Below are 57,671 nucleotides of genomic sequence, written 5' to 3'. Positions count from 1 at the left end.
CAGGCCATCTGATGAAAAATGGCTCTAAGGGAGTGTTCCTTGAAAGTTACCCAAGTGATGTAGATCACAATTATGCGCATGTTCTGTTTGCTAAAACTCAAGACGGTAAAATTATGCGCAATTTGTTTAATCGCGGGTTAGGTAAATTGATCGACAGTGGTGGGTATCGTGAGATCATCAGAACTCACCTCAAGGGGGTGCCAGATGAAATTAAAGATATCGTGCTGGCGAATATCGATGAATTTGAAAATAAAAATATAGTTGAATGATTGTATTCCTGTTCAAATATTATAAACACATTTGATCATTAACTAAGTCTTGTTGATATTTTAGCTTGGAGGCTCCCTTGGAACTGTTACTTGATTATCATCTTTGGGTTAGCTTCCTGACCTTGGCTTCTCTCGAGATTATTCTCGGGATTGATAATGTAGTGTTTGTAGCGCTGCTTGTTGGTCATCTGCCTGATGGTCAGCGAGAGAAAGCTCGCGTCATTGGTCTAACCCTTGCGCTTGTTATGCGCATTGGCTTGTTGATGGGGGTGGCGTGGATCATAGGTCTTAAAGAACCACTGCTCGATCTGTTTGGGCATTCTTTCTCAGGGAAAGATATATTGATGCTCGTTGGGGGTGGTTTCCTCATCTATAAAGCCACAGATAGTGTCCATGATGAAATCACGGGCGATAAAATCGAAGACTGTAAAACATACACTGGTGGTATGTTGGCGGTTATCTCGCAGGTTGTTTTCATCGATATTATTTTCTCTTTTGATTCAGTGATGACGGCGGTGGGGCTGACCGACAGTATTCCGGTTATTGTTGCAGCGATGACTGTTGCAATGATTGTAATGATCTTTTCATCAGGGTTTATTGCCAGCTTTATTGAACGGTTCCCAACACTCAAAATCTTGGCACTATCCTTCATTCTTTTGATTGGTGTATTCCTTGTAGCCGAAGGTCTCGGAGTGCATGTGCCGAAAGGTTATATTTATTTTGCTATGGCATTCTCATTAGGTGTGGAAGTACTCAATTTGATGTCGCGCAAACGTAAACTTAAAAAACGTGAGCATAGAAAAAATGCTGCGGAACAGGATGTTTAAATCTCTTTTGGTATATGCGTAATGCTATAGGCGCTGAGTCGTATTTCTAACGTGCTATAGGACAGAACAAAAAAAGCGAAGTACTTAGAGCTTCGCTTTTTTTATGTCCAGAGTTTACAGGTTTATTTTTGTACCTGTAAAAATAGACTCCAATTTTGGTATTCATTGATATTTCATTCTATTTTTGAATCGATATCTATGAAATCTTATGATTTAGGTATAAACTTTTATAACTAAGTATTTGATTTTTATATATAAATAAACTTTGGTATTTCCATTTTATATTGAAAATACACCATCGTATTATTTTTGTTGTAAAAAAAACACTGTCGTATTTTCCGGTCTTTTTTTCACTGTAATGTTACGCGCACCACTGATTGATTTCTCTGTATCTCGTGTTTAGCTGGCCCCGCTTACGGGCGATCTTGCTCATAAGTTTCATAATAATTTCTATAAAAATTACAGGGGAAATGTGGTGACATTTAATATCACTCATGCTCGACGTAGTGCATTATTGGGGGGAGCAGCTCTTGCAGCCATCCTAAGCACGGCAGCTGTCGCTCAAGACTCGGATCAAGACAGCGATTCTGAAGATATTCAAGTAGAAGAGATTACCGTTACGGGCTCTCGATTGAAAAAGAATGCCTTTAGTTCCGTTTCTCCCATTCAGATTATCAGCGGTGAACAATCCAGAGAAATAGGTTTCTTTGCTGCGACTGATATTCTTCAAACAACCACTCAGGCATCTGGCCAGCAAATCAACAACACGTTTAATAATTTCGTTCTTGATAATGGTACTGGTGCCGCGACCGTAGGTTTCCGGGGCCTAGGAGCAGATCGTACGCTGGTGCTGGTAAATGGTCGTCGTTTGGCACCAGCAGGTGTTGGTGGTGCGCCTGGTGTTGCTGATACAAACCTTATTCCTAGCGTTCTTGTAAGCAGTATTGAAAACTTATTTGATGGTGCGTCAGCGGTATATGGTTCTGATGCTGTGGCTGGTGTTACTAATGTAATTCTGAAGAAAGATGTTGAAGGCTTTGAAGTTGAGGCCACAACAGATATCCCGGAAGCTGGCGGCGGCGATAGTTACACTATTGGTGCTCTTTACGGTGATCGTGGAGATAATTGGAATTTTACGGTAGCTGCTGAATATTTTAGCCGTTCGGCACAATCCTTTGCGCAAAACCCATTCATCAACGCGTGTGATGAGGTGTTGTTCGAAGGTCCAAATGGTGAAATTTTCAACGAAAATCAAAGCCAGTTCTCTGGGTCTCGTATTCCAGGTAATGGTTCAACAGCGTGTAACACAATCGCGAACAACCGTATTATCGTGCGCAATTTTGGTAGTATCTATTTTACTGAAGGCTCATCGAATATTGGTATTCCAAATTTCTCTGAAGTGAATTTGCCAGCTAGTTTTGCGGGTAACTTCCCAGATGCAAACCGGGTTCCATTTGATAGTAATGGTGATGGAGTTATTGATGAGACTGACCGTTTTGTAGTTGATGGAAATGGTGATGGTTTGGTGGATGTACCATTCACTGATCCACGTTTTAACTATGGTCTGTCTGATCTTGCAAATTCAGCTGATATTATTCAAAAACTTGAACGTAAACTTGTTTATTTCAATGGTGAATATCAGTTTGAAGATGCTAATGATACTGAGGTTTTCATTGAAGCCAGTTATGCACATCGTGATAGCCCGTCTTTCACTGGTCCTGGCCTAATCTTCCCTGTTGTTGGCGCGAACAATCCATTTAACCCGGTTGGCGTGAATGGTGTCGATCTCAACGCTGGTCTTATTGAGACAAATGAAGATGGTACAACGAGCCCCGCATCAGCATTTGGCCCAACAACGGCTCAGCCTGTTATTCGTATCTTGGGTGATCGCGACCTCGCTGATGCAGAAGTTGAACAATTCCGTGTTATTGGTGGTATCCGAGGCAATATTGGAGCGCTTGATAACTTCTTGGATGGTAACTGGTCATATGAAGTTTATGGAAGTTATGCCCGTTCTAACGGTGATGAAGTTTTCCGTGGTCTGGATGCGGCACGTCTTGATCTCAGCCTAACAACAACAATTGAAGACCCTGACAATGCGGGTTCTTTCATTTGTGGTGCTGATGGTGATGGTGATGGCGTTCCTGACGGAACAGATGGTTGCGTGCCTGTAAACTTATTTGCTTCTTCTCTCTATCAAGCAAATGGCGGTACATTCGCAACACAGGCAGAGGCAGATTACCTGTTTATAGAACGTATCTTCCGTACAGAGGTTGAGCAGACTGTATTCAACGGTGTAGTTCAGGGAGATCTGTTTGCATTACCTTGGAACGATGAATCTTTACCAATTCTTGTTGGTCTTGAGTACCGTGAAGATTCAATCAACTCAGTTGGTAATGATGTAGCGACAGAAGGTCTTTTGTTGAACTTCTTCTCCGATCAGGGGGCTATTGGTAAGCGTTATCTATTTGAAGCATTTGCAGAAACAGCGTTTAATGTAGTTCGCGATGTACCGCTTATTCAATCCCTTGATGTAGAAGGTTCTGTTCGTATGACAGACGAGGAGTTTTCTCCGGTAGCCTTCACATATTCTGGTAAAGCACGCTGGCAGATTACGGATGCATTTACTGTTCGTGGTACGTACGGCACAAGCTACCGTACCCCAAATCTCCGTGAGCGTTTCCTACTTGGTACAACGGGCTTCTTGAATGTAACGGATCCATGTGTGGTTCCACTTGATGCTCGCGTTTCTGATCCAACAGATCCAACTGTTCCAGAGACATATGATGCTTCTGGGGATGAGCGTGAAGCCCGTGTTCTTGCAGCATGTAGCGCAAACGGCGTTGATCCAACAGCGTTAGGCCTTGATGATGGTACAGGTAATGGCTTTAATCAACTTGGCAACTCTGAAGTGAGTGCCGGTGGCTCTACACTTTCTACGGAAGAGCGTAGCCGTTCGTGGACCCTTGGTGTGGTATTCGATCAACCGTTTACAGATGCCTTTGATCTACGTTTGTCTGCGACATACTATAATATCCGTATTACTGATGGTATTAACGAGCCTGGTGCAAACTTTGTGATCAACCAGTGTTTCGATAACGACGAAGCACCAAATGGCGATTCTCAATTCTGTAACTTCATCGCGCGTGATGAAGATGGCCAGATTGATTTTGTAAACCGTCCGTTTGTAAACGTTGGTGTGGAAACATCTAAAGGTATCGATTTCAATCTTTACTATAACCAGCGTTTTGATCTTGGTCTTGACGATGACTTAAGCGTAACGGTTGATACAACGGCTACATATGTAGATGAGCTATTCTTTAGCTCTCTGGGTGTGGAGGATGACAATGCGGGTGAGATCAGAAACCCACGCTGGCGTGCATCTGGTACTCTTCGTCTTGGCTATAAAGACTTTAGTCTTACATGGCTGACACGTTGGATCCAGGGTGCGACTGTGGATAATCCAACTGATTTTGCAACTGACAATGTTGCTTGTCCATTCACAGGTCAGATTTGTCGCCCGATTTCGAGCACAACGAACTACGATGTTCATAATGTTTCTTTCTCTTGGAATATCAATGAGAACTATTTCGTGAACTTTGGCGTGCGCAATGTGTTTGATACATCTCCACCACTTGTGGACGACACCGATGTATTCACTTCATTCAATAATCCAATCGGAACAGGCTATAACACTTCTGGTCGTTCGTTCTTCGCAAGTGTTCGCGCGAAGTTCTAAGGAGTGTTTCTTGTCAAGAATTTAAGGGAGCTTCGGCTCCCTTTTTTTTATGACGAAGGGTCATTCCTACTTGTCACTTTGTTAATAAAGGATACCGTATACTATGTATTCTTATACATTCGTGGGGACGAGTATCATGGTTTTGGGTAGCAAAAATGATTTGCGCGTTCTAATCGCTATGGAAAATGGCCAGGCGGCAGAGGGTGCACGTGCGATTTTTAAAGAACAAAAAGCGGATATCATCCAAATTGCTGAAAGCAAAGGAGATGCGCTTGAACGCTTTGGGCAAGCACATTTTAATTTCCTGTTGGTAGAAGATAGTTTTTCCGATCTGGGTGGAGTAGATTTTGTGCGTTTTGTACGTATGCTCGCTAGCCCAACATCAATAGCACCAATTATTATGTGTATGAAAAACCCTAGCAGGCATGATGTAATCGCTGCGCGAGATGCTGGCGTGAATAAAATGATTATCTTGCCTTTTACAACTGCAATACTGCTTAAAAGCCTTGCTGATATCATGTTGCATCCAAAACCTTTTATTCAGGTAACTGGATATAGTGGGCCGGACAGACGACAGTCGAAGAAGGCTTATGGTGGCCTTGAGCGTCGTATTCGGCAGGAGGGTGCTATGCCGGTGGAAAAACAGCAAATCTATTTCAAAGGCGAGTAAAATAGCGCTTTCTAGCAGATTCAATGCTCGACAGCAGGGGTGACCACTGTTAAAACTCGCCCCATGACGAATCTATGTTCATATGAGTGGCAGATAGCTGCCAGCATTATTCGAATTACTGGCCCGGCGCTTACGTAGCGACCGGGGTTTCTAGTTTGTCACTTTCACCAAGAATATAGTTATATTCGGCTATGTGCCGAAAGAATAAGAGAGCGGAACGAGATTTATGTCTGCTGAAGAAACAAAACGCGATTACCGCGATACAGTCTTTTTGCCTAAAACTGATTTCCCAATGCGGGCGGGGCTTCCTAAGCGTGAGCCTGAATTCCTTGCTAAGTGGGAAAAAGAAGGCATTTATAAACAACTGCGCGAAGATGCTACGGGTAAAGAAAAGTTCGTACTGCATGATGGCCCTCCATATGCAAACGGAAATATCCATATTGGCCACGCAATGAATAAGGTCCTGAAGGATGTGATTACCAAATCACAACAGATGCAGGGCAAAGATGCGCCGTATGTTCCGGGTTGGGATTGTCACGGTTTGCCGATCGAATGGAAGATCGAAGAAAAGTACCGCAAGAAGAAGAAAAACAAGGATGAGGTTGATCCTGTTGAATTCCGCCGTGAATGTCGTGAATTTGCTGATCAGTGGATTGGTGTTCAAAAGGAAGAATTCAAGCGCCTTGGTATCTTCGGTGATTGGAACAAACCTTACCTGACAATGGATTTCGATGCGGAAGCGCAGATCGTTGAAGAACTTTTGAAGTTCTCAACATCCGGTGCGCTGTACCGAGGTTCCAAGCCTGTGATGTGGTCTCCGGTTGAGAAAACGGCGCTCGCTGAAGCTGAAGTGGAATATCATGATCACACATCCACGCAGATTGATGTGGCGTTCCGTGTAAAGGAAACATCTTCGAAAGAACTTGATGGTGCTCGCGTTGTTATCTGGACAACAACACCGTGGACCATCCCTGCAAACCGTGCGGTTTGTTTTGGCCCCGCTGTTGATTATGTTGTGCTTGAAGTAACTGAGATAGCAGAAGGCGCCCTTGCCAATGAAGGTGACCGTTTTGTAGTTGCTGAAGCACTGGCGGTGGATTTTGTTGGTCGTGCAGGTATTAGCAACTATCTGCAGATTGCCCATGTAAAGGGTTCTGCGTTTGAAGGTTCCGTGTTGATGCACCCATGGAACGGTCATGCAGATGCGGATGGCTTCTATGATTTTGATGTGCCAATGCTACCGGGTGACCATGTAACCACTGAAGCGGGTACTGGTTTCGTACATACAGCTCCAGGCCACGGTGACGATGACTATCAGGTAGCACACGTTCAATTTGGTATTCCTGTACCATACACAGTGAATGAAGCTGGTTGCTATTATGATAATGTAGCGCTTGTTGCTGGCCGCCATGTTTATAAAGTGGCGGACGAGGTTTGTGAGCTCCTAACAGATGTTGATGGTCTTGTTGCTAAAGGCACGCTTTCACATAGTTATCCGCACAGCTGGCGCTCCAAAGCACCGCTTATTTTCCGTAATACGCCACAGTGGTTTATCTCTATGGAGAAAACTGGCCTGCGTGAAAACGCGCTACGGGCAATTCGCGGCGAAGTAAATTGGTATCCTGCTGTAAGCCAGAACCGTATTGAAGCGATGGTAAAAGATCGCCCTGATTGGGTAATTTCTCGCCAGCGTGCGTGGGGTGTACCAATCACTGTATTCGTACATAAAGAAACTGGCGAAATTCTTCAGGACGCTGAAGTGAATGCCCGTATTGTTGCTGCCGTTAAAGATGGCGGCGCTGATGCATGGGTTGCTGTTCCTGCGCAAGAGTTCCTTGGCGATAAATACAGCGCCGATGATTATGAACAAGTGCACGATATTCTCGATGTTTGGTTCGATAGTGGCTGTACACACGCGTTTGTAAGTGAAATGCGCCCTGATCTTCAGTCACCGGCTGACCTGTATCTTGAAGGTTCCGACCAGCACCGTGGTTGGTTCCAGTCAAGCTTACTCGAAAGCTGCGGCACTCGCGGTGTTGCTCCTTATAAGGGTGTGCTTACGCATGGTTTCACGATGGATGGTGAAGGCCGTAAAATGTCCAAATCGCTGGGCAATACAGTTGCGCCGCAAACAATCATTCAGCAGTATGGCGCTGATATCTTGCGCCTGTGGGTGGTTGCGGTTGATTATATGGAAGATGTGCGTATCGGTGATGAGATCATCAAAGGGCAGGCTGATGCTTACCGTAAGATCCGTAACACCATGCGTTACCTTCTTGGTAACCTTGATGGCTTTACCGAGGAAGAACGCTTGCCAGCATCGGAGATGCCTGAGCTTGAGCGCTGGGTTTTACACCGCCTTGCAGAACTTGATGAGCTGATCCGTTCGAAATCAAATAGTTATGATTTCAACCCTATCTTCCGTGAACTTTACCAATTCTGTATCGTTGATCTTTCCACCTTCTATTTCGATATCCGAAAAGATGCACTTTACTGTGATAATCCGGCTGATACGCGCCGCCGTGCTGCTCGTACAGTGCTTGATGAAGTGTTTAACCGCCTTGTGCTGTGGTTCGCGCCTATTCTTTCTTTCACATCAGAAGAAGTTTGGTTATCTCGCCATGGTGCCGATGCACCAAGCGTACACCGCCAGCTTTGGCTTGATACACCTGCGGAGTGGAAAGATGATGCTCTTGCTGCCAAGTGGGCAAAAATCCGTGAAGTGCGCTCAACAGTAACATCTGCGATTGAACTTCTGCGCCGCGATAAAACGATTGGTTCAAGCTTGCAGGCAAATGCTGAAGTGACTGTAGCTGATGAAGCTACGCTTAAGGCATTTGATGGCCTTGATGCTGCAGAGATTTTCATCACCTCAGCTGCTACACTGAAGGTAGGAAGTGAAGATGCTGCTGTTATTACAGTGGCGGATGGCGAAAAATGTGAGCGTTGTTGGGTGGTATCTCCAGAAGTTACTGAAAATGGTGACTTGTGTAACCGCTGTAATGCAGCGGTTGACGCGCACGACGCAGGCTAACAGATATGAAGGTTGGCCCATATTTTAAACGTGGTTTGCAGATCAGCGGGATACTTTTACTCGCTGATCAAATCAGCAAATGGTGGGTATTGAACGGCTTGAAACTGCCGGAAGTTGGCTCCATTGAACTGCTGCCATTCCTCAATTTCACCATGGTATGGAACTACGGTATTTCTATGGGCCTGCCTATCGGTGACAGCCTTGGCAAATGGGGCATTGTTATCCTAACTGCTGGCATCAGTATGTGGTTGTTGAATTGGCTGCGAACCACGGAGCGAAAGCTTGAGGGTTTGGGGCTTGCTATCATTCTTGGCGGGGCCGTCGGTAATATCATTGACCGATTCTTGCACGGTGCTGTGGTGGATTTTATTCACCTTCATGCTTTCAGCTATAATTTCTATGTTTTTAACGTGGCGGACAGTGCCATAACCATTGGTGTGATACTTCTTTTAATTGATGGCTTGCTTGAAGGCAGGAAAGGCCCTAAAAATGCCTTAAACGCCGATCAAGCTGACAATTAAATCAGCGTGATCACAAGGGAGTAGGGTGAATGACGCTCAAGTCTGTATCAGTTTTAGTTTTGGCAACCGCTTGTCTCGCTGCATGTGGTAGCGGTGGCAGTAAGAAAACCTATGTGCCGAATGAGTTTGAAGTTGTGGACAGGGCGCCGCTTGCAGTTCCTCCGGAATCAACTTTAACACCGCCACGCCCGGGTGAGCCACGCGCTCAAACTATTAACCCTGGCCGTATTGCATTTGATGCGTTGTTCCCTGGGAAGAAATTCCCTCGTCAGGTTCCAAAGAGCCAAAGCGAAAATCAACTGCTCAGCCAGTTGCCGTATGCTGATGTGGATATTCGTTCGAATGCTGGTGGTCCTTTAACGCAGGATGTAGTGAAGAAGAAGCTTCTTCTCGCTGATCTTCTTGAAGCTGGAGAGCGTACCTTCCGCCCTGATAATGTTGAGGTTAACCGCGTTTCAACGGGCGGGTAGGCTTACATAAATCTTTTAAAAAAAGCCGGTCTTTGAACCGGCTTTTTTGTTAGGCGGCATAGAGGTTTTCATACGCTGTTTTAATCTTGTTGAACACGCCCCAGAATGGCTTAGGTGTAATGCCAGCAAGGCAATCCGCCATTATAGCAACATGGGTTTCCCAACCTGCAGATACGCCAACAATAGTTTCCATATCTGGTAGTCGTTCATGTGTGATGGTTAACTTCACTTGGTCACCAATAGCCTCAAGCTCAAACATGACTTCTGAGGTGCTGCCCGTATTTTCGGCCCATGTATAGGCCAGTCTATACGGTGGTTCATATTTTGTTACGGTTCCGTAGTGAATTGTGTCATCGCCACAATCGGTTGAAGGGGCCTCGCTATCTTGCTCAGGAGATAGGTTGTCGTGATTGAAGTGCAGTTCTACCTTGCCGCCAACACGTGGTTCGGTTTCGCCGGTTGCTAACCATTTGCCGCGTTTTTCCGATTCTGTCAGATATGCCCATACAAGCTCAATCGGCCCGGGCAACAGGCGTTCAAGACGAACTGTTTGCTCGTCCAGTAATTTTCCATGAATATTCATGTCTCATCCTTTGCAAGCTGTTTGTGTTTTGCTTTCAGGAGTTCTGTTTCAAGATCATCTAATCTGTCAGCCCAGAAACGTTCATACTGTTTAATCCATGCTTGCGCCTCAGCCATTGCTTTTGCATTTAGGCGGCAGATATGAGTGCGTCCGATTACCTCGCGGGTTACAAGACCTGCTTGCTCGAGTTTTTTAATATGTTTCGAAGCAGCAGCAAGAGACATAGCGTAAGGCGCTGCCAGATCAGAAACCGTTTGATCATCTTTGCTGAGACTTACAAGCATACCTCTTCTGGTTTGATCAGAAAGAGCATGGAAGACAGCATCTAGTTGTTGTGTACTATTATTAACCATATGGTTAAATATATGGGTATTTCCTAAATAGTCAACCATTTGGTTAAATTATGAAAAACATACAGCTAAAAACGGCATTTTCTTTCCTCTCTTTTCAAAGCCTGATAGGGTCGCGCCATGACTAGCCAGAACCGACATACCCTCCCGAAAGAAGCGGGAATTATCCGCCTTCTCTCTGAACGAACCATCAACCGAATTGCTGCTGGTGAGGTGGTGGAACGCCCTGCAAGTGCAGTGAAGGAACTTGTTGAAAACTCTATTGATGCTGGTTCAACCCGGATTGATGTGATCATGCGAGATGGCGGCAAGGCCCTTATCCAGGTGTCGGATGATGGGTGCGGTATGAATGCTGAAGAACTTTCGCTTGCGGTTGAGAGGCATGCTACCTCGAAACTAAGAGACGAAGATCTAGTAAATATCGCCTCGCTTGGTTTCCGGGGTGAAGCTTTGGCCTCCATTGGTTCAGTAGCGCGCCTTAGTGTTACCTCGCGCGCGAAGGGAGCTGAAGACGCATGGGCAATTCGTGTTGAAGGTGGGGTGAAGCATGAAGCTGAGCCCGCTGGCCATACAGAAGGTACACGCATTGAAGTGCGAGATTTGTTCTATGCCACCCCGGCTCGCCTTAAGTTCATGAAAACTGCTCGCACGGAATATGGGCAGGCTGGAGATGTGATCAAGCGCCTCGCTATGGCACATCCTGATATTGCTTTTACTTTCGGTGATGGCGACCGAACTACATTCCGTGCCCCACCTGTTGTAAGCCTAACAGAGGACCCGCGCTTGGAAAGATTAGGCGCTATCCTTGGTCGAGAATTCCGGGAAAATGCTATTGAAATTGATGCGGAACGTGAAGGTCTTCGGCTTACTGGCTTCGCAGGTTTACCAACTTTTAGTCGCGGTAATGCACAGCACCAGTATTTGTTTGTGAACGGCAGGCCTGTGAAAGATCGTTTGCTTGTGGGGGCGGTACGTGGTGCCTATCAAGATTATCTAGCGCGGGACAGGCATCCGGTGCTCGCGCTCTTTCTTGAAGTGCCACCAGAATTTGTTGATGTGAATGTACACCCCGCGAAAGCGGAAGTGCGTTTTAAAGAGGCAGGTTTGGTACGTGGGCTTATTGTTTCTGCACTAAGGCACGGATTGAGCATGGCTGGGCATAGAGCTTCGACAACTGTAGCTGGCGCTGCCCTTGGGGCAATTAAGGCTGAAGGTTCTGGCGCTGCAATGCCATGGACACGGCAAGTAGAACACCCCACGTTACCGTCAGGCTTCCAGCAGGTGGCAGACCAGCTTTATCAGCCTGTGGAAGCTCGGGAAACCCAGCTTGGTTTTGACCCGCAAGGGGATATTTCTGCGCCAAGTGCGCGTCCTGTTGAAGATGTATCATACACCTCGGTTGCGGAGAGTATGCAAGCGCCATATTCCGCTGAAACACAACCAGTGCCACAAGCGCAGCCAGAGCCAGAGAATTTTCCACTCGGCACCGCACGAGGGCAAGTACATGCCACATATATTGTAAGCCAAACAGCAAATGGTATCGTTATTGTAGACCAACACGCCGCCCATGAACGGCTTGTGTATGAGCGTATGAAAAAGCAGATGGCTGAAACAGGTGTTGCGCGTCAATCACTACTGTTGCCAGAGGTGGTGGAACTTGAAGATGCGCCTGCTGAACGTTTGCTTAAGCGCGCAGAGGAACTGGAAGCTCTCGGTCTAGTTATCGAGCCATTTGGTGATGGTGCTGTCGTGGTGCGTGAAGTACCAGCAATGCTCGGTAAACTAGATGCAAAAGGCCTCGTACGTGATCTGGCTGACGAGATTACAGAGCTTGATGAAGCGCTGTCTTTGAAGGAAAAACTTGAAGAAGTGGCTGGTACAATGGCATGTCACGGCAGTGTACGTTCTGGTCGCAGGTTAACGGTTGATGAGATGAATGCGCTGCTTAGGGAAATGGAAGCTACACCCCATTCTGGCCAGTGTAACCACGGTAGACCTACCTATGTGGAACTTGCGCTTAACGATATCGAAAAATTATTTGGTCGTCGTTAGTTAAACATCTTCCTGATGTTCGCGATTAGTTCACCGCTATGCTTCATCGCGTGTTCCTCGCTTGATAGAATTCTGTTGGCGAGACGCTTCTTGAAGCGAGTGCGATCAAAGTCCGCGGGAATGTTTTCTTTGCCCGCTGCATCGAGTACGAAATCAACAAGCCTGTCTGCGGCATGAATACGGCCCCAAAGATAATCATTTTCCCGCGCCTTGCGGCTGAAGAAAGCGCCGAAGTTATATAATTCCGTACCCTTCAGTGGTTGATCGTCCTCATGCATAGATGCGCAGTCCACAGGGCTGATACGGTCGACCCGAATTTCGTCTATTTCCTGCAGGTCGGCATGTGTAGACATTGGCAGTGTCAGCACATCATAAAAAGCATAGCCCACATATGCCCTGAAAAGGGTTAGCTTCAGGTCTTCATCGCCAGCGCCAGAAAGGGTAAGCACCATAAATTCATCGGTGATAAAATCATGATCTTCCAGCTGCATGGTCTCAGCAATACGGTTCATGATAGCTGGTACTGCGTCATCAGGCAGTAGGGCTTTGTTTTTCCATATATCATCGAGCGTGCCTGCATAAGCTTCGGCGTGCCATTTAGAGCGGAAGGTTTCCATGCTCTTGTATAGTTGCTGTTTAGTAAGTTTATGAAAGGCAGTTGTTTCTCCGCAGGTTGTTTGGAGGAACTGATTAAGCCGTCTCACGGTGAACCTAAGCCGCCTAACCCTATAATCCACATCAAAAGCACGGAGGAACTTGATAAAGTTCTGTAGATCTTCATGCGATTGGTTGAGATCGGCCTTGTCAATTTTCTGTTCGTTCGCCCAAGCGTAAATTCTTTCCTGCGCTAATGTTTGGCTGAGTTTTTGCCCATTTGCAGAAGCTATGTGGACAAGTAGTTTGGCTAGGCGATCAAGTAGGCTTAAGGTTTTGCTTTGCATATAAGTGCTGTAGCCGTAACCAGCTTTTTCTTCTGCAAGTCGGTGCGCGCGCTCACGCCAACTGGCGAGAATAGCGGTACTTACGCGCTTCTCTGCATCCAGTTGCAGCATATTATCCACGAGCTGTCGCACTTCAGCTTCAATCGTGGCGTAAACGCTTTCCATGCGGCGCGCCTCTTTATTGCGCTCTGCAATATCCTGCAGGTCATCATAAATTGGTTCGTTGCGGGGAATTTCTGCAAGTGATGATAAAATAGTACGGAAAAACCCCGGCTTTTCTTCATTGTGGTCGTTCAATCGATCCGTTGCACGGTCTGGCATTGGGTCTACATAAATAACCCGGCGGTCTACCTCTCTGTGTGCAGCACGGTCTTCCATAGCTTCTAAGGCTTCACCGAACGGTTTGTTATTGGTTACCCCGCCATCAATGAAAGACATTGTGTTAAGGGCTTCTTCATTATGTATTTGGTTCGGGAAGTTCTTAGCGAAGAAGGCTTGTTTTGAAGGCCACGGCATTTTCTTGTGTTTCAGATACGCTGTTAAATCACGGAAAGATATGGGCGGAAATGCACCGGGAAAGCTACTTGTTGCACGAGCGGCGAACCCAAGCCCGGGAATGTTGCTGTCATCCAGCTCGCTTTTTAGCGTTTGTCCCTCTGCTTTTAAGTAGGAAAAACTGAGAGGCACTTTATGTTGGCGTTCTTTGATTTCTTTCGGGTCATGTAGCTTCAGTCGCCTTGGTTGCCCGAAGAAATTAGTGATGCTTACAAAAAGATCCAGTTTATGACCACTCGGCAGTAGAGAGTGGTTTCCATCAGCTTCCCCCATATTCTGACAGGCACTGATCATCCAACTGAGCATACGGCGTCCCGAAAAGGGTGGTTTAAACCATCGAGACCTGAGAAAGCGTGAGAGTTTTCTTTTGCTTTCTTCATCTGGGTTAGCATCATCAAAGGCTTTATCTGCAAAAAGCCAGATAAAAGGGTAGAGGTAGAATTTGCTGAAACGTTCGGCGATAGTACCTTTTTCCATCAGTTCTTCTACATCCCCCAGTTTCATCCACATATCGCGAAGAGGATTGAAATCCAGATCATGTGCGATAGCCCGTGCGAGGAAGATACCATTGATGCCACCAGCTGATGTGCCTGAGACAACATCAACAATCACTCTGATATCAATCTTTTCTCCAAGCATTTGAAGGAGTTCGAAATAGAGAGATTCTGTATCGGTAGTGTAGGGGCGTTTAGGTGCGAGTTCCAAGAATGTGGCGGATGCCAGTTTGTCTCGGTTGTCGATGCTGTGGTAAGCGCGAGACGCGCGAATAAGTTTAAGTATCTCATGCGAGATACCGTTCATATAAACAGCAAGCGATGCCCCACCGTAACAAACCAGGGCTAAGCGCAGCTCCAGTTCCCGCATAAATCGTTTCCCCATAAATGTTTAGGTGAGTTTACAGGAAATGAGTGAAAGGCCAATGAAGTTTTTTATGCTGAAAAAAGAGGATGCGGAAAACCGCATCCTGCGAGGTATTAATAGTAAACAACATATTGAGGCTTCAAAATATGAAGCCGGGAAATAGGGCAGTGGACAAAGTAATGGAGCTTCTTTTGCCCACATCCGTGATACGAATCGGCTGTGTTTAACCTTCGGTATTTTTACGCATTAAAAATACAATGCGCTGTTGGCCTTGTGTACGTTCGTCAATCAAGTCCAGTGCATCAGGAAATATGCTGTCGTCATCCGCTGCGAGTTCGCAGATGATAACACCACCTTCCGCAAGCCAGTTACTATCTAAAATACTCTCAAGCGTTGGCGTTACATGGCCTTGCCTGTAGGGAGGATCCATGAAGATAAAATCGAAGGGGGTTGAAGATTTAGGCAGTGTACGGGCGCTGCCTGAAATAACCTTCGTTTCTTTTTCCAGTTTCAGTAGAGCAATATTGCTGTTGATGGTATCTACTGATGAACGTGCTTTTTCTACAAAAGTGGTGTGTGCTGCACCGCGAGAGAGGGCTTCAAGCCCGAGTGCTCCAGTGCCCGCGTATAAGTCAGCCACCCTTGCATCAATGATGTCAGGGTAGCGGCTATGCATCAGCATAGAGAAAAGCCGTTCGCGCATCCTGTCTGTGGTTGGACGAACATCTTTTCCTTTTGGCATATTGAGGCGTCTGCCCCTATGGATACCAGCAACTATTCTACTCATTTAGCTTTGCCGGTAGGGCGAGGCTTTGAGCCGCGAGCTGGTCTACCAGTTGGTTTGGCAGGTTTTCTTGCAACCGTATCCGCCTTTTTTCGCGCTGAAGCCTTGGTTTCAGATTTTGCAGGTAACACACCATCGCGCTTTTGTTGTTCCCACTTGCGTTTGCGGCTGGCACCTGGTTTTGGGTTGTTTTGCTTTTTAGCTTTTGCCCATTTCTCGGGATTATGCCTTACTTTGGGAGCCGCTACAGTTTCTTTTGCGTCTTTAAAGAAATCACCAAGCAGCTCGTGCATTTGCTTTTCACCAACTGCGGCCACTGCACCATTGGTCATTGTACCAAGTGAGAAAGGACCATAGTGCGTACGGATCAAGCGGTTCACTTCAAAACCAATGCTTTCCATAACCTTCCGTACTTCGCGGTTTTTACCTTCGCGAATTTTAACAATCACCCACGCATTGGCACCTTGTTGGCGTTCAAGTTCAGCATCAATTGGCCCGTAGTGAACACCGTCAATCGTGGTGCCGTTTTTCAATTTGTTGAATACACCGGGTTTTACATAGCCGTGCACACGTACACGGTAGGTGCGTTCAATACTATTGGCTGGTAGCTCGAGCCAGCGGGCGAGTTCGCCATCGTTGGTGAGAAGAAGAAGGCCCTCAGTGTTCATATCAAGGCGGCCAACGCTGATTACCCGACCCATATGATTAGGGAGACGTTCAAAAACGGTTGGGCGACCCTCGGGGTCATGGTGAGTCGTTAGTGTACCGCGGGATTTATGCAGGCGCCACAGTTTGGTCTGCTTGGCTTGGCCGATCGCTTCACCGTCTACATGGATGCCTTCAAGGCTGGTCACAAGAGTTGCAGGTGTTTCCAGTTTTTTGCCGTGCAGCCAGACACGACCATCTTCAATCATGCGTTCTACTTCGCGGCGTGAAGCCACGCCAGCACGTGCGAGAACCTTAGCAATACGTTCGCCTTTAGGCGCTTCGTTTTCAGTCATATTTGTATCTTTATCTGTCATACGGCGCACCATAGGCTTGAGCGCAGAAAAGCGCAATATCTTGCTTCATACCTATCACACTGATACATGCATTCCTATGATTGATACATTCCCGCATATGCATACAGCCCTCAAAGAAGCTGAAAAAGCTGCTGAGCGTGGCGAGGTGCCGATTGGTGCCGTTGTCGTAGGGCCAGATGGTGGCGTGCTGGCACAGGCTGGAAATGATGTGGTGGGTGCGAAGGATCCAACGGGCCATGCGGAGCTTATTGCTATTCGTGCTGCGGCAAAAGCATTTGGTTCAGAACGACTTGAAGGATGCAGTCTTTATGTGACGTTGGAGCCGTGCGCAATGTGCGCGCAGGCGATTGCTTTTGCGCGTATCAAGCGGGTTTATTTCGGTGCTGATGATCCTAAAGGTGGAGGTGTTACTGTAGGTGCTCGTATCTACAGCCATAAAACCACCCATCACAAACCTGAAGTTTATGGTGGTATTCTAGAAAAAGAAGCTGCGAAATTATTAAGAGACTTTTTCCAGTCCCGGCGTTAAACTCGCTATATGGGCGAAAAAGACTTTTACGAAGATATCCTCAATAAGTTGCAGCAAGCATGGGCTTGGGTCCAGAATAACTTTCTGGAACCTGAACGTCTCATCGAACTCGCCATTCTGGCAGTTATTGTTCTTGTATCTCGATTTGTATGCGCGCTTATCTATAAAGGCATTATGAAAGCCTTTGGCGACCATCCTATGGTGCAAAAGGCTGACAGGCGTTTTCTGAATCCTGTTTTGGTAGCGGCTTTCTCCATCATGCTGACATGGACAGCGATCCTGATCCTGCAGCCCTTTATGCAAACCTATTTACTCTCTATCGCAACGAGCTTGTTTACAGCGTGGTTTGTAATCCGGCTTGCGGTGGGGATGTTGGCGAACCGAGAGCTGGCCAGACTTATTGCCTACACAGCGTGGTCGGTAGCTGCCCTTAATATTATGGGGCTTCTTGATCCTATTCTTATTGTTCTTGAAGGTGCGAAATTACCGCTTGGTGAAGTGGAATTAAGTGTCCTGTCTTTGATCAAAGGATTAATAACATTTGGGTTCATGATTTGGGGTGCATTTGCGCTTTCGTCGCTCATCGAAAAACAAATCAAGGGTTTTGAGGCTGTACCACCTTCGGCGCGGGCTTTGATGACCAAGGTTTCCAAAATCCTTCTGGTATCTTTGGCGTTCCTTATTTCTCTTAATGCTACGGGGATTGATCTCACAGCACTTGCGGTATTCGGTGGTGCGCTTGGTGTTGGTATCGGTTTTGGTTTGCAGAAGGTTGTGGGTAATTTTATTTCCGGCATTATTCTGCTGGTAGACCGTTCGATTAAGCCGGGTGACGTGATTGAAACGGGCGGCACTTACGGTACCATTAACCGCTTGGCTGCTCGCTATACCAGTGTCATCACTCGAGACGGTACAGAGTTTCTGATACCGAATGAAGATATGATCACGCAGCCCGTTGTGAACTGGTCTCATAGCCATAGACTTGTGCGCAGACGTATCCCTGTGCAGGTAAGCTATAATAGCGATGTGAAACAGGCTATGGCGCTTATGGTGGATGCCGCCAATGAAGAAAAACGTATTTTAAAGCAACCAGCACCAAGAACGCTCATCCGGGGCTTTGGCGAAAGCGGTGTTGATCTAGAACTACGTATGTGGATCGATGATCCGCAAAATGGAGTTTCGAACGTTGCCAGTAATGTAATGGGGCGTATCTGGGATAAATTCAACGAAGAGGGAGTGGAGTTCCCATTCCCGCAACGTGTGGTACATGTAAAACATGAGACTGGGGGCAACCCGGCTTTTGATATGAGGGACTACGACAGCATAACAACATCCGAGTAAGGGGAGAGACCAATGAATATTGGTAAGTTTGTACTCAATGTAGTTGTCGCGTTTATTGCCTACGGTGTTCTTTATACCGTTGGGGGTGATGTAATTTTCAAGGATGCTATGGCAACGATGGCACCTGCTATGCACCCACAGGAAGAAACTTTCGTACAAACCATGGGGTACCATTTTGTGCAAACCATTGTTGTGGTTTGGATGTTTGGTAAGGCCGTTGGTTCTGGTGATATGAAAGCTGGCGCCATGTTTGGTGTGATGTTTGGCCTGTATTTGATGGCAACAGATGCTATCTGGTTTGCGAACATGCTTAATCTATCAGGTGATGCACGGTTGCCGCTTACTATTATGCATCTGGTAAATGGTGCTATTATTGGCCTGTTACTGGCGTTTATGGAAAGTAAGGGCTGGGGAACATCATCTGCACCAGCAGATGCTTCAGAGGCTGAATAAGACTAGTCAAAAACAATAATACCAAGTCCAGTAAGAAGGTCTTTTTGTTGGGCTTGGTCTATTTTCATATTCTCAAAACTAGCTAAGGTCCCAAGCTGCATGCCTTGCAGGTTGGTTTCTATCAAGTCAGCCCCGTCAAAGATTGCTCTCAAGGTATCCGTCCCTGCCAGGTTAGATCCGCGGAGGTCAGCATCTGTGAAATCACAACTGCTGAAATCTGTTTCCCGAAAGCTATTTTCTGTGAGCATACACCCTTCAAAGGAAATACCTTTGAACTGGGCATAATCAAAGTTTGATGCATGGATAGTGACGCTTGTGGCGCTCACTTTGCCACCCAGCGTGTAGGAAAAGGTAGCATCCTCAAAATTGCTGCCTTGGGCGCTACAGTTGTTGAAACGGGCTTCAAAGAGAAGCGAACCTTTAAAAGATGCGGCAGAAAGGTTGCAGTTTTCAAAACATGCGTCTCTCAGTGTGGCATACGTGAATATGCCGCCTTTGCCAGTCTCGCTGTTGAAGAAGTTGCAGTTGATAAACTGGGAACTTCTACCCTCAATGCGGCTGAAATTACAGCTTTTGAAAACACAGTCTCTGAACAAAGCTTCTTGTATTTCAGCGTTTGAAAAATCTACTCCTGAGAATGCGCAATTCTCAAATTCTGCGCCACTTAGGTTTTCTTCAGCGAAATCATATTCAGTGATCTCTTGCCCGGATATAATTTCGCAGTTTTCAACGGCGGTAAGAATTGTGTCTCGGTTTTGCATTATTTTCCTGCAAAGTCCCAGTATAGCTCAACAAGTTTAGTGGCAACGGAGCCGGGTTTCCCGTTGGAAATTGCACTTCCATCCAGTTCAACAATTGGCATGGCACAGCTGGTTGCACTTGTGAGGAACATCTCTTCTGAGGCTTTTGCTTCTTCAATAGAAAAGGCTCGTTCTTCAATCCTGATTTGATGCTTTTCAGCCAGTTCGATGAGGGTTGCTCGCGTGATCCCCGGTAGAATGTTATCTTTGAGCGGGCGGGTAACTAGAGTTCCGTTTTTGTCTACCATCCAGACACTAGTGCTGCTACCTTCTGTAACATTGCCGTCGGCATCTACAAGTATTGCCTCAAAAGCACCAGCTTCTTTCGCAGCCTGTTTGGCCAGAACATTAGGGAGAAGAGCTGTAGCTTTAATATCGCAGCGGCCCCACCGAATATCTGGTTGGCTGGAAACTTTGATACCCGTTTTAGCGCGCTCCCGAACAGCACCAAAATCAAAACGGCGACAGGTCATCACCAGTGATGACCGGAGGTCACCTTGCGGGAAAGCGTGGTCCCGCTTTGCTACACCGCGTGAAACCTGAATATAGAGAAGAGCATTCTTCAAACGGTTTTTTTGTACCAGTTGTTTGCTGATAAGTTTGAGTGCAGACCGTGTAACGGGTTCTGTCATCCGTAACTCGCCCATAGAACGCCAGAGGCGGTCAAGATGGGGTTCTTCATCAATCATTTTGCCGCCAATAACCGATACCACTTCATAAACACCATCCGCAAACTGGTAGCCTCGGTCATCAATATGAACAAAAGCCATATCATGCGGTACATAGGCACCATTAACATAAGCGATACGAGACATAAGCTGTTCCTATAATTACTCAGGTTTATCCTGAAGTGGTTTGATGAAAACAATAAGAAGCACTGCTGGTAATACAATCAAGCTGGTTGCACCCGTCAGAGCGATTAATCCTACCTTGATAAAAGGCGCAAATAAGGCGGTGGCGATTGAAGCGAGGCTAGTGACAGACAAAATGATAAGCGCAGATGCTCTGTCGTCATCTTCTTCGGCTGCAGAAAGCGCACGTACAAAACCTGTTCCACCCCTGAGGCCCAAGCCTGAATTTAGAATCCAGAAAATATACTTTAGATGGTCGGGGTTGTTTTGCCCGAAGTAAGCATATGCTAATAATGCTAATGTACCTAGGAATGAGATATAGGTCCCTGCGGTGATAACTACTTCAATACCAAAACGCTTCACAAAGTTACCCGATAGGTTTGCGAACAATATAAAACTGGCTACACCAACCATTTGCATATAGATGAAATCATCAATAGTGCCGCCCATGGTTTCCTTGATGACCGCGGGTGCTGCGAACACGAAAGTCAACAAGCCGCCAAGCACAAGCGCATGGCTAAGTGCATACCGAAGATACGTCGAGTTTTTCAGCAACTTCATATAGCTGCCGTTGTTCCTGTTTTTCTTGGTGCCGATGCTGGGGAGTAGTTTCGGGCGTACAATCACAAAAAGACAAATGGCGAATACCAGAATACCTGTGAGCAAAAAAGATGCCTTCCAGCCGTATTGGGTATGCAGCCATGCTCCAGCTATTGGGGCAAGACCGGGTACAAGCGATTCAATACTGCCCATAGCACTGACCGCTCGAATAGCGCCGAGCTCTCCAAAAAGCTCTCTTATAAGGCCCGGTGCGAGCACCGCAGAGCCAGATGCAGCTGCACCCTGTAGAAGGCGAATAGCGATCAAAGTTTCAATATTAGGTGCATATGCTCCGGCAACCGAGAGTATGCCGTAAAAGAACAGAGAGCCAATAAACAGTTTGCGCCGGCCTACGTAAGACCCAAGACTACCGAAAAGCAGGAAGCCAAATGTAGAGCCTGCCACAAATGCCGCGAGTACAAGCTGGGAGCGCGCAATTGTAGTGCCGAATACCTCAGGGAATTCAGGTACTGATGGTAATACGAGATCAATGCCCGCAAGACCAAGCACTGAGCCCATAATGATAGTTGCACAGGCAAGGAGTGCTGCAAATTTTGTTGGCTGTTCTACTTGGGTAGTCATGGAGTATCTCGATATTCAAAAATAAAGCGCTACCCTATGCGAGCAGCGCTTTATTGAAAACCATCAAATTGTGAAATAGTCAGCTTTGCACGCTTTTTTCCACAATACAGTCATGGAACTTATGTACCAGTTCACACACGGCTTCGGGGTCTTCGATTTGCGGGAAATGCCCGATACCCGGTAGACGAGCGACTTTGGCACGAGGTACCAGTTTTTCAAAACCGTCCGCTGCATGTGCACCGGATACGGGATCATCAGTGCCGTTAATCAGAAACATTGGTATTTTGGTGGAGGCGTCTGGCAGTGCAGGCACCCAGCGATCAGCATTTTCTTTGCGCTCTTTCATGTAGCGGATACGTCGGCTGAAGGAGGCTCTACCGTTGATACCTTTAATCGCTGGCCAGAATTCTTTCAGGAATTCGCCTTCTGGGCGTGTGTGTTTTCCAAATACCTCGGCAAGACCTTGTAAGAATTTTTCACGTTTAATGAAGCTTGCAAACCAAGGCCCAATGGGGCTTGCAAGCAGACGCTGTGCAAGCCTTGGTCTATGGAGTTCAGGGATCATGCCACCGTTAAGGAAAATAGCACTTTCAATACGGAAGGAGAGATTGCTTTCATTTTGGCGCGCAAGCAATTCCTGCACTACCGTGTTTCCTAGATCATGGGCTAGTATATGCACATCTGAAATGCCTTTATGCTTCATCAAGGCTTCAAGCATATCTGCCTGATCACGCACAGTGCAGACAGCTGATTTAGCGTTCAAAGATAAGCCATAATCAAGCAGATCAGGCACCACCATATGGAAGCGGGAGACAAGGTTTTTACAAACCCAGCCCCAGTCCCAGCTGTTTGTTGGAAATCCGTGTATTGTCAGCATCACGGGTCCCTGACCACCCCGCTGATAAAACACATTATGGTTATGCCATTCGAAATATTTGCCGCATTGGCTCCATTTCTCGAAGGAAATTGGCGCTGGTTTCATAAAGTTAGTTAGCCCACAGTTTTTATTATTTTCTCCGGCGCTTGCCACCTTGTGGAGCTGTTTTCCTATAGAAATCAGGTGGCTTACCCCTAAGCCATGCTGTAAAGCGTTTGATTTCTATCTGGTCCCTTAATGCTTCCACCGTAGCGTAATTCCGCGCCAGCTCTTTCTCGTTAAATAGAGCGTGAAGCTTACGATGGCAAATCGGATGTAGAGGAATTGTTTCCTTACCGCCCTGTGACTTCGGGATAAGGTGATGCATTTGCACGCCTTTTCCGAACGGACGGTCACATAACGGGCATGTGTCTTTTTTTTCCATACAGAATAATCTAAGCCAGAAGCAGGGTTGTTTCTATAAAAATCGGGGTGTGTCAGTGATGCAATTTGAAAATTACGTTAGCCATCTGGAATGCGGTATTACAGGTGAAGCAGATTACGAAAAGGCGCAAATTCATGGGTTATCTCGGGCAGGGCGTCCGCTTCTTGTGCGTTATGATCTTGAGGCGATGAAGGGTAAGCTTAATAAGCATGAAATATGGGGCCGGGAAGGCGGTTTTTGGAAATGGCGGGAACTGTTGCCCGTTGTGGATACAGAGAATGTTATCGCGCTGGGTGAAGATGATACACCACTATTGTCTTGCTCAAAGCTTGCATCAGACATGGGCGTGTCCGGTGAGATTATCATCAAAGATGAGGGGCGTTTGCCAACGGGCAGTTTCAAAGCCCGCGGCTTGGCTCTAGCAGTTGCGATGGCGAAGGAACTTGGTATCAATCGATTAGCTATGCCCACAAATGGTAATGCTGGAGCTGCTATGGCCGCGTATGCAACGGCTGGGGGTATGGAAAGTTATATTTTTGCGCCTGATGATACTCCAGATGCCAATATTCGCGAAATCAGCTTGATGGGCGGCAAAGTCTGGCGTGTGAATGGCCTGATTAACGATTGCGGAAAAATCGTAGGCGAAGGCAAAGAAAGTGCCGGATGGTTTGATGTTTCAACATTGAAGGAGCCTTACCGTATCGAAGGTAAGAAAACCATGGGGCTGGAGCTTGCTGCCCAACTAGGCTGGGAAGTGCCTGATGTAATTTTCTATCCTACAGGTGGCGGCACCGGTCTTATTGGTATGTGGAAAGCCTTCAATGAAATGGAGGCACTAGGGTGGATTGGCTCGAAGCGTCCTAAAATGGTGGCTGTACAGGCAACAGGGTGCGCTCCTATCGTGAAAGCTTTTGATGAAGGCGCACGTCATGCGGAGCTTTGGGAAAACGCGCATACTTATGCGGCAGGCATTCGTGTGCCAGTGGCTGTTGGTGATTTCCTTATTCTTGATGCCGTACGTGAAAGCGGCGGTTTTGCTTCTGCCGTTGACGATGATGCGATTGAAGAAGCGCGCCAGCAAATCGGCCGCACGGAAGGTGTGTTGGTTTGCCCAGAAGGCGCTGCAACCTTTGCGGCTTATAAGAAAGCGCTGAAAGAAGGTAAGGTTTCCAAAGAAGAAAGAGTCGTTCTGTTTAATTGTGGGAACGGGCTGAAATATCCGATGCCTGAACAGGCAGATGCCATCGACCGACATAAAGCAATTGACTACGGCAAGCTTATTGGCGTTTCATAAGTTCAACGGATTTGGGGTGAAAGGCTTAGCGCTTTTCATGAAAAAGAGGGTTTTCATAATGTATAATTTAAAGGGATTAATGGCGGGCCTGATGCTGGGTGCTGCCATATGGCAAGCGGAAGCTGTGCAGGCCAAACCGCTGGATTATTATCTGCAGAAAGGCGTTAGTTACGACCAATCGGTTCTGAAGCCGGGTGAGATTATCGGTCATGATATTGGTGATCAGCCAATCCGCCATGATCTTATGGTGCGCTATATTGAAGAGCTAGCTGCAAATAGTGACAGGATGAAAGCGGAGACGATTGGTTATAGCCATGAAGGTCGTCCGATCCTCTTTATCACCATCACTAGTCCAGAAAACCATGCCCGCCTTGATGAAATTAAAGCAAATCATTTGTTGCGTACTGATCCGAAAACAGCGGATCAGGCAAATGATGATATGCCAGTTGTAACATGGCTCAACTACGGTGTGCACGGTGCTGAAGCCAGCGGTATGGATGCTGCTGTACCAACACTTTATCACCTCGCTGCAGCGCAGGGTGAGCGCGTGGAAAACGAACTGGATAATAGCGTTATCCTAATCACGGCCATTTTTAACCCTGATGGTCACAGTCGCCGTGCTGCGTGGGTAACTCAGTATGGTTCAGATGTGTTGGCGACAGATCCAAACCACGAGGTACATAATCAGTTCTGGCCGGGTGCGCGTACTAACCATTATTGGTTTGACCTAAACCGCCAGTGGTTGTTGCAAACTCAGCCTGAAAGCCAAGCTTGGCTTGCAAAATGGCATGAGTGGAAACCGCAGGTTTCTGGCGATTTCCATGAAATGGGGCCAAATAGTACCTATTATTTCCATCCTGGTGTTCCAACGCGGAAATATCCGATGATTCCGGCAAAAGGTCGTGAGCTTCTTTATGAGATTGCTGGCTATCATGTGAATTGGCTGGATGATGAAGGAAAGCTATATTTCTCTGAAGAAGGCTTTGATAATTATTATATCGGTAAAGGGTCGACATACCCGCAGGTGAATGGTTCGCTTGGTATTCTTTTTGAAGCTGGTGCCCAGATGGGTATTGCCCGCGAAAGCGATCAAGGGCTTAAAACCTACTCAGAGAATGTTCAAAACCATGTTGGTACAAGCTACAGCACCATTCAGGGTGCGGTGGCAATGCGTGAAAAACTGCATGATTACCAGCGTGAGTTTTTTAAATCAGGCGCTGATCTCGCGAAAAGCGATAAGGTGAAGGGCTATGTATTCCGTGCACCGGAAGATCATACTCGTATGGATATCTTCCTTGATTTCCTAAGCCGTCATAAGGTGAAAGCATACCGTGTGAATGGTAGTGTGAAAGCAGGTGGCGGTTCATATGGCGGCGATAGCTACATCGTGCCGATGGATCAAGCTAACTACCGTATGGCTAAAGCGCTCTTTAACAAGATCACAGAATTCCCTGATAAGGTTTTCTATGACGTATCTGGCTGGACCATGCCTGCTGCTTTTGGTCTTGATTATGCAGAGGTAACAGGCAGTATTAAGGGCAAGTTGGGTGATGCCGTCACATCAACAGGCTTCGTTGCTAAAACACCAGATACTTCTGATTATGCCTATATGTTCCGCTGGTCAGATTATTATGCGCCGAAAGTCGTGAATGCGCTTCTGCAGGAAGGCGTTATGGCACGTGTGAATAAAGAACCAGTTCGCGTGAAAACCACAAAAGGTGTTGTCGCGTTTGAGCGTGGTGCCATTATCGTACAGAAACATTTACAAACTGTGTCTGCGGGCCGGATTGATCGTCTGGTGCAAATGCTGGCTGCTGAAAACAATATTCAGGTACATGCAGTAACAAGTGGCCGCACGCTGGACGCTGGCGCTGACCTTGGCGGCAGGAACACGGTATCTGATCTGAAGGCTCCAAAGCCGTTGTTAGTTACTGGACCGGGTGTAAATCCTTATGATGCCGGTGAGGTTTGGCACTTGCTTGATCACCGTATGAATATGCCAGTAACGCTTGTACGCAATGAGCGCCTTGGCCGCGTGAACCTTGATGATTACACACATGTTATTCTTGTTGGTGGTAACAGCCGTATGGTGCCTGCGAATATGAAAGATCGTGTGAAAGATTGGGCTCGTTCTGGTGGTACTTTGATCGCGCACCGTCAAGGTGCAAGCTGGGTGATGAATAACATCCTGCCAAAGAAAAAAGCAGAGAAAGCAAGTCCATCAGCGCCGGTGCAGCGTTTGAAGTATTCACAGAAAGGCCAAAAGGATGCTGAGCATGTAATTGGTGGTGCTGTGTTCAAGAGTGAACTGGATATCACACATCCAATGGCATTTGGCTTTGTGCGTGATCATGTGGCAACAAATCGCAACACATCGATTAAACTGCGTGTACCGAGTGATCCGTATGCACAAGTTGCTGTGTATACAGATGCACCGCTTGTATCTGGTTATGCTTCTGACAAACGGATTAAAGAGCTGAAAGGCTCACCGATGATGACGGCAGAACGCTTTGGACGCGGTACAATTGTATTGTTTGCGGATAATCCGAATTTCCGTGCCACTTATTATGGTTCAGAGAAATTGTTCCTGAATGCAATCTTCTTCTCAAGCGCCTTTAACCGTTCGTTTGCAGATGATGAAGAAGCTGCGGTGGAAGCTCACTCGCACTAGTAATAGCGTTTGGAAAGTAATGTTGAAATCAAGGGGCTTTTGAGCCCCTTTTTTTATAAGGTTACACCGCGAATATAGTTTTGTTGAAGTGTGATTGGTGCCGGGGTGTTCATGAGAGCATTTCTTGAGGCGGTTTCTGTGAAGTTTACTTCAAACAGGCAAGTAGTTCTAATTTCTTTTGGTTGAAGCGCTTCTTGAGGTTGTGGCAGGAAAGTTAGTTTATATTCGCCACCAATGTAAAAGTAGGGTCTGAGATGAAAGCTTGTGATACTGATGTTTGAACTGGTATTTACTACTGTTACTGCCACTTTGGCTGGATCGTTATCACACGTTTTGCTGCCGACCTTAATTGCTGCTATATATAATCTCTCGTCCTGAAATTGAGATACAGCGGAGTTGCAGGTCTGATAGCTTTCATCTTCTATGCACTTTTCCCAACCAGCGTAAGTTCCGTGCTGGGTGTTCGAAATCGAATATAAAATACCTTCATTAGGGTCGGCGGGAAAGATAAGGGGTAGTAGTGCGTGAACTGCAGCAGCAGAGGCAGATACGAAAACGATCAATAGAATTTGGATACTACCTTTGACCATAGCTTTCCCCTTTCAGTGGCGGAAAGCTTATGAATCAAGTCTTAACAATAAGTAAAATTCTACTAAAGAGTGTTATTCATCATCCAAAGCAATAGCCTTGGGCGCTTCAGGTTTTTTGATGCGACCCTCGCGGCGAAGAGCATCTCTTATGATAAATTCTATCTGTGCATTTACGCTGCGGAGTTCATCATCGGCCCAGCGGTGAACGGCATCCAGAATGTCTCCGTTAATACGGAGTGCGTAAGCTTTTTTGCCGGGCTTCTTTTTATCAGGCATTGTTGCCTTTCTCACTTATGCGTTTGCCCACAGCATTATGCTGTGGGCGGAGAGTGTTAATAGATGGAGCCAGCATTCACAACAGGCTGTGTGCTTTTATCACTACAAAGAACCGTGAGAAGATTGGAAACCATCTGAGCTTTGCGTTCTTCATCCAGATCTACAATCTCATCTTCTTTCAGCTTTGCGAGCGCGGTTTCTACCATGCCAACTGCCCCTTCCACGATGAGTGATCGGGCAGCGATAATGGCACCAGCCTGCTGGCGCTGTAGCATAGCACTGGCAATTTCTGGTGCGTAAGCTAAGTGGCTGATACGGGCTTCAAGTACTTCAACACCAGCATCTGCAAGCCGAGCTTGAATTTCTTCCATGAGATGTTTGGATATTTCAGAAGAATGAGAACGCAGGGCGATTTCATCTTCATCTTTGCCGTCATAAGGATAGCTTGTTGCAGCCTGGCGAAGTGCCGCTTCTGACTGTGTACGGACAAAGCTGGTATAGTCATCAACAGCAAAAAGAGCTTCGGCGCTATCCACCACACGCCACACAACAACTGCGCCAATTTCAATTGGGCTGCCGCCTAGTTCATTTACTTTAAGTTTGTCACTGTCAAAGTTACGAACACGCAGGGAAACTTTGTGTTTTGAGAAAAATGGATTTGCCCACCTAAGACCAGATGTTTTGGTAGAGCCTTTGTATTTACCAAACAACGTTAAGGCCACTGCTTGATTTGGCTGTACCATAAAGAATCCAATGGCGAAGATAAGGTGAAATATGAGGGATATTACCAGTGTGATCACCGCTAATGGTTTGGCGCCTACATGGATACTGTTAGCAAAAATAAGTGCTGTCGCGACCAGGGTCAGGGCAAATACACTAAGCATCATAATGCCGTTAAGGGTGCCCACGGAACGTTCTTTTAGCATTCTTTTCTCCTCTCGCTATATACAATAGATATCATTTTGATATCATTTTTCAAGAATGAGATGGATTTAAATTGATGTAATTACAGGTAAGTCTTTGATTTAAAAACAAAAAAAACCGCCTACAATTATGTGAGCGGTTTGATTGTTTCAGTGTGTCGGGACTGCTAAACTTCTTCAGCGAGCTCCGCATCTTCAATGCTAGGGCCGTTGCCTGTCTCATCCCGAAGCCAATCGATAAATTCCATAACTCGTTCGTTTTTGAGTTTGTCTTCTGGGCATACTACATGATGTGCGAAATCAATTGGTACAGCTTCGCCGAATGGTTTTACGAGGCGGCCGGCTTTAAGGTCTTCTTCCGCAATGGCGGAACGAGCGAGCGCTACACCGCGGCCTGCAACAGCAGCCTCAATAGCAAGCGCGTTGTTGTTAAAGTGCAGAGCAGGGGTTCCGTCTGGGATATCAACACCAGCAGCTTTGAGCCACATGCTCCAGTTCGGGGCGCTTTCATCCTCAACGGTACTATCATCATGGATCAGTGTGTGCTCCAGAATACCTTCAGGTGAGGTTAGGTTACTCTTTTCCAGAAGCTCGGGGGAGCAAACAGGGAAGATCGTTTCCCGGAGAATTTCTTCCACGAACAGCCCATCGTATTTGCCAAGGCCATAACGGATAGCGATATCAGTATCTTCCACCTTGAAGTCTGTGAGGATCATCGTCGCTGAAATTTTTACCACTGCATCAGGGCGGCGCGCATAAAACCTGGCAATTCGTGGTACCAACCATTTGCTGGCAAAAGACGGCGATACGCTTACTTTCAGCACATTAGATGTTTTACTGTCTGTAAGGATATCAACAGCTTCTTCCATATGTTCAAACGCCTGCTTTAGCGGCGCAAGTGATAACTGCGCAGCTTCTGTCAGCACTAGTGAACGATTAGTGCGGCGGAATAATTCCACACCCAGAAAATCTTCTAACGACCGAATTTGCTGGCTGATGGCAGCGGGAGTTACAGAAAGGTCATCGGCGGCAAGTTTGAAGCTCATATGTCGGGCAGCAGCATCAAAAGCACGTAGGGCGTTTAGTGGCAATAAAGACCGTTTCATAATAACTCCTGCCGATGATCTATTTTACATCCGTCAAATACATAAGAAAAACTTATTCGCGGGCATCATATATAGATTTCAGAAATAGACCAAGCTTTTGCTGCATGCTCCTGTAATTTTTTATCAAGAGCCGCACAAAACTTGTAATTAATTACACTGAGGAAAGCTTAATTCCCTGAGAGTACTCGTGAGTTTTCAGCTAAGCTTAAGTGTATGCCGCATTCAGTTTTGTTCTGGCCTTTCCAGCGGCCTGCACGGTCACTTTCACCTTCGCTCACAGGCTCAGTACAGGGCATACAGCCAATAGAGGCAAACCCTTGCTCAACTAGTGGGTGGCGTGGCAGTCCGTGTTTTTCAATATAAGCTGTTACGTCTTCTTTATTCCAGAAAGCCATTGGATTTACTTTTACACGGCCATCTGAGGCTTCAAAATGCGGTAAAAGTGAGCGCACACCACCCTGAAAACGTTTGCGGCCAGATGCCCAACCCTCAAAACCTTGAAGTGCTGAATCGAGAGGAACTACCTTACGGAAGTAACAGCATTTATTAGTGTCACTTACCCACAGGTTCCCTTTTGGATCATTGGTATGTAGATCATTCTCATCAGGTTTGATGGTACGAACATCTGTAAGGCCAAGCTTGTCTGTCAGCTCATCGCGAAAACGGCGTGTTTCGCCAAACAGTTTCCCTGTATCCAAAAACAAAACAGGGATATCTTTTGAAACTTCAGCTGCTAAGTGCAGAAGCACAGCAGATTCTGAGCCGAAAGAAGAAACCAGCGCAAATCTGCGGCCAAAATATTTCAGCGCACCATCAATCACCTTCTGAGGTGTGCCTTCCCCATACCTGCTATCCAGGTATGAGGCAGCATCAAGTGCATCAAAATAGCTGGCATCTTTTATGGCTGGTAGCGCCGTCATGATGCTTTCCTGCTTTCATCTGATGAATGGCGAGCGTGTGCGATGGAAACCGCACCACGGTAATCGCTTTGGTAAAACTGCTTGAAGCGAGCAGCGCAGGCTTCAAACGCTTCTTTGCGTTCGTCTGCTACATCAACTGTATCAAAGCCAGAACGCATAAGGTGCATGGCCTGATCAGGCATCACGGGGCCAACAGCGCGGATTTCACCTTTAAAACCAAGATCTTTACGTAGGCGTACGGCAAGCGAAAAACCACGGCCATCAGTAAACGCTGGGAACTCAATCGCCACGAAAGACAATTTATTCAGAAGCGGCGCTAAATCAGCATAAGCAGTTTCTGTCGAAACCACAGCGCCCAGTTCGCCAACAGCGGCAAAGAATTCTTCGCTTTCGTCTGCGATACGAGTTACCGAAGCAGCAACCTTGGCGCCTTCAGTTGGCTGTTCATCTTCAGCTAGAACTGTCCAGTTGCCAGCTTCAATGCCTGTGAAATTAATGAGTGCCATAAAGCGCCTCCTTAAATGGCTGTGCGCCAATACGGCGGTAAGTGCCTAAGAACTCTTCGCCTTCTTCTCGTTCACCTAAATAAACTGCTACTACTTTTTCAACAGCGTCTACGATTCCGTGTTCGTCAAAACCAGGGCCCAAAATTGTGCCCTTTGATGCGTCCTCAGCGCCTGAGCCTCCAAGTAAAATCTGGTAGCTTTCTTCGCCTTTACGGTCGACACCAAGAATGCCAATGTGGCCCGCATGGTGGTGACCACATGCGTTGATGCAGCCAGACATCTTAATCTTGAGCGGGCCGATATCCTGAATGCGCTTCATATCGTCGAAACGGTTAGAAATTGCCTGTCCGATTGGAATAGAGCGTGCATTGGCAAGTGCACAGTAATCAAGACCCGGGCAAACAATCATGTCTGTAATCAAACCAACGTTTGCGGTACCAAGGCCCGCTTCATCTAGATCTGCCCAGATGGTTGCAAGGTCTTTGACCGGTACATGCGGCAAGATAAGATTTTGCTCATGGCTTACACGAATTTCAGACTGGCTGTAGGCATCAGCAAGCGCAGCAACAAGCTCCATCTGTTCGGCTGTTGCATCACCCGCAATGCCGCCATGTGGCTTCAGTGAAATTGTTACATTCACATACCCCGGTACTTTGTGCTTGTTGGTGTTGTTATTCAGCCAGCTTGCAAACAGGAAGTTCTTGCTTGCGAACTCGTCCACCGAAGCATTGGTTTCCTCAAGCACTTCAAGCGGTGGAGGAGCAAAGAAAGCTTTGATACGCGCTGCTTCTTCTTCAGGTACATCAATAGGTGCATCTTTGATGCGGTCCCACTCTGCTTCTGTCTGGCGAGCATATTCGTCAGCGCCCATTGCTTCCACAAGGATTTTGATACGTGCTTTATATTTATTATCCCGGCGACCGTTTTCATTATAAACGCGCAGGATAGCTTCCATGTATGAAAGTAGATCTTTCTCAGGAAGGAAATCGCGGATCACTTTGCCGATTACAGGCGTACGGCCCATGCCGCCACCTACACTTACTTCAAAACCAACCTCACCAGCATCATTCTGTTTCAGAACAAGGCCGATATCATGCCACTTTACAGCAGCACGGTCAGCGCTAGCTCCAGTGATAGCGATTTTGAATTTGCGCGGCAGGAAGCTGAATTCCGGATGGAAAGTAGACCATTGGCGCAGTAGTTCCGCGTATGGGCGCGGGTCAGCCACTTCATCGGCAGTAGCACCAGCAAACTGATCTGTGGTCACGTTGCGGATACAGTTGCCGGACGTTTGGATCGCGTGCATTTCAACTTCTGCAAGCTCATCCAGAATATCTGGCGTATCAGAAAGTTTTGGCCAGTTAAACTGTACGTTCTGACGTGTTGTGAAATGGCCGTAACCTTTATCATACCTACGTGCGATATGAGCCAGGCGGCGCATCTGATCTGCCGACAAAGTACCGTAAGGAATAGCCGCGCGAAGCATATAGGCATGAAGCTGCAGATAAAGACCATTCATAAGGCGAAGTGGTTTGAATTCGTCTTCGGTAAGCTCACCCTTCAGACGGCGCTCTACTTGATCGCGAAACTCAGCATTGCGGCTCGCAACCATTGCATGGTCAAACTGGTCGTATGCGTACATTATGCTTGCTCCCAATCCAGTGATGTTTGATAGCCAAGATCGGCACGAACGCTCGGGCCTTTGGCCTGCATTGCGTGCTTGATATGAGAGGGGAAAGCTTTGTCACCGTCAATCACGGCACCAATCGCTTGCAGGTCAATCACCGTATTATTGGCAACAAAAACTTGCGCGCGCTCCAGCAAGCTCTCCAGCACTTCATCTTCGCCGTAAGCTGCATCATCAGTGTTTGAACTCCAGCCGCCAGTGCGTGTGAAAAACACAACACGGCCGTCATCCAACCGATTGGCAATTAACATTTGTGGCCCTTTGATTTTCTTAGCCATGATTTACTCTCTATGCCGTTGCCTGCTGAAGCAGGGTATCGAACTGTTTTTGGTTTAAATCGGCGGCGTTCCTGACAACGTCACCAATGATAAGAAGTGCTGGGCTTTTCACTGAATTTTCAGCAACAAGCGCAGGCAATGTTTCAAGCGTGCCGTAAAAGCGGCGTTCATTAGCACGGGTGCCGTTTTCAACAACAGCCACAGGGGTTGATCCCTGTGTACCTTCTGCCATCAGCCCAGTTGAAATACGGGGAGCACCACGTACGCCCATATAAATTACCAGGGTCTGGCCTTCACCAGACAGGCGAGCCCAATCTTTAAAAGCACCATCTTTCAGATGCCCGGTGACAAGCGTAAGGGAATTAGAATATTCCCGGTCTGTCATTGGGATTTGTGTACTGGCTGCGATGCCTTGAAAGGCACTGATGCCGGGCACCACTTCCACATGAATATCTTTATCGCGCAGGGCATCCATTTCTTCGCCAGCGCGGGCAAAGAGAAGAGGATCACCACCCTTCAGGCGCACTACGCGTTTCCCTTTAAGGGCTTCTTCTACAATAAGCTTGTTGATACCGTCTTGACCGATGCCGTGATCACCCTCGCGCTTACCTACAAAGATGAGTTCTGCATCACGGCGAGCGAGCGAGAGAACATCCCGGCTTACAAGGCGATCATAAATAATAATATCTGCTTGCTGAAGCGCACGGTGTGCTTTGATGGTGAGAAGATCGGGGTCACCGGGGCCAGCACCGACAAGCTGAACTTGGCCTGTTGTACTACCTGTACGGTGGTTGCGCGCTGCATCTACGATTAACTCTGCAACCTGATCTTTTGGCAGGTCTGCATATGTACCGGCATTGTCATAAAGGCGATCCCAAAAAAGGCGGCGGCGGGTCGCGTCAGGGATCAGGCTTTTAATTCGCCCGCGAACACTGCCCGCCGCCTCAGCGAGGACCCCCAATGAAGGGGGCAGGAGGCGCTCAAGGCTGCTTCTTAAGCGGCGAACAAAAACAGGAGCGTCGCCACCAGAAGAAAAAGCCACTTTAAGGGGACCACGACTGAACTGTGCCGGCGTGGTGAAATTACTCTTGGCTGGTTTATCGACGACATTCACAGGAAGGTTTCTGGCACTGGCAAGGCGCAGTGCTCGTTCCTCTGTCAGTTCATCATTGGTTGCAATATAGACCAGCGTTTTTCCGTTTAGGTCGTCTTCAGTGAAGGCGCGATTAAAAGCGGTGAGCTTCTCACTGCCTGTCACGTTGCTATCGAGGCCTGCTTCCTGAATGGCGTCATGCGCATTTGGTGAAATCACACTAATGCGCGCGCCTGTTTCAAGAAACAAGGCTGCTTTGGCCATAGCAGCAGCGTTTGCACCCACAATAAGTATGTGGTGTTTTTCAGCTGTTAGAAAAACAGGAATGCTAACCATGGTCACTCTCCTAAACAAGAAGGGAACAGATCAAGGGGCTGTTCCCGATGCTCTAAAAAATAGGGATTCGCTTCTAGAGCAACAAACGAGAAGAAATTATGTCATAGAGTAGAAAATTTTTTTATTAAAAATGAAATATGGGAATTTATTTATAAAATAATCCTAATTATTATTTATTTTATGCAATTTTCGTCCTGAAGGAGTGGTTGCTTGGAAAAATGTTCCTTTGATTTTGGACTATGCTGGAAAATTTGAAAATGATACGTCGTAGATGAATTTTTCTGATGATGCTGGTGTGACAGCTCTGCCTGTGCAAAATATGCGGTACTGAGGGAGGCTAATATGTCAGATACTGCTATAAAACTGGAAGAAAGCTGGAAAGCGGCGCTCGCGCCAGAATTTGAAAAGGATTACATGAAATCCCTTAAAGCTTTTCTGCAGGCTGAACTTCAGGCAGGTAAAACTATCTTTCCGAAGGGCTCCGAATATTTTTCAGCGCTTGATCTTACTCCCGTGGATAAAGTGAAGGTGGTGATTATTGGGCAAGATCCATATCACGGGCCGGAGCAGGCACATGGGCTTAGCTTTTCTGTGAAACCGGGCGTAAAAATTCCGCCATCACTAGTGAACATCTATAAAGAACAGGAAGAAGATCTAGGCATCAAGCAACCAGGGCACGGTTATCTTGCTTCCTGGGCTGAACAAGGCGTGTTGATGCTAAATGCCGTACTGACAGTGCAAGCCCATAATGCTGCATCCCATCAAGGTAGGGGATGGGAGATATTTACGGATGCGATTATCTCGGAACTTAATCAGGCTCATGAAGGTTTGGTCTTTATTCTTTGGGGGAGTTATGCCCAAAAAAAGGGCAAGAAGATTGACCGTAACAAGCATCTGGTACTTGCTGGCCCGCATCCAAGCCCCTTAAGCGCATACCGTGGTTTCTTCGGGTGCAAACACTTCTCAAAGGCAAATGGTTATCTTCAAAGCCTCGGTAAGGAACCAATTAACTGGCAGGTGCCGGAACTAAGCGAGTGATGCTGGTCACGAAGCTGTTTATTGATTGATGCCAACTCGGCCATAAAAATACTCCCTTGCTTATAGGGAGGGCAGAGCATGATTAAAAAATTCCAGGAAATATCCAACACCGTAATCGCAGAGTTTTTAGCGCGCTGGATGTTAGGCATACTGTTTCTAATGGCAGGCTACTGGAAAGTATTTGTTCTGACACCAGCCAAGCATGCAGAAAACTTCTTTATCAAAGGATTTGAAGTGCACTGGATACCTGAGTGGCTTTTATGGGCACTTGGGCTTTCTATTCCCGTGTTGGAATTGGCTGCGGGTCTCGCGTTGCTCGCTGGGCTTTGGCGTAAATTGACCTTAACAAGTGTGGGGCTGCTTTTATTGCTCACCACATACGGGCATGCACTTCAGCAGCCGCTTTTTGATATTGATGGGCATACATTTACGCGGTTTGTATTGGTGATTTTCCTGTTGATGTTACCCTCATCAACAGTGTTTTTGACTGTGGATAGCTGGATATCAAGCCGAAAAAGCTAAAAAAGTTTTATGTGGAATCAGCCTCTTATTACCTGTTTCGGTGCTAAGGGGCTTTTTTTTGTCTTCCACCTCTAGACAAAGTACCTTTAATTACCATATTGTAACCTGTAGGTATCAAAAAGATACATTTAGGTTCCTGTATGAAAGGTGCTGTTATGACAAAAAAAGAAATATCGACGCCTCAGCTTTATGATCGCTTCATGCAGCGTGTTGCGGTGGCTTTCTTTGTACTGTCGCTGAATTATGTGGCGGATATCGTGCGGGTTTATAGCTCGGAAGAAGTGGACCAGATACTTGGGTATGCAAGCAAGGCATCTGCCATTGCTGTGCTGCTTCTTATATTGCCGTCATTTATCCCGCTCATGCGTCGTAGATATAATAACAAGTCTGCATGCAGGGAACCTGAAGGGTTTATTGTAGAGGGTTTCAAAAAGGCAACGTTGAAGGCGTTCTCATTTACTTTCCTTGTGCTCGTATATGGTCAGATGTTTGCTGAGGAGTTGCTTTTAGAAATAACTGGTGAAGTCGCTATTCATTTCGTGCTTGCGATGTTGCTAGGTACGGCAAGCGTATCTTTCTTTTTTGCAATCCGTGACGATAGCGATGAAGAAGACGATGACTTTGGTGTGGAGCCTGAGGCATGAGCAGCGAACTGAATAACCGCATCCGTGTTTACCGGGCAGAGCACCGGATCAGCCAAGGTGAATTGGCAGAGAGAATAGGTGTTTCGAGGAAAACTATCAGCACCATTGAAGTAGGCAAATTCATTCCATCAACGGTGATAGCACTGAAAATTGCACGGCATTTTGATGTGCCGGTAGAAGAGATTTTTTCGCTGAATGAATAGGGGGAAATGATGTTGGGGTTACTCGTTGCACTCATTATAGCATTTTTTGTTGGAGCTTCAGATGAACAGAAGCCGACCGAACAGCGCTATGAATCTACACATGAAAAACCAATTGAACCAAAAGAATAACGTTACGATAGAAAGGATAGAAAATGGCAAATGCACCAATGAAGAAACAAGCTATTGCAAATGCAATTTTATGGGCTGCAATGATGTTGGCATCGGCGCTTGTTATTGATGATGATAAAGCAGCATCAACCATGCTAATGCTGTTGGTTGTTGGCTGGTTCGGCAGCAGTATGCTGTTTGGTGATATGCGTGAACAGGCACGTGCGGAATGTCGAGCAGTCAAACGGATGTTTTCATCGAAAAGCTAGGCTGCCAACCATTTGAACATAACATGGGCATCCACATAACCATCTTGTGGGTGCTCAAATGCTTTTGGCAATGTGCCAATAGTTTCAAAGCCTAGTGATTTCCATAAGGCTACAGCGCGTGTGTTGGTTGAAACTACAGAGTTGAACTGCATGCCTTTGAAGCCGAGTAATAACGCCACTTCCTGAGAGTGTTCGCACATTTTCGTGGCAATACCTTTGCCTTGTGCATTTTTCCCAACCATATAACCACAATTTGCAATATGGCTTCCGGGACCAGCCTGATTAGCTTTGATATAATAGGTCCCTAGAATTTCACCATTTTCTTCGGCCACGAACGTGCGGCGAGGTTGATTCATCCAGAGATTAAAAGCTTCATCTTTTGTGGTGTCAGGATTGAACGCATATGTGGTACCAGCTTTGACAATAGGATGAAATATATTCCAAATTGCACCGAAATCAGCTTCCGCTGCTTCTCTAATCATAATAGCCACATTACTCTCCTACACCGTATTTGCGGATATATAGGATTTCGTGTGGCTATTTAAAAGCTAGTAAATCTTGGGCACTGGATCACATTAAGTGATCCAGTTTTGTTTTATTTGTCGCTTAGTTTCTTGAGGGCATAAACAACCTGCAGGGCATCTGTGTAAGCGCGCTGTTTCAGGTTTGCTGCAGCTGAGTGACCACCTTCTGTGTTTTCATAGTAAAGAACTGGTTTACCCATATCGAGCATCTTGGCAGCCATCTTACGAGCGTGACCCGGATGTACGCGGTCATCTTTCGTGGATGTATAGAAGAATACCTCTGGGTAAGTTTCATCAGCTTTCAGATTTTGGTACGGCGAATATTTTGCAATGAAATCGCGTTCTTCAGCAATGTCAGGGTTACCGTATTCACCCATCCATGATGCACCAGCAAGAAGGGTGTGGTAGCGCATCATATCAAGAAGAGGTACTGCACAGATAACTGCGTTGAATAGATCAGGGCGCTGTGTTGTCATAACACCCATCAACAGACCGCCGTTTGAACCGCCACGAATACCTAAGTGCTGCGGGGATGTAACGCCGCTTGAAATCAAATCTTCCGCAACCGCGATGAAATCATCATAGGCACGTTGACGGTTTTCCTTAAGAGCTGCCTGGTGCCAAGCTGGCCCATACTCGCCACCACCACGGATGTTGGCAACAACGTAGGCGCCGCCTTCCTGAAGCCAAAGCTTACCAACGCCAGAGAGATATCCCGGTGTTAGCGCGATTTCAAAACCGCCATAGCCATATAGAATTGTAGGTGTTGTGTTATCAAGTTTGGTATTCTTGTGGCGCACAAGGAAATAAGGAACTTTGGTGCCGTCTGCACTTGTTGCAAACTTCTGTTCCGTTACCAAGTCTTTCGCATCAAAACGAGCAGGTAGGGATTTTGTTTCCTCTGGTTTGCCGCCGCGGGAGATAGTGTAAAGCGTATCTGGCTGAAGGTAGCTTTCGAAATTTACATATGCGTTGTCAGACCATTCGTCAGCGCTGATTACATTCAAAGAGCCATTGGCAGGCATGCCAAGATTCTTTGTGTTCCAGCCAGTGTTAGACGGCATTGCTTCCATTAGCTGGCCAGTTACATCATCAAGCACGCTTACAAATACACGGTTTTTACCGATATTTACGCCTTCAATCGCACCACTTGCAGCTGGTGCATAAACAGTGGTGAGGCTCATTTCAGGGCGGCCGCGCATAGCATCTTCAACCTTGATGGAAACAAGGCTGCCTGCTTTCACGGTTTTACCACCAACAGCCCAGTCTTTCCTCATCAGGATAAGCATCATATCGGCAAAGAAGCCTTGAAAATCGATACCTTTAGGCAGATCAAGCTCGGTGAGCTCAGGTTCTTCAAGTGTGCCTTCCATAATATGGATAACTTGTGTGAAGAAATCAGGACCCTGGATCACGCCTGTGTATGTGCCGTCTGGGCGGTGGCTTGTCATTGGGAAGTTAAAGGTAACATCCTCTGGTGCGTTGATCAGCATCTTGGCACTTGAAAGGGGGGTGCCGCGTTTCCAAAGGCGAACCTGACGAGCGTAACCGCTTGTATTCATTGTACCTTCGCCGAAGTCTGTGGCGATCATGATATGATCTGCATCAACCCAGGCTACGTTTTGTTTGGCTTCTGGAGTTGAAAAGCCACCATCCACAAAGCGTTTGGTTACAGCATCAAATTCACGCACAACAACAGCATCACCACCGCCACGTGACAGACGGACCAGGCAACGGCCAAAATCAGGAGCAAGACAATCACGACCTTTATATACCCAATTCTCGCCTTCGTCTTTTGCCAGCTGATCGAAGTCAAGGATATCAACCCATTTGGTATCATCTGTTGCATAGGATTTCATGCTTGTCCGGCGCCAGATACCGCGAACATGATCGCTATCCTGCCAGAAGTTATGTACCGCACCGCCATAAAGGCCGCTGTAGGCAATTTTATCTGTAGCGTTATAATCTTTGAGCGACCGTTCCATCAGGCCTTTGAAACGGCTGTCATTCTCAAGAATACCTAGAGAATGTTTGTTCTTTTCAGCAACCCATTCAAGCGCCTTTTTGCCTTGAACGTCTTCAAGCCAAAGGAATTTATCATCTTCAGCAATCGCAGCGCTGGCTGTAAGTGATGCAGCCATCAATGCTCCTATTGTTTTATTTTTCATTGGTCCCCCTCCGAGGTTATCGGACTTACGTTTAGTTCGTGGGCAAGTGTTTATGAAAACACCGTAAAGCGCAAGCCGAGACTGGAAAAAATCACTCAGCTTATCGCGCCCATGAAACGCTTTATCGTGTAGAAAACTAGAAGTTATCTTTTCTACTGCGGATTTCAGCAAAAACCTTAGTGATAGGAGCTCCGACCATTTCGAGAGTTTCCTGTATTTCCAAACTGTCGGGGCGAAGGAACGGGTTTGTTGCTTTTTCCAGAGATAGAACCGTCGGAACTGTCGGTTTATCTTGTGATCTTAAAGCTTCTACCTCTGCCATGCGGGTGTGTAGAGATTGATTGTTTGGTTCAATAGCAAGTGCAAACATACCGTTTGCCGTTGTATATTCATGTGCACAGCAAATTTGAGTGTCATCTGGTAACCTCATTAATTTGCTGAGCGAGTGCCACATTTCTTCCGCTGTACCTTCGAACAGGCGCCCACATCCCATGGAAAACATCGTATCTCCACAGAACAGTGCCTTGGCTGTTGGGAAGTGGTAAGCAATATGACCGCTTGTGTGGCCAGGCACAAAATAAATATCTGCTTTTTCAGAGCCTAGCTGAAAAGTATCGCCTTCGCCGACTGCTATATCAATACCCGGGATACGTTCTCTATCAATTGCAGCACCAACAATAGTTGCATTGTATTTTTCTTTTAGAACAAGGTTGGCGCCTGTGTGATCCCAGTGGTGATGGGTGTTGATAATATGAGTTAATTGCCACCCGCGTTTTTCTAGCGCTTCAATCACAGGTTCTTCGACCGCTGGATCAACGATTGCTGTTTCTCCACTGTTCGGTTCATGAATGAGATAGAGATAATTATCCTGCATTACCGGGATTTGAATAATTTCAAGAGACGCCATGATGTAACCCTGTTGATTAGTTTTTTTCTAATATAGGCTCGGGCGATTATCTTATCCAGTCGTGGGTAAGTAATGAGCATCAACAGTTTCGTGAATTGGGGCTTAAAGAGATAAAAGTGGTTCCGGTGCGAGGCCGGAACCACTCCCACATATGCGAAGCCTTTAAGGAGGCTTTCTCGCTGTCGTCTTGGAATTACTTCTTCTGTCTAATGAAAGCTTTGTTGATGATTTTCCACTCACCATCCATCTTGGCTAACGTCAGCAAATCATAGTACCGGCCGTCTAAATCAAATGACACAGAGGCAAGGCGACCATCCATGATATGCATATTGAGGATTTCATGTGTACGCTCTCGCTTCGGCGGCGTGCTTTTGCTCCACCTTTTGATGGTTGGTTCCATTTCCCATATCTTGAGGTAAGCATTGCCTGTATCATCTTTTTCAGCGGTCAGCATGCGGGATTTAGAGTGGAAAGCGCTTGATAGCTTCTCAAAGCTTCCTTCCCCAATACCTTCAAAGTACTTCATTACCGCAGCTCTGATCTGTGCCTCATCATCACTTGCAGTGGCGGTAAGCGCACAGGAAAAGATCATTAGAAGAATGGCTGGAATTTTCCATTTGGATGGGCGCATCACAATTATCTCCCTGAAAGAATGCATGACGGCAGGATAGAGGCAGCTTGCTCTGTGAACAGGAAATTGCGCTCAGTAGATTAAAATGTGCGTTGAATTGTTATAATATAACTATTGTTTAATGGTAAGTGAAACTTGCCCATCCACTGTTTCACCTACAGGTAGTGAACGATAAAAACAGGCGGGATATCCAACGTGACAGCATTTGCCGCCTTTCTGTTCTACCACAAGCCAAAGGGCATCTTGGTCACAGTCAGTACGGAAATCTTTTACCACCTGATATTCGCCGGATGTTTTGCCCTTGTGCCATAGTTCATTTCTGGAGCGGCTGTAATAGTGCGCTTCACCAGTTTCGATGGTGCATTTAATAGCCTCGGCATTCATCCATGCCTGCATCAAAACTGTTCCGGTTTCATGGCAGGTGGTAACTACAGGGATAAGTCCTCTGTCATCAAACTTCGGGCTGAAAATGTTGCCTTCTTCAAGCTCTTTTTTATTTGAGCGATCACCAAACTCAATATCTGCCATGGGTCTATCCTGCTTTAATTTTGCTCGGAGTTTAGAGAGAGCCAGATTTTCTTCAAGCCAGATTAACTTTATGTGAGCAAAATTTTAATTCTTTGTGGAGTTTAGAAGTTTGTAAAACTCTCTGCGGAATGCAAGCGCGGAAACTCCGATGCTAGCATTACGGTTCCCAAGCTTTGTGGAGGCCACCTGAATACCGATGATGACCCATTCATTATCAATGAACTGAAGGACAGGTCCGCCGCTATCACCACGGATAGAGATACAGTTGGTCAGCATCACATGGCCGCGTGCGAGAGAACCTGTGATTTTACAGTTTTCTTCCAGAGACAGTAGATGTGATCTGTCTCCGGGGTAACCCGCAGTGGTGATTTTGGAGGTTGAGAGTTCAATTTTTTCCAGAGCTTTTGAAATTTCTTCTACGTCTTGCTCTTCGCTGGTGAGCTTCATTTTATCATGTAGTTCCAGAAAACCATGTTCCTTACCGATAGGGTCTGCTAGTTTAAGTAAAGCCCAGTCGTTTGGAAGGTTTCTTCTGGCTGCTCCAGCACTGCCATCAAAGGAAGGGCTGACTACATAGGATTGTACTAGCGTATGAGCTGCGTATTCACCGCGAGCATACCCTGCGAGAAAATGTACCGTGGTTGGTATCACCATTTCCTGAGACCATTTAGCATAGAGACAGTGTGCGGCAGTAAGCACGATATCTTCGGCAATCAGGCTGCCGCTACAATGTGCCCGACCTGCGATGTTAACGCGGCCCACAGCTTTCCATGGGGCTTCAGTGCTATCTACAGCTCGGCGGTGAAAACTGGTAGGATTGTTCAGTGGTAACTGGTTTGCTGGCGGAATACGCACGCGTGGTTTGTCTTGTGAGGAAACTTCGAAAGATGGCCCCAATAAGGTAATCAACATGAATGACAACAGAAGTTTCAAACTATTCACAAGCGATATCCTAAAGAAAACCCCCTGATAAAATGCCTTACCAAGGGGGGATTAGCAAGTGTGCGCTCAGCACAGCTTAGTGAGGCGAACAACTTTTATTAAGAAACCTTGCTACGTTGGTAATGTTTCCATCAGTTTTGGCGGGTTTGATGTCAAGCAGGCAGGCAATGAGACCATATATTTCAATGTTATCGAAAACTGGTGTAGTGATCCCTTTTTTGAAAGAAGGGCCGTTGCCAATGAATGTCGCATACATGAGTGGATTATGATTGTCGTACCCATGAGTGGCAGCAAGCGGAAAGGGCAGTTTGGAAAGCGGAATCGGATCGGCCTTGTTTTCTGAAGCGAAGAGGGTCCAGCCTGTATCAGCTAAGATCATAAGATCTGGTCCACGGGTTGGGTGATCAAAGTGGTATTCCTCTGGAAACTCGCCTTTTTTCCACACTTTCATATTGGGGTGTTTGCCCTTTAGCTTATTGGCAAGTGCGTCAATGTCATCATTGTCTCCATAAACATAGAGGAATGGAGAATAAGCCGGGCCGTAACTCTTGTTCCAGTCTGGCACGATATAACCAGAGATATCTGCATAATTATCCAGATTGATCATTCGGTTGTCAGACAGGTTAGCCATGCCGTGATCTGCCACCACAATGATGTTTGTATTATCAAGTGCACCTTGTTGCTGCAAACCGTTGATAAGATCGCCTACGTGGCTATCTACCAGTTTTACGGCTTCCTCTTCTTCCTTGCTGCCAACACCAAAATTGTGTGCAGCAGTATCAACAGCTGAGAAATACAGCGTGATAAGGCGAGGGCGATCAGCTTCTGGTTTTGCGAGCCATGAAAGTACTTCATCAACGCGCTCCCCATAATCTTTATTCTGATCAAAAGGTTTCCAGTATGTAGGTTGAATACCGCCTATTGCTACCTCTGATCCAACCCAGAAATAGGTGCCAGCTTTCACTCCTTGTTTTTCTGCGGTGATCCAAATCGGTTCGCCGCCCCACCATGCGGGGTCCCGAGTATCGGTTGCGCGGCTGAAAGCGCGGCGTAGCTTGTGATTGTATGGATAGTTAGATGTCATACCGTGATGTTTGGGATGTAGGCCAGTGGCGAGTGAATAGAAATTTACAAATGTTTTTGAAGGCATTGCTGGGCGCATTCCATCGGTACGCACACCACTTTTCGCGAGCCTGCGGAGGTTGGGGGCTTCAATGCGGTCAATACTATCGTTTCTCAGGCCATCAATACCAATCATAATTACTGTTTGTTTTTGGTCATCTGCGTTCGCGCTATAGGAGAAAGATAGTGTTGTAAGTATAAGTAAATAAATAAATTTCTTCATGCCAATGATGCCTTTTTTAGGGTAGTGAAACCCTATCTGGCTTCATTGGCATGATCAAGTGAATGTGTTGTTACAGATTACCTCGTAACTAGGCTAAATAATGATATTGAGGCTATCCAAGTCTGCCATTGTATAGGAACTCAGGGTTACCGACGTGCTTTCATCAAAAGTGAAGGTAAGGGCAGTACTTCCAGAGCCGTTATCTACATCACTTGCAATATCTCTGATGTTGGAAACACCGAAAGCTGAGAGGTTCACAATATCTTCACCCGCATCAAAGTGTTGGATAAGATTGTTCCCCTGATTTTCTTTGAAAAGGAAGGTATCAGTTCCGTCGCCGCCAATAAGTGTGTCGTCACCAGTTCCGCCCCAGATTGTGTCATCACCAGCCATACTCATTATGAGATCATTGCCGCTGCCACCAAAGAGCAAATCATTCCCTTCATCACCGATGACCCTGTCATCTCCTTTACCGCCATAAAGGGTATCGTTGCCTTCTCCACCGTGAAGCTCATCATTGCCCTCACCCTTGCCGCCGAAAATAGTGTCGTTTCCATTGTTGCCGTAAACAGAATCGTCACCAAAACCGCCACCAAGGATATCATCACCTGCTGCAGCTTGAATGATATCGGTTCCACTGCCGCCATAGGCAATTTCATTGGTATTTGAGAGTGTATCGGTTTCACCTTGCGTGGTTACAATGATTAGATCATCGCCTGTGCCGCCATAGAGTGTGTCAGCATCGTCGCCGCCGAACAGTGTATCGTCGCCAGCACCGCCAGCGACAATGTCGCGCCCGGCACCGCCATCAACATAGTCTGCACCTTTATCCCCGGCACCAGCCCATATTGTATCGTTCCCATTACCGCCTGTGACAGTGTCAGACCCTTCATAAGCGATAAGAAGATCATCACCGTCTTTACCTTGTATGTTATTATCGGCGCTATTCCCGCGCAGAGTATCTTTATGATCTGAGCCGATAGCGTTTTCTATAACCGTATCCCATGCGATAGAGACGTTGTTATTCGCTGTAACCAATACTTCAGGGCGTGTTTCCAGATCAGCGGGTTCCGCGGAAAAACCGCTCAAACGGGCATTGGTATAATAATATCCAACCGAAGAGAATGTTGCTTCACCAAGGTTAGCCTTCACACCTGTAAGCTGATTGGAGAAATCAAAAGTATCAATGCCGCCAGCATCGTAAACCGTAAGAACAGATGCGTCTTCTGGCCTGAAGCTGTATGTATCATCTCCGGTATTGGTAGAAGTGTTGGCGCCATAAAGATACTGAAGAGTTTTGATATCAAACAAGCCAAGTGATTGATTGGTAGTAAGTCCCCATGTATTGTGAACTGTCTCAAAATATTGGCCTTTCAGCCCACCTCTTTCATAGAAATCTTCATTGTTCACATAACTCATAACTGTGAACCTGTCGGTAGCTTCTTCGAACGGGATATCATTGGAGTTAGGGTCATGAACATCATGTGCAGTTAGGAATGAACCTTCCTGTCCGCGTGGATGATCGAGGCCCAACACGTGGCCAAGTTCATGCCTGATGGCCAGAAGAATGTCATCTTTATAAAAGTCTTCCGAAAGTTGGGTGAGATCAAAACCATCCGCTACGCCAACAATCATTGCAGTGCTATCTTGGGGGCCGTCCAGTCTACCAGCTTCGCCGCCACCAGCTGTGTTTCTGCGGTATATTTCCAGATCAGCATTTTGCCCTTGTCCTACTTCAATGAAGGTGATGTTCGCAATTGCGCTGTATTCATCAAAAACCTTTTCGAATAATGCCTTGTTTTCTGCTGTAATTGATGAATTAAGAAAGCCTGAGGGGTCATAACCATCAGGGGCGCCATTTTCGAAACTATAGCGAATTGTTATGCCTGTGCCGAGTGGAGAGCCTGCGTTGGCTCGCAGGTTTGTATCCAGCGTAATTTGGTCTGCATTTCCTTTAATATCCCCAGTATGCTGAGGATTAAAAAGCATACCATGGGCATAAAATTTCCAGCTGTACTGAAGGTCTGTCATCGTTGTTATCCTATTCTCGCTGTCGTTACGTAGAGAGATAGGAAGAGAAAACGTTATATGCAGGTTGATTACCGTAAACTGCTCAATGAATGCAGTGAACATATAAAAAAGGCAGCATATCGTTAGAAATGCTGCCTTTTGTTTTGATTTCTTTAGCTAATTTAGCCGCGGATTAAATCCCAAAAACGGCGTTCCTCATCGGCTTCCTTGAAGCAACCACGGAATTGGCGTGTAATTGTGTAAACACCATCATGCTTCACGCCCCGGCATGTCATGCATTGATGTGTTGCATCAATTATTACAGCTACGCCTTTTGGTTGAAGGTGCTCTTCGAGTGCATCGGCGATTTGAGCTGTCATGGTTTCCTGTGTTTGCAGGCGTTTACCAAAAGCTTCGACAATACGGGCAAGTTTCGAAATGCCTACTACGCTGCCACTAGGCATATAGCCAACATGTGCGGTGCCCGACACAGGTACCATATGGTGTTCACAGTGGCTTTCCACTTTGATACCACGTAGTACGACCATATCATCGTAACCGTTTACTTCTTCAAATGTGCGGGACAGAATCTCGGCAGGGTCTTTTTTGTACCCTTCGAAAAACTCTTCATATGCTTTCACGACACGTTTTGGAGTGTCGAGCAACCCTTCGCGGGTTGGATCATCGCCAGCCCACCTAATCAGTGTGCGAACCGCGGCTTCGGCCTCGGCCCGGCTTGGGCTTTCATCAGCGTCCTGCGGGATTACCTTCAGTTCCGAGCTGTCATCAGCTCTTTCAAGTACGGCATCCATTCGGATTTCCTTTCTAAATTGTATGGTGGTTTCTGTATTCAGAAACTAGGGTTTTGTAGCTGCTCCTTCTTGGTGTTGCATGCTCCAAACACAGAGTAATATGGTCAGAATAGCGAAGCAATCAAGGTTTTCTGTGCTTTAGGAAGAAAACAATTAACTAAGAAGAGTTCTTTTTTCTTGGTTTTTTATGTATGCCGTCTTACGTAAGCATCAGTTATCTGGATCAAATACCGAGTATCATGACCGAATTATACAACACAGATATCCTGCGATGGACCACCAGAATTCCTCACACCGAACGGCTTCGGGGCGAGTGTTTTCATATAACCAAAACCAGTAGAATTTGCGGTAGTCGGATTAACGCGGATGCTTTGGTTGAGGATGGTGTGATTAAAGAGTTCGGGCAGGAAGTGAAGGCCTGTGCACTTGGCCAGGCAGCAGCGGCTATCGTGGGGCAGCATATTATCGGCCTTACAGAAGAAGAGCTCGTTGATATCGCAGGGAAATTCCGTCATATGGTGCGAACTGGTGAAGTATACTTTCCTGATAAATGGTCAGATCTTGCGCTACTTGCACCGGTAAAAGACCATCCTGGCAGACATGGTAGTGTTATGTTGCCCTTTGAAGTTTTAGAAGGAGTTTTTATGGTATCGGAGCAGGCACGATGAAGCCGATAGTTCAGAGGCCTGTTACCCCTGAAATTAAAAGAATTTCTCGGAAAGCATTTCAACTATATGCAGATGAACGAGCAGAAGAAGCGTTCGAATTGCTTCAAGGAGCGGTTGAAGAACATAATCATGCTAGGTTGTGGCGTCTTTTTGCTCGTATGCATCTCTTTTTCGGAGATGAACAAACTGCATCAGAAATTTTACGGCATGTTCTAGCTGCATCATGGGATATTGGCCTTTGGGAATTGGCGCAAGCTGATGTTGGGCAGGGGTATGCTGTTGAATCTGAAAAGCATAAATTGCTTTATTTCCCGATCCCCAAATGTGCGTGTACGAGTTTCATAAATTATATGGGTGTACTTGAAGGACAGCGGTTAAAAGGCGAAGATATTCATCAGCAAAAGGATCAGATTTTGCTGAAATTTGATGATCTTCAAACGATCTATAACGAACATAAGAAAATCCTGATCGTGCGGGACCCCCTTGAAAGAGTACGGTCATTTTATCATGGAAATATCCTAAAACGGGAACATTTAGTATCTGATACCAACGGTAAGGATAGTTTTTACGGTCTATCTACAAGGCCAAAGTATCAGGAATTTTTATCTAAGTTTGATGCTTACCGGCGCACTTTCATTACAGTGCGAAATCATACGAATCCTGTTATTTCCTTCGCGGGTAAAAATGCCTCAAACTATGATCATATAATACCCATTACTGAAGTAACTCAGTTGCAGGCAACTATTGCTGAAAAACTGGGGATTAAGATGTCACCCGTGCATGAAATGAAATCTGACGTGGATGTGGTTGAATTAAGTGAAGAAGAGCTTGCGCTTAAGCCTTTCTATAAAGCAGATTATGAAGTCTATGGCAGTCGATTTTAAACTGGGGTGGTACCAGTTTAAAATCGATATAACCATTCACCTAAATGTATTGATTAGCCCATGCGCTGATAATACGGGCGACAAAAATCCCGTCTGAAGCGTTTTTCAGCAGTAGATGATCTGCTTTATCAAGAGATACGAAGCTCTTCGGGTGTCTCGCTGCTTCGTAAATGCGGCGAGCGTGGTCAATATCTACAGTGTCATCAATGGGTGAGTGCATCACCATCAGTGGTTTTTTCAGATTGCGGATATGCTCTTCCACGTTTTGGCTGCGGGCATCATCAATAAATTGCTTTTTCATTTTAAATGGCCTGCCTGCCAGTTTTACTTCAGCCTCGCCATCCGCTTCAATTCTATCCAGATCGTTTTTGAATTGTTTCAATACGTTCACACTGTCAAACGGTGCACCAATCGTTGTGACGGCCTTTACTTCAGGCACACTGTGTGCAGCAACTAGTGTTGCGGCACCACCAAGGCTGTGGCCCATCATGATGCTGGGGGCATCTAAATTTTCTCTCATGTAATCGGCAGCCGCAATTAAATCTTGCACATTCGAAGAAAAGTTAGTGTTCGCAAAATCCCCGTTTGAAAGGCCAAGGCCTGTGAAATCAAAACGGAACAGGGCAATACCATCTTGATTTAAAGCTTTTGCAATTCGGTTAATGGCATTCAGGTCTTTGCCGCAGGTGAAGCAGTGCGCGAAAAGAGCATAAGCTTTTGGTTCACTTTCAGGTGTATCCAATTTAGCAGCAAGCTCAAAACCCTGGCTTCCCATGAAGGTAATTTTCTGTGCAGGCATGGTTTATTTTCCTTCTATGCAGTTTCCGAATAGTTCCAATACACCACATGTTGCATCGCTTTTGGTAGGGTGCGCCCAAACAATATAGGGACAAATAAACTAACATACTGCTCAACTATTCTTTACCGTCCGTTATTTGCGGAAAGTTTAGTGGTATCGTTGTATGATACTCCCTCATTATTAGGAGAACAAACGATGAGTATGGGCCAAATTCCTGAGTTTGTTGTAGCATTTCTTGAGCTTTTATCTTTTCTTTTTATCACCGTAGTCGGTTTGGGCGTGCTGTGGTTTGCCTTTACCTATGTGCGGGATAAAACACAGACAGAAAGTACGCTTAGGCGCAATTATCCGGTAATTGCACGTTTTCGGTATTTGTTTGAACATCTTGGCGAGTTTTTCCGTCAGTATTTCTTCGCGCTCGACCGGGAAGAAATGCCTTTCAACCGCGCGGAACGTTCCTGGGTTTACCGCGCTGCTAAAAATGTTGATTCAACAGTAGCTTTTGGTTCGTCCAGAGATTTGCGCCCTGCGGGCACCGTATATTTCGTGAACTGCCCTTTCCCAACACTTGAGAAAGATGCGGAAGAACCATCAAAGGTTCAAATCGGGCCATATTGTAAGCATCCGTATGAGACAGATAGTACCTTCAATATTTCCGGTATGAGCTATGGTGCGATCTCTATTCCTGCTGTTCTGGCTCTTTCAAAAGGCGCGAAAAAGGCCGGGATGTGGATGAATACAGGCGAAGGTGGTTTATCTCCATATCACCTTGAAGGTGGTGCAGATATCGTATTCCAGATTGGTACTGCCAAGTTTGGTGTGCGTAAGCCAGAAGGTGGTTTTGACGAAGCAAAGTTGAAAGCGGTGGCGGAACGTGAACAGGTGAAAATGTTCGAACTGAAGCTTAGCCAGGGCGCAAAGCCGGGTAAGGGCGGCATTTTGCCGGGTGCCAAGGTAAATGAGGAGATTGCGAACATCCGCGGTATCAACGTGGGTGAAGATGCAATCAGCCCGAACCGTCATCCTGAGATTGACAGTGTGGATGATCTTTTGGATATGCTCCATTACGTACGCGAAACAACTGGCAAACCAGTCGGCTTTAAGGCGGTGGTTGGCGCTTATGGTTTCTTTGAAACTATGTGTAAGCTGATTAATGAGCGCGGTATTGAAAGTGCGCCTGATTTTATCACCATTGATAGTGCTGATGGTGGTACAGGTGCAGCTCCGATGAGTCTGATCGATAACATGGGAATGCCAATCCGTGAAAGTCTTCCGTTGGTTGTTGATATCCTAAAGAAATATGGCCTTCGTGAACGCATTAAAGTGTGCGCAAGCGGTAAAATGATCAATCCGTCAGAGGTTGCATGGGCTTATTGCGCAGGCGCTGATTTCGTGAATTCAGCACGAGGCTTTATGTTTGCACTTGGCTGTATTCAGGCACTTCAATGTAATAAAAATACATGCCCGACAGGTATCACTACGCACAATGAAAAACTTCAATATGGTCTTGATCCAGCTTCGAAATCTGAGCGGGTGGCAAGCTACGCGAAGAATATGAAAAAAGAGGTAGGTATCCTTGCTCACAGTTGCGGCGTGCCTGAACCAAGACAGCTAAAGCGTTATCATGCACGTGTCGTACTTGATAATGGTAGAAGCATTTCTATGGATGAGCTCTATCCAGAGCCAGAGACACAGAAAGCGGCTGAATAATATTTCGCATATCTAAAAATCGAACGGCAGGTTTCGGAGTTAGGAACCATACCTGCCGTTTAAATGATGATGCTAACCCCCATATCAAACACTTATTTCAATTTATTACCCCAGGAGGACAGTATGAGTTCGGCTAAAACAATGAAAGCTTCTGACCTATTTGTAAGAGCCCTAGAGGCAGAAGGGGTGGAATATATCTTCGCTGTCCCCGGTGAAGAAAACCTCGATCTTTTGGAATCTCTTCGCTCCTCAACTATCAAGCTAGTACTTACCCGCCACGAGCAGGGTGCAGCCTTTATGGCGGCAACATATGGCCGCCTTACTGGTAAAGCTGGTGTGTGTATGGCAACGCTGGGGCCGGGTGCCACAAACTTTGCAACGCCTGCAGCCTATGCACATCTTGGTGGTATGCCGCTTATTATGATCACAGGCCAGAAACCTATTAAAAAATCAAAGCAGGGCCAGTTCCAGATTGTGGATGTGGTGAGCCTTTTTGATCCGATCTGTAAGATGGCTAAACAGATTGTGCATGGTAACACGATCCCTGCGCTGGTTCGTGAAGCGTTCCGTGTTTCCGAAGAAGAGCGCCCGGGCGCTGTGCTTCTGGAACTCCCTGAAGATATTGCTGAAGAAGAAACGGATGAAGCAGTGTTGCAGCCGCATCCACGTCACTATGCGGTGGCTGACCATACTGTGCTTGAGGAAGCAGCAAGCCTTATTAAAGAAGCAAAAATGCCGCTTCTTCTGTTGGGTGCAGGCGCAAACCGCAAAGATGCACGTGAAGCCCTTAGCAAGTTTGTAGAAACTACTCGTATTCCATTCTTCAATACCCAGATGGGTAAAGGTGTGATTGATGAGCGTTCGGAACTATTCCTTGGTACAGCGGCACTCTCAGATGGTGATTATCTTCACTGTGCAATTGACCGGGCTGACCTTATTATTAATGTCGGCCACGACGTTGTGGAAAAACCACCGTTCTTTATGGAAGAAGGCGGTAAGAAGGTTATCCACGTGAACTATAAAGCCGCTCAGGTGGATCAGGTTTATTTCCCACAGGTAGAAGTTGTTGGTGATCTCGCGCGTTCGATTGAGCGTCTGGAAGAAAAGCTGGGTGGTGTTGTTTCCTGTGAGGACGCTTACTTCAATAAAGTGCGTACGGAAATTGAAAGCCACACAAGCGAGCTTGTAGATGATGGCCGTTTCCCGATTATCCCGCAGCGGTTTGTGGGCGATACCCGTAAGGTTATGGGCCCGAAGGATATTATCGCGCTTGATAACGGTATTTATAAAATCTGGTATGCGCGAAACTATAAAGCTTACGAGCCAAACACAGTGCTTTTGGATAATGCGCTCGCAACAATGGGGGCGGGTTTGCCGTCTGCCATGATGGCGGCGCTCCAGTATCCAGACCGCCGAGTGATGGCGATTTGCGGCGATGGTGGCTTTATGATGAACAGCCAAGAGATCGAAACAGCCGTGCGCCTAGGGCTTAACCTTGTGGTGACAGTGCTTAATGACAGCTCATACGGTATGATCCGCTGGAAGCAAAACCAGGCCGGGTTTGAAGATTTTGGTCTTGAGTTCAATAACCCTGATTTTGTGCAGTATGCCAATAGTTATGGCGCAACCGGACACCGTGTTGAGCGCACCGAAGATTTAGTACCTACCTTTGAAAAAGCCTTTAAGGCTGGCGGTGTGCATCTTGTTGATGTGCCTGTGGATTATTCAGAGAACAAGCGCGTTCTTATTGATGAACTTGCAGAAAAGGTATGCCTAATATGAGCACTGAAATGCGCGAAGTAGTAAACCCATATAGCCTAGAGGTTATTGGCTCAGTACCAATGTCAGGCTGGGATGAAGTTAACGGTATGCTTGATGCGTGCCACGGTTTGGCAACAGATCGCAGCAGGTGGTTACCTGCTTACAAGCGGATAGAAGTGCTGAAAAAACTCGCAGAGCTAATGCGTGCGCGTTTTGATGAGCTTGCTTACCTGATCGCAAATGAAGGTGGTAAGCCGCTTGTTGATGCTCGTGTGGAAGTGGACCGTGCCATTGATGGTGTTGGGCTGGCAATCCATGAAATAGGGTTGATGACAGGCAAAGAAATCCCAATGGATCTCACCGCTGCCGGTTCTGGCCGCATCGCGTTCACCCAGCGTGAGCCAATCGGTGTTGTGATTGCAGCGTCAGCGTTTAACCACCCGCTTAATCTGATTGTGCACCAAGTGGCACCAGCTATTGCAACGGGTTGCCCAGTAATTGTGAAGCCTGCGGGGGATACACCACTTAGCTGTAAAGCATTTGTGGATATGCTGTATGAAGCAGGCCTGCCTAAGGAGTGGTGCCATTTTGCACTCTGTAACAATCAGGTTGCTGAGCAAATGGTAACAGATGGCCGCGTGGCTTTCTTTTCTTTCATTGGATCAGCGCGTGTGGGCTGGATGCTCCGCTCCAAACTGGCACCGGGTACGCGCTGTGCGCTTGAACATGGCGGCGTAGCCCCCGTGTTGATTGAAGAAAGCGCCGATGTGGATGCAATGATCCCACTTCTTGCTAAAGGTGGTTTCTACCATTCAGGACAGGTGTGTGTATCTGTACAGCGTGTGTTTGCACCGCGATCGATGGCTCAGTCTGTAGCTGAAAAGCTGGCTGCTGAAGCGTTGAAACTAAAAGTCGGTAACGCAACAGACGAGACAGTTGATTGCGGCCCACTTATTCGTCCGCAGGAAGTTGACCGGGTAGAAGAATGGGTGAATGAAGCTGTGGAAGCTGGCGCGAAGGTATTAGCTGGCGGAAAACGTCTTGGTGATACCACTTATGCACCAACTGTACTTCTTGATCCGCCAACGGACGTTCGGGTTTCTAGTATGGAAATCTTTGGCCCTGTGGTGTGTGTCTACAGCTATGATGATATGGACGATGCTATCAAGCAGGCTAATGGTTTGCCGTTTGCTTTCCAGGCATCAGTGTTCACCAAGAATCTAGATGTAGCCATGAAAGCTGTACAGAATTTTGATGCAACGGCTGTAATGGTGAATGATCATACTGCGTTCAGGGTTGACTGGATGCCGTTTGCTGGGCGCAGGCAATCTGGCTACAATACGGGTGGTATTGGGTATACCATGCATGATATGACCCAGGACAAAATGGCCGTTATCAAGCTTTAATGTTCAATCACCAAGTTTAGTGATAGAGTGCCCCCGAATGAAAGTTCGGGGGTATTTTTATGCGTAAAATTCTGCTTGTTCTGATGCTTTTATCTGCCGTTTCATCATCGGCTTTTTCCAAAGATTTTGAATATAAAATCTATTTTGGCCTTTCTAAACCAGAGGGTGGCGCTGTTTCTCTTGCGGAGTGGCAAGCTTATGAAGCTGAATTTGCCAAGGCATTCGTAGGCTTCAATGTAGCGAAAACCATTGGTTATTATAAAGGAGCTAAGGAACGTTCCCGCCTTATAACCTTGATTATGGATGATTGCCGTGAAGCAAAGCTTGATGAAACACTTAAGCGGTATGCGGTCCGCTTTAATCAGGAAAGTGTATTGGTTGTGAAAACGAAACTCGAGAACTGGAAATCAGTTTCCAAAACGGCGGTTACCAAACTCAATGATAAATGTGAGGGATAAATGGAATACGAACTGGCTTATAAATTTATTAATTTAGGTGTTTTACCAGCGTGGCTGCTTTTATGGTTTCTACCGAAATCAAGAGTAACCGCAGTTATCGTACACAGTGGTTTCTATCCGCTGCTGTTTGGTACAGTTTATACCATATTCCTCGTGCGCGGTATTTTCTTTGGCGCTGCGGCTGAAGGGGCTGGTATGTCGGATGCCGCGAGTGTTGCTGCTTTCTTTAGTCATCCCAACGGTGTTCTTGTAGGGTGGGTGCATTATCTTGTGTTTGATCTGTTTGTGGGCGCATGGATTGGCCGGGATGCTGAGCGGCACGATTTCGCTTGGTATATTCGCATACCAAGCCAGTTATTTACCTTTGTATTCGGGCCGGTAGGGCTGTTGATCTATATGATCATCCGTAAACTAAAGGGTGTTGGGTTGGCGCTGAATGAAAATCAGGCGAGCGCCTGACCCATCTCTCTAATAGCTTCAAGCTTTTGGTGGAAGGGTTTCCAGTCGTCACGCTCTGTGATGTGGGACCACAACTCTTCCACCTCTTCGATCAGCATGGTGCATGGTTTACCGTTCAGGAAATACGCGTTGCTTAGAGCAGCTTCATTAACCGGATCATAAGATTTTAACGCTGCAATAAATTCACCATAGCTTGGCTTACTATAGTGGTGAGCCTCTGGGCCTGTCATCGCACGATCTTCGCTTGCACCGCCGCCATACCAGTCGAAGAAAAAGCGTTCGTATGGGAAATTCTCTGTGGTCATAAATTTATTTAAATGAGTGAGGAGTTCATCATCAATCTTGTCACCCTTTGGTTTGATGCCGAGGCGCCGCAACAGCTTTTCCCGAATGGTGCGTAGATAAACCTCAGGATATACGGCCAGCACATCCTTTAAGGCCTGTTCTTCGCAAATATCTGCAAGTGCTCCGCCGAGCTGGTATATGTTCCAGTGCAGTGCATCTGGCTGATGCCCGAAAGAATATAGACCGTGTTCATCAAAATAGGCGGCGGTGAAAGCAAGATCCATTGTCGGTAGGAAACGCCACGGACCAAAATCAAACACCTCACCTGTGATATTGATATTATCTGTATTGAGAACACCGTGGACAAATCCGGCTGCCATCAGTTCAGCAGCTTGTATGGCAACTTTCTCAGTTACCAACGAGAGGAACTTGAGCGCACGATCTTGCGCTGAGCCAGATGGTGTCTCACCGTAATAATGAGTTAGGCAGTAGTCCACCAACTTACTGATCAACTCAGTTTCCGTGAAATAAGCAAGTCGCTGGAAAGTGCCAATGCGAATATGGCCGTGATTAAGCCTTACCATAACAGCCGAGCGGGTTGGAGATGGTTCATCACCCCGGTGCAGGCTTTCACCTGTTTCAATGATGGAAAGCGTGCGGCTTGTATAAACGCCAAGTGCTTCCAGGAGTTCTGTTGCCAATATTTCCCGGTAGCCGCCTTTTAGGGTCAGGCGACCATCACCAGATCTGCTGTAGGGAGTGCGTCCACTTCCCTTAGTGCCTAAGTCCATCAAACGGTTGTTTTGGTCTCGCATTTGTGCAAACAAAAAGCCGCGACCGTCCCCAATATCAGGGTTATAATGCCTGAACTGATGCCCATGATACCGCTGGGCAATTGGCTCCATCAAATTGCCGGGCAGTGGATTAAACCGCCCGAAATGGTTTGTCCATTCTTCATCTGTTAGCCCATCAAGCCCAATCTCGCTGGCTGCTCGGTCGTTTCTGTACCGGATGATTGTTTTCGGGAAGTCGGCTGCTTCCACTTCATCGCCGTATCCTTGCCCTAAGGTAAGGAAAGCGGGTTCAGGCTTGTAATTTGGACTAATAATCATGCTTTAGGGAAACCAAAATATACTTGTTTGTCAAACTCTGGTCGCGGACGTTCGGTTGGTTGCTCCTCGGGATGGTTGCCAAGGAACATAAAACCAGCTACTTGCTCCTGTTCACACAAGCCTAATCCTTTTGCCACATGGCGGGAGGTTGATGCCCACCCGGTAAGCCACTGGCTTGCATAACCAAGGGCGGTGGCAGCAACTAGCATGTTCTGGCATGCGGCCCCTGCGGAAAGCCACTGTTCCCAGATCGGGATTGGACGTGCGCTAGATGGACTGAATACTGCAATAATGAGTACAGGGCCTTGTGTGGCATACCCTTTCATTTTCTCGGCAACGGTTTCGCGGGCATTATTTTCTGCCTGCAGGGCTTCAGCGATCAAATCACCAAGCTTTTCCTTTTCATTACCTTCAAGTACAATGAAACGCCAGGGCGCAAGTTTGCCGTGGTCGGGCACACGCATGGCAGCTTGTAATATCTGTGAGATAGTTTCTTTGTCAGGGCCGCTGCCAACCATATCACGGGCTTTTACACTGCGGCGATTTAACAGTAGGTCCATGGTTTTCGGATTTGGTGTATTGAATACACCTTTGGATGTATTTTCGTTATGCACGGTAATTTTACCTTCAGTTAACTAGTGGCTGGCCCTTTTCTACGTTATA

Annotated in this window: 56 protein-coding genes (1 of these 56 running past the window's edge); 25 read left to right on the top strand and 31 right to left on the bottom strand. The window is 46.6% G+C overall.

What is annotated here, in order from left to right:
* The 7 genes from MF542_RS06475 to MF542_RS06445 all read left to right on the top strand — a co-directional run.
* Positions 1-269 carry the end of a substrate-binding periplasmic protein gene (locus MF542_RS06475; RefSeq protein ID WP_247017181.1) on the top strand. It extends 535 nt beyond the left edge of the window, so only the last 269 of its 804 coding nucleotides appear in the window; its start codon lies beyond the left edge, outside the window; the stop codon is at positions 267-269.
* Positions 270-346: 77 nt separating this feature from the next.
* On the top strand, positions 347-1,096 hold the full coding sequence (locus tag MF542_RS06470; RefSeq protein WP_247017179.1) for a TerC family protein: 750 nt from the start codon (positions 347-349) through the stop codon (positions 1,094-1,096).
* A gap of 475 nt (positions 1,097-1,571) precedes the next feature.
* Complete coding sequence (locus MF542_RS06465; protein WP_247017177.1) at positions 1,572-4,835, top strand: TonB-dependent receptor domain-containing protein; 3,264 nt, start codon at positions 1,572-1,574, stop codon at positions 4,833-4,835.
* Positions 4,836-4,971: 136 nt separating this feature from the next.
* A complete protein-coding gene (locus MF542_RS06460; protein ID WP_247017175.1) occupies positions 4,972-5,505 on the top strand; it encodes a response regulator in 534 nt (177 codons plus the stop codon).
* A 226-nt stretch (positions 5,506-5,731) separates the two neighbouring features.
* Positions 5,732-8,539: an isoleucine--tRNA ligase gene (ileS, locus tag MF542_RS06455; RefSeq protein WP_247017173.1), complete on the top strand. Its 2,808-nt coding sequence runs from the start codon at positions 5,732-5,734 to the stop codon at positions 8,537-8,539.
* Positions 8,540-8,544: 5 nt separating this feature from the next.
* Positions 8,545-9,060: a signal peptidase II gene (gene lspA / locus MF542_RS06450; RefSeq protein WP_247017171.1), complete on the top strand. Its 516-nt coding sequence runs from the start codon at positions 8,545-8,547 to the stop codon at positions 9,058-9,060.
* 29 nt (positions 9,061-9,089) lie between these two features.
* Positions 9,090-9,530, top strand: a complete 441-nt coding sequence (locus MF542_RS06445; protein ID WP_247017169.1) for a DUF3035 domain-containing protein — start codon at positions 9,090-9,092, stop codon at positions 9,528-9,530.
* A gap of 49 nt (positions 9,531-9,579) precedes the next feature.
* On the opposite strand, the gene MF542_RS06440 is transcribed toward MF542_RS06445, so the two are convergent.
* Positions 9,580-10,113 (bottom strand): SRPBCC family protein, encoded by a 534-nt coding sequence (locus MF542_RS06440; protein WP_247017168.1) that lies wholly within the window; start codon positions 10,111-10,113, stop codon positions 9,580-9,582.
* Entirely contained in the window at positions 10,110-10,466 is a 357-nt protein-coding gene (locus tag MF542_RS06435; protein ID WP_247017166.1) for an ArsR/SmtB family transcription factor, read from the bottom strand. Before MF542_RS06435 ends, MF542_RS06440 begins: the two co-directional genes overlap by 4 nt.
* A 117-nt stretch (positions 10,467-10,583) precedes the next feature.
* Here MF542_RS06435 and mutL point away from each other — a divergent pair, with 117 nt between their 5' ends.
* The gene (mutL, locus tag MF542_RS06430; protein ID WP_247017164.1) at positions 10,584-12,515 is read left to right on the top strand and encodes a DNA mismatch repair endonuclease MutL; all 1,932 of its coding nucleotides are present in this window, start codon (positions 10,584-10,586) and stop codon (positions 12,513-12,515) included.
* On the opposite strand, the gene MF542_RS06425 is transcribed toward mutL, so the two are convergent.
* The 3 genes from MF542_RS06425 to MF542_RS06415 form a co-directional block, all read right to left on the bottom strand.
* Entirely contained in the window at positions 12,512-14,875 is a 2,364-nt protein-coding gene (locus tag MF542_RS06425) for a patatin-like protein (protein ID WP_247017162.1), read from the bottom strand. The genes mutL and MF542_RS06425 overlap by 4 nt on opposite strands.
* 220 nt (positions 14,876-15,095) lie before the next feature.
* Positions 15,096-15,659 carry a 16S rRNA (guanine(966)-N(2))-methyltransferase RsmD gene (rsmD, locus tag MF542_RS06420; protein WP_247017160.1) on the bottom strand — a complete coding sequence of 188 codons (564 nt, stop codon included), beginning with the start codon at positions 15,657-15,659 and terminating at the stop codon, positions 15,096-15,098.
* The gene (locus MF542_RS06415) at positions 15,656-16,678 is read right to left on the bottom strand and encodes a pseudouridine synthase (RefSeq protein ID WP_247017158.1); all 1,023 of its coding nucleotides are present in this window, start codon (positions 16,676-16,678) and stop codon (positions 15,656-15,658) included. The genes rsmD and MF542_RS06415 overlap by 4 nt, the downstream gene beginning before the upstream one ends.
* A 76-nt stretch (positions 16,679-16,754) precedes the next feature.
* On the opposite strand from MF542_RS06415, the gene MF542_RS06410 reads away from it, so the two are divergent.
* Genes MF542_RS06410 through MF542_RS06400 form a run of 3 tightly spaced genes read left to right on the top strand, consistent with a single transcriptional unit; the run spans position 16,755 to position 19,001 of the window.
* Positions 16,755-17,207: a nucleoside deaminase gene (locus tag MF542_RS06410; RefSeq protein ID WP_343264864.1), complete on the top strand. Its 453-nt coding sequence runs from the start codon at positions 16,755-16,757 to the stop codon at positions 17,205-17,207.
* 9 nt (positions 17,208-17,216) lie between these two features.
* Positions 17,217-18,548: a mechanosensitive ion channel family protein gene (locus tag MF542_RS06405; RefSeq protein ID WP_247017154.1), complete on the top strand. Its 1,332-nt coding sequence runs from the start codon at positions 17,217-17,219 to the stop codon at positions 18,546-18,548.
* Between the two features lie 12 nt (positions 18,549-18,560).
* Complete coding sequence (locus MF542_RS06400) at positions 18,561-19,001, top strand: hypothetical protein (RefSeq protein ID WP_247017152.1); 441 nt, start codon at positions 18,561-18,563, stop codon at positions 18,999-19,001.
* Between the two features lie 2 nt (positions 19,002-19,003).
* Here MF542_RS06400 and MF542_RS06395 read toward each other — a convergent pair whose 3' ends face one another.
* From MF542_RS06395 to MF542_RS06375, 5 genes are all read right to left on the bottom strand, one after another.
* Positions 19,004-19,762: a pentapeptide repeat-containing protein gene (locus MF542_RS06395; RefSeq protein ID WP_247017150.1), complete on the bottom strand. Its 759-nt coding sequence runs from the start codon at positions 19,760-19,762 to the stop codon at positions 19,004-19,006.
* Positions 19,762-20,616: a D-amino-acid transaminase gene (locus MF542_RS06390; RefSeq protein ID WP_247017148.1), complete on the bottom strand. Its 855-nt coding sequence runs from the start codon at positions 20,614-20,616 to the stop codon at positions 19,762-19,764. The genes MF542_RS06395 and MF542_RS06390 overlap by 1 nt, the downstream gene beginning before the upstream one ends.
* Positions 20,617-20,631: 15 nt before the next feature.
* Complete coding sequence (locus MF542_RS06385) at positions 20,632-21,834, bottom strand: MFS transporter (RefSeq protein WP_247017146.1); 1,203 nt, start codon at positions 21,832-21,834, stop codon at positions 20,632-20,634.
* A gap of 79 nt (positions 21,835-21,913) precedes the next feature.
* Positions 21,914-22,816, bottom strand: coding sequence for an alpha/beta fold hydrolase (locus MF542_RS06380; RefSeq protein ID WP_247017144.1), 903 nt, complete (start codon positions 22,814-22,816; stop codon positions 21,914-21,916).
* A gap of 25 nt (positions 22,817-22,841) precedes the next feature.
* Positions 22,842-23,135: an HNH endonuclease signature motif containing protein gene (locus MF542_RS06375; protein ID WP_247017143.1), complete on the bottom strand. Its 294-nt coding sequence runs from the start codon at positions 23,133-23,135 to the stop codon at positions 22,842-22,844.
* Between the two features lie 58 nt (positions 23,136-23,193).
* Here MF542_RS06375 and MF542_RS06370 point away from each other — a divergent pair, with 58 nt between their 5' ends.
* Both MF542_RS06370 and MF542_RS06365 read left to right on the top strand, forming a co-directional pair.
* Positions 23,194-24,429, top strand: coding sequence for a threonine synthase (locus MF542_RS06370; RefSeq protein WP_247017943.1), 1,236 nt, complete (start codon positions 23,194-23,196; stop codon positions 24,427-24,429).
* Between the two features lie 58 nt (positions 24,430-24,487).
* On the top strand, positions 24,488-27,100 hold the full coding sequence (locus MF542_RS06365; protein WP_247017141.1) for a M14 family zinc carboxypeptidase: 2,613 nt from the start codon (positions 24,488-24,490) through the stop codon (positions 27,098-27,100).
* Positions 27,101-27,153: 53 nt separating this feature from the next.
* On the opposite strand, the gene MF542_RS06360 is transcribed toward MF542_RS06365, so the two are convergent.
* The 9 genes from MF542_RS06360 to cysG form a co-directional block, all read right to left on the bottom strand.
* On the bottom strand, positions 27,154-27,690 hold the full coding sequence (locus MF542_RS06360; protein ID WP_247017139.1) for a hypothetical protein: 537 nt from the start codon (positions 27,688-27,690) through the stop codon (positions 27,154-27,156).
* A gap of 72 nt (positions 27,691-27,762) precedes the next feature.
* The gene (locus MF542_RS06355; protein ID WP_247017136.1) at positions 27,763-27,966 is read right to left on the bottom strand and encodes a type II toxin-antitoxin system antitoxin; all 204 of its coding nucleotides are present in this window, start codon (positions 27,964-27,966) and stop codon (positions 27,763-27,765) included.
* Between the two features lie 56 nt (positions 27,967-28,022).
* A complete protein-coding gene (locus tag MF542_RS06350; protein WP_247017134.1) occupies positions 28,023-28,892 on the bottom strand; it encodes an SPFH domain-containing protein in 870 nt (289 codons plus the stop codon).
* A gap of 164 nt (positions 28,893-29,056) precedes the next feature.
* Complete coding sequence (gcvA, locus tag MF542_RS06345) at positions 29,057-29,995, bottom strand: transcriptional regulator GcvA (protein WP_247017132.1); 939 nt, start codon at positions 29,993-29,995, stop codon at positions 29,057-29,059.
* A 167-nt stretch (positions 29,996-30,162) separates the two neighbouring features.
* Complete coding sequence (locus MF542_RS06340) at positions 30,163-30,915, bottom strand: phosphoadenylyl-sulfate reductase (protein WP_247017130.1); 753 nt, start codon at positions 30,913-30,915, stop codon at positions 30,163-30,165.
* Positions 30,912-31,421 carry a DUF934 domain-containing protein gene (locus MF542_RS06335; protein WP_247017128.1) on the bottom strand — a complete coding sequence of 170 codons (510 nt, stop codon included), beginning with the start codon at positions 31,419-31,421 and terminating at the stop codon, positions 30,912-30,914. Before MF542_RS06335 ends, MF542_RS06340 begins: the two co-directional genes overlap by 4 nt.
* Complete coding sequence (locus MF542_RS06330) at positions 31,408-33,063, bottom strand: nitrite/sulfite reductase (RefSeq protein ID WP_247017126.1); 1,656 nt, start codon at positions 33,061-33,063, stop codon at positions 31,408-31,410. Before MF542_RS06330 ends, MF542_RS06335 begins: the two co-directional genes overlap by 14 nt.
* Positions 33,063-33,386 carry a DUF2849 domain-containing protein gene (locus MF542_RS06325; protein ID WP_247017124.1) on the bottom strand — a complete coding sequence of 108 codons (324 nt, stop codon included), beginning with the start codon at positions 33,384-33,386 and terminating at the stop codon, positions 33,063-33,065. Before MF542_RS06325 ends, MF542_RS06330 begins: the two co-directional genes overlap by 1 nt.
* A 10-nt stretch (positions 33,387-33,396) precedes the next feature.
* Positions 33,397-34,815, bottom strand: coding sequence for a siroheme synthase CysG (gene cysG / locus MF542_RS06320; protein ID WP_247017122.1), 1,419 nt, complete (start codon positions 34,813-34,815; stop codon positions 33,397-33,399).
* A 342-nt stretch (positions 34,816-35,157) separates the two neighbouring features.
* Between cysG and ung the strand changes: the two genes are divergently transcribed.
* From ung to MF542_RS06295, 5 genes are all read left to right on the top strand, one after another.
* Positions 35,158-35,853 (top strand): uracil-DNA glycosylase, encoded by a 696-nt coding sequence (gene ung / locus MF542_RS06315; RefSeq protein ID WP_247017120.1) that lies wholly within the window; start codon positions 35,158-35,160, stop codon positions 35,851-35,853.
* Positions 35,854-35,931: 78 nt separating this feature from the next.
* Positions 35,932-36,375 carry a MauE/DoxX family redox-associated membrane protein gene (locus tag MF542_RS06310; protein WP_247017118.1) on the top strand — a complete coding sequence of 148 codons (444 nt, stop codon included), beginning with the start codon at positions 35,932-35,934 and terminating at the stop codon, positions 36,373-36,375.
* A gap of 155 nt (positions 36,376-36,530) precedes the next feature.
* On the top strand, positions 36,531-37,019 hold the full coding sequence (locus MF542_RS06305; RefSeq protein WP_247017116.1) for a hypothetical protein: 489 nt from the start codon (positions 36,531-36,533) through the stop codon (positions 37,017-37,019).
* A complete protein-coding gene (locus tag MF542_RS06300) occupies positions 37,016-37,222 on the top strand; it encodes a helix-turn-helix transcriptional regulator (RefSeq protein WP_247017114.1) in 207 nt (68 codons plus the stop codon). The genes MF542_RS06305 and MF542_RS06300 overlap by 4 nt, the downstream gene beginning before the upstream one ends.
* A gap of 152 nt (positions 37,223-37,374) precedes the next feature.
* Complete coding sequence (locus tag MF542_RS06295) at positions 37,375-37,599, top strand: hypothetical protein (protein WP_247017112.1); 225 nt, start codon at positions 37,375-37,377, stop codon at positions 37,597-37,599.
* On the opposite strand, the gene MF542_RS06290 is transcribed toward MF542_RS06295, so the two are convergent.
* From MF542_RS06290 to folE, 9 genes are all read right to left on the bottom strand, one after another.
* Positions 37,596-38,084, bottom strand: a complete 489-nt coding sequence (locus tag MF542_RS06290; RefSeq protein WP_343264863.1) for a GNAT family N-acetyltransferase — start codon at positions 38,082-38,084, stop codon at positions 37,596-37,598. The two genes, MF542_RS06295 and MF542_RS06290, sit on opposite strands and share 4 nt — an antisense overlap.
* A gap of 110 nt (positions 38,085-38,194) precedes the next feature.
* Positions 38,195-40,291, bottom strand: a complete 2,097-nt coding sequence (locus MF542_RS06285) for a prolyl oligopeptidase family serine peptidase (RefSeq protein WP_247017110.1) — start codon at positions 40,289-40,291, stop codon at positions 38,195-38,197.
* Between the two features lie 136 nt (positions 40,292-40,427).
* The gene (gene gloB, locus MF542_RS06280) at positions 40,428-41,198 is read right to left on the bottom strand and encodes a hydroxyacylglutathione hydrolase (protein WP_247017108.1); all 771 of its coding nucleotides are present in this window, start codon (positions 41,196-41,198) and stop codon (positions 40,428-40,430) included.
* 193 nt (positions 41,199-41,391) lie between these two features.
* Positions 41,392-41,829: a nuclear transport factor 2 family protein gene (locus MF542_RS06275; protein WP_247017939.1), complete on the bottom strand. Its 438-nt coding sequence runs from the start codon at positions 41,827-41,829 to the stop codon at positions 41,392-41,394.
* 111 nt (positions 41,830-41,940) lie between these two features.
* A complete protein-coding gene (gene hisI / locus MF542_RS06270) occupies positions 41,941-42,357 on the bottom strand; it encodes a phosphoribosyl-AMP cyclohydrolase (protein ID WP_247017106.1) in 417 nt (138 codons plus the stop codon).
* A gap of 84 nt (positions 42,358-42,441) precedes the next feature.
* Positions 42,442-43,299, bottom strand: a complete 858-nt coding sequence (locus MF542_RS06265) for a trypsin-like serine peptidase (RefSeq protein WP_247017104.1) — start codon at positions 43,297-43,299, stop codon at positions 42,442-42,444.
* A gap of 76 nt (positions 43,300-43,375) precedes the next feature.
* Positions 43,376-44,644 carry an alkaline phosphatase family protein gene (locus MF542_RS06260; RefSeq protein ID WP_247017102.1) on the bottom strand — a complete coding sequence of 423 codons (1,269 nt, stop codon included), beginning with the start codon at positions 44,642-44,644 and terminating at the stop codon, positions 43,376-43,378.
* Positions 44,645-44,737: 93 nt separating this feature from the next.
* Positions 44,738-46,675: a M10 family metallopeptidase C-terminal domain-containing protein gene (locus MF542_RS06255; protein ID WP_247017100.1), complete on the bottom strand. Its 1,938-nt coding sequence runs from the start codon at positions 46,673-46,675 to the stop codon at positions 44,738-44,740.
* Between the two features lie 161 nt (positions 46,676-46,836).
* Positions 46,837-47,466: a GTP cyclohydrolase I FolE gene (gene folE, locus MF542_RS06250; RefSeq protein ID WP_247017098.1), complete on the bottom strand. Its 630-nt coding sequence runs from the start codon at positions 47,464-47,466 to the stop codon at positions 46,837-46,839.
* Positions 47,467-47,657: 191 nt separating this feature from the next.
* Between folE and MF542_RS06245 the strand changes: the two genes are divergently transcribed.
* Together MF542_RS06245 and MF542_RS06240 are read left to right on the top strand one after the other, a co-directional pair.
* Positions 47,658-48,134, top strand: coding sequence for an iron-sulfur cluster assembly scaffold protein (locus tag MF542_RS06245; RefSeq protein WP_247017096.1), 477 nt, complete (start codon positions 47,658-47,660; stop codon positions 48,132-48,134).
* Positions 48,131-49,018, top strand: a complete 888-nt coding sequence (locus tag MF542_RS06240) for a sulfotransferase family 2 domain-containing protein (protein WP_247017094.1) — start codon at positions 48,131-48,133, stop codon at positions 49,016-49,018. The genes MF542_RS06245 and MF542_RS06240 overlap by 4 nt, the downstream gene beginning before the upstream one ends.
* Positions 49,019-49,058: 40 nt before the next feature.
* Here the strand turns inward: MF542_RS06240 and MF542_RS06235 are convergent, their stop codons facing one another.
* Entirely contained in the window at positions 49,059-49,817 is a 759-nt protein-coding gene (locus MF542_RS06235; protein WP_247017092.1) for an alpha/beta hydrolase family protein, read from the bottom strand.
* 201 nt (positions 49,818-50,018) lie between these two features.
* Between MF542_RS06235 and MF542_RS06230 the strand changes: the two genes are divergently transcribed.
* The 5 genes from MF542_RS06230 (at position 50,019) to MF542_RS06210 (ending at position 55,611) form a co-directional block, all read left to right on the top strand.
* Positions 50,019-51,527 carry an FMN-binding glutamate synthase family protein gene (locus tag MF542_RS06230; protein WP_343264862.1) on the top strand — a complete coding sequence of 503 codons (1,509 nt, stop codon included), beginning with the start codon at positions 50,019-50,021 and terminating at the stop codon, positions 51,525-51,527.
* 123 nt (positions 51,528-51,650) lie between these two features.
* Entirely contained in the window at positions 51,651-53,309 is a 1,659-nt protein-coding gene (locus tag MF542_RS06225; RefSeq protein ID WP_247017088.1) for an acetolactate synthase large subunit, read from the top strand.
* Positions 53,297-54,694 carry an aldehyde dehydrogenase family protein gene (locus tag MF542_RS06220; RefSeq protein WP_343264858.1) on the top strand — a complete coding sequence of 466 codons (1,398 nt, stop codon included), beginning with the start codon at positions 53,297-53,299 and terminating at the stop codon, positions 54,692-54,694. Before MF542_RS06225 ends, MF542_RS06220 begins: the two co-directional genes overlap by 13 nt.
* A 59-nt stretch (positions 54,695-54,753) precedes the next feature.
* The gene (locus MF542_RS06215) at positions 54,754-55,152 is read left to right on the top strand and encodes a DUF3574 domain-containing protein (protein WP_247017084.1); all 399 of its coding nucleotides are present in this window, start codon (positions 54,754-54,756) and stop codon (positions 55,150-55,152) included.
* Entirely contained in the window at positions 55,153-55,611 is a 459-nt protein-coding gene (locus tag MF542_RS06210) for an ABA4-like family protein (protein ID WP_247017082.1), read from the top strand.
* On the opposite strand, the gene MF542_RS06205 is transcribed toward MF542_RS06210, so the two are convergent.
* Both MF542_RS06205 and MF542_RS06200 read right to left on the bottom strand, forming a co-directional pair.
* Positions 55,596-57,008, bottom strand: coding sequence for a protein adenylyltransferase SelO family protein (locus MF542_RS06205; RefSeq protein WP_247017080.1), 1,413 nt, complete (start codon positions 57,006-57,008; stop codon positions 55,596-55,598). The genes MF542_RS06210 and MF542_RS06205 overlap by 16 nt on opposite strands.
* Positions 57,005-57,622 (bottom strand): nitroreductase family protein, encoded by a 618-nt coding sequence (locus MF542_RS06200; RefSeq protein WP_247017078.1) that lies wholly within the window; start codon positions 57,620-57,622, stop codon positions 57,005-57,007. The genes MF542_RS06205 and MF542_RS06200 overlap by 4 nt, the downstream gene beginning before the upstream one ends.
* Between the last annotated feature and the right edge of the window lie 49 nt (positions 57,623-57,671).

The organism is Kordiimonas laminariae (genome assembly GCF_023008165.1).
Classification (GTDB): Bacteria; Pseudomonadota; Alphaproteobacteria; order Sphingomonadales; family Kordiimonadaceae; genus Kordiimonas; species Kordiimonas laminariae.
Note: the sequence above shows the minus strand (reverse complement) of the source record. Positions and strands in the feature narration are given on the sequence as shown.

Coding starts and splice junctions, on each gene's coding strand:
- MF542_RS06460 (WP_247017175.1), top strand. CDS start 4,972: ATGGTTTTGGGTAGCAAAAATGATTTGCGCGTTCTAATCGCTATGGAA.
- ileS (WP_247017173.1), top strand. CDS start 5,732: ATGTCTGCTGAAGAAACAAAACGCGATTACCGCGATACAGTCTTTTTG.
- lspA (WP_247017171.1), top strand. CDS start 8,545: ATGAAGGTTGGCCCATATTTTAAACGTGGTTTGCAGATCAGCGGGATA.
- MF542_RS06445 (WP_247017169.1), top strand. CDS start 9,090: ATGACGCTCAAGTCTGTATCAGTTTTAGTTTTGGCAACCGCTTGTCTC.
- MF542_RS06440 (WP_247017168.1), bottom strand. CDS start 10,113: ATGAATATTCATGGAAAATTACTGGACGAGCAAACAGTTCGTCTTGAA.
- MF542_RS06435 (WP_247017166.1), bottom strand. CDS start 10,466: ATGGTTAATAATAGTACACAACAACTAGATGCTGTCTTCCATGCTCTT.
- mutL (WP_247017164.1), top strand. CDS start 10,584: ATGACTAGCCAGAACCGACATACCCTCCCGAAAGAAGCGGGAATTATC.
- MF542_RS06425 (WP_247017162.1), bottom strand. CDS start 14,875: ATGCGGGAACTGGAGCTGCGCTTAGCCCTGGTTTGTTACGGTGGGGCA.
- rsmD (WP_247017160.1), bottom strand. CDS start 15,659: ATGAGTAGAATAGTTGCTGGTATCCATAGGGGCAGACGCCTCAATATG.
- MF542_RS06415 (WP_247017158.1), bottom strand. CDS start 16,678: ATGACAGATAAAGATACAAATATGACTGAAAACGAAGCGCCTAAAGGC.
- MF542_RS06410 (WP_343264864.1), top strand. CDS start 16,755: ATGATTGATACATTCCCGCATATGCATACAGCCCTCAAAGAAGCTGAA.
- MF542_RS06405 (WP_247017154.1), top strand. CDS start 17,217: ATGGGCGAAAAAGACTTTTACGAAGATATCCTCAATAAGTTGCAGCAA.
- MF542_RS06400 (WP_247017152.1), top strand. CDS start 18,561: ATGAATATTGGTAAGTTTGTACTCAATGTAGTTGTCGCGTTTATTGCC.
- MF542_RS06395 (WP_247017150.1), bottom strand. CDS start 19,762: ATGCAAAACCGAGACACAATTCTTACCGCCGTTGAAAACTGCGAAATT.
- MF542_RS06390 (WP_247017148.1), bottom strand. CDS start 20,616: ATGTCTCGTATCGCTTATGTTAATGGTGCCTATGTACCGCATGATATG.
- MF542_RS06385 (WP_247017146.1), bottom strand. CDS start 21,834: ATGACTACCCAAGTAGAACAGCCAACAAAATTTGCAGCACTCCTTGCC.
- MF542_RS06380 (WP_247017144.1), bottom strand. CDS start 22,816: ATGAAACCAGCGCCAATTTCCTTCGAGAAATGGAGCCAATGCGGCAAA.
- MF542_RS06375 (WP_247017143.1), bottom strand. CDS start 23,135: ATGGAAAAAAAAGACACATGCCCGTTATGTGACCGTCCGTTCGGAAAA.
- MF542_RS06370 (WP_247017943.1), top strand. CDS start 23,194: ATGCAATTTGAAAATTACGTTAGCCATCTGGAATGCGGTATTACAGGT.
- MF542_RS06365 (WP_247017141.1), top strand. CDS start 24,488: ATGTATAATTTAAAGGGATTAATGGCGGGCCTGATGCTGGGTGCTGCC.
- MF542_RS06360 (WP_247017139.1), bottom strand. CDS start 27,690: ATGGTCAAAGGTAGTATCCAAATTCTATTGATCGTTTTCGTATCTGCC.
- MF542_RS06355 (WP_247017136.1), bottom strand. CDS start 27,966: ATGCCTGATAAAAAGAAGCCCGGCAAAAAAGCTTACGCACTCCGTATT.
- MF542_RS06350 (WP_247017134.1), bottom strand. CDS start 28,892: ATGCTAAAAGAACGTTCCGTGGGCACCCTTAACGGCATTATGATGCTT.
- gcvA (WP_247017132.1), bottom strand. CDS start 29,995: ATGAAACGGTCTTTATTGCCACTAAACGCCCTACGTGCTTTTGATGCT.
- MF542_RS06340 (WP_247017130.1), bottom strand. CDS start 30,915: ATGACGGCGCTACCAGCCATAAAAGATGCCAGCTATTTTGATGCACTT.
- MF542_RS06335 (WP_247017128.1), bottom strand. CDS start 31,421: ATGGCACTCATTAATTTCACAGGCATTGAAGCTGGCAACTGGACAGTT.
- MF542_RS06330 (WP_247017126.1), bottom strand. CDS start 33,063: ATGTACGCATACGACCAGTTTGACCATGCAATGGTTGCGAGCCGCAAT.
- MF542_RS06325 (WP_247017124.1), bottom strand. CDS start 33,386: ATGGCTAAGAAAATCAAAGGGCCACAAATGTTAATTGCCAATCGGTTG.
- cysG (WP_247017122.1), bottom strand. CDS start 34,815: ATGGTTAGCATTCCTGTTTTTCTAACAGCTGAAAAACACCACATACTT.
- ung (WP_247017120.1), top strand. CDS start 35,158: ATGTCAGATACTGCTATAAAACTGGAAGAAAGCTGGAAAGCGGCGCTC.
- MF542_RS06310 (WP_247017118.1), top strand. CDS start 35,932: ATGATTAAAAAATTCCAGGAAATATCCAACACCGTAATCGCAGAGTTT.
- MF542_RS06305 (WP_247017116.1), top strand. CDS start 36,531: ATGACAAAAAAAGAAATATCGACGCCTCAGCTTTATGATCGCTTCATG.
- MF542_RS06300 (WP_247017114.1), top strand. CDS start 37,016: ATGAGCAGCGAACTGAATAACCGCATCCGTGTTTACCGGGCAGAGCAC.
- MF542_RS06295 (WP_247017112.1), top strand. CDS start 37,375: ATGGCAAATGCACCAATGAAGAAACAAGCTATTGCAAATGCAATTTTA.
- MF542_RS06285 (WP_247017110.1), bottom strand. CDS start 40,291: ATGAAAAATAAAACAATAGGAGCATTGATGGCTGCATCACTTACAGCC.
- gloB (WP_247017108.1), bottom strand. CDS start 41,198: ATGGCGTCTCTTGAAATTATTCAAATCCCGGTAATGCAGGATAATTAT.
- MF542_RS06275 (WP_247017939.1), bottom strand. CDS start 41,829: ATGCGCCCATCCAAATGGAAAATTCCAGCCATTCTTCTAATGATCTTT.
- hisI (WP_247017106.1), bottom strand. CDS start 42,357: ATGGCAGATATTGAGTTTGGTGATCGCTCAAATAAAAAAGAGCTTGAA.
- MF542_RS06260 (WP_247017102.1), bottom strand. CDS start 44,644: ATGAAGAAATTTATTTATTTACTTATACTTACAACACTATCTTTCTCC.
- MF542_RS06255 (WP_247017100.1), bottom strand. CDS start 46,675: ATGACAGACCTTCAGTACAGCTGGAAATTTTATGCCCATGGTATGCTT.
- folE (WP_247017098.1), bottom strand. CDS start 47,466: ATGGATGCCGTACTTGAAAGAGCTGATGACAGCTCGGAACTGAAGGTA.
- MF542_RS06245 (WP_247017096.1), top strand. CDS start 47,658: ATGCCGTCTTACGTAAGCATCAGTTATCTGGATCAAATACCGAGTATC.
- MF542_RS06240 (WP_247017094.1), top strand. CDS start 48,131: ATGAAGCCGATAGTTCAGAGGCCTGTTACCCCTGAAATTAAAAGAATT.
- MF542_RS06235 (WP_247017092.1), bottom strand. CDS start 49,817: ATGCCTGCACAGAAAATTACCTTCATGGGAAGCCAGGGTTTTGAGCTT.
- MF542_RS06230 (WP_343264862.1), top strand. CDS start 50,019: ATGGGCCAAATTCCTGAGTTTGTTGTAGCATTTCTTGAGCTTTTATCT.
- MF542_RS06225 (WP_247017088.1), top strand. CDS start 51,651: ATGAGTTCGGCTAAAACAATGAAAGCTTCTGACCTATTTGTAAGAGCC.
- MF542_RS06220 (WP_343264858.1), top strand. CDS start 53,297: ATGCCTAATATGAGCACTGAAATGCGCGAAGTAGTAAACCCATATAGC.
- MF542_RS06215 (WP_247017084.1), top strand. CDS start 54,754: ATGCGTAAAATTCTGCTTGTTCTGATGCTTTTATCTGCCGTTTCATCA.
- MF542_RS06210 (WP_247017082.1), top strand. CDS start 55,153: ATGGAATACGAACTGGCTTATAAATTTATTAATTTAGGTGTTTTACCA.
- MF542_RS06205 (WP_247017080.1), bottom strand. CDS start 57,008: ATGATTATTAGTCCAAATTACAAGCCTGAACCCGCTTTCCTTACCTTA.